At 64.8% G+C, this 57,671-nt stretch carries 44 protein-coding genes, 1 tRNA gene and 1 pseudogene (2 of these 46 running past the window's edge); 33 read left to right on the top strand and 13 right to left on the bottom strand.

Annotated features, from left to right (window positions below; genetic code table 11):
* The 8 genes from AAFG07_RS13790 to AAFG07_RS13825 all read left to right on the top strand — a co-directional run.
* Positions 1-111, top strand: partial view of a TRAP transporter large permease subunit gene (locus tag AAFG07_RS13790; protein WP_342727747.1) — the end only. It extends 1,173 nt beyond the left edge of the window; 111 of the gene's 1,284 nt are visible here — the last part of the coding sequence; its start codon lies beyond the left edge, outside the window; it ends in the stop codon at positions 109-111.
* 215 nt (positions 112-326) lie between these two features.
* Positions 327-908 (top strand): Spy/CpxP family protein refolding chaperone, encoded by a 582-nt coding sequence (locus AAFG07_RS13795; protein WP_342727748.1) that lies wholly within the window; start codon positions 327-329, stop codon positions 906-908.
* Between the two features lie 165 nt (positions 909-1,073).
* A tRNA-Lys gene (locus AAFG07_RS13800) sits at positions 1,074-1,149 on the top strand.
* Positions 1,150-1,516: 367 nt separating this feature from the next.
* Positions 1,517-2,200, top strand: coding sequence for a secretin and TonB N-terminal domain-containing protein (locus tag AAFG07_RS13805; protein WP_342727749.1), 684 nt, complete (start codon positions 1,517-1,519; stop codon positions 2,198-2,200).
* Positions 2,197-2,712 (top strand): sigma-70 family RNA polymerase sigma factor, encoded by a 516-nt coding sequence (locus AAFG07_RS13810; protein WP_342727750.1) that lies wholly within the window; start codon positions 2,197-2,199, stop codon positions 2,710-2,712. The genes AAFG07_RS13805 and AAFG07_RS13810 overlap by 4 nt, the downstream gene beginning before the upstream one ends.
* Before the next feature lie 93 nt (positions 2,713-2,805).
* A complete protein-coding gene (locus AAFG07_RS13815; RefSeq protein ID WP_342727751.1) occupies positions 2,806-3,792 on the top strand; it encodes a FecR domain-containing protein in 987 nt (328 codons plus the stop codon).
* Between the two features lie 128 nt (positions 3,793-3,920).
* The gene (locus AAFG07_RS13820; protein ID WP_342727752.1) at positions 3,921-15,254 is read left to right on the top strand and encodes a filamentous haemagglutinin family protein; all 11,334 of its coding nucleotides are present in this window, start codon (positions 3,921-3,923) and stop codon (positions 15,252-15,254) included.
* A 209-nt stretch (positions 15,255-15,463) separates the two neighbouring features.
* Positions 15,464-16,336, top strand: a complete 873-nt coding sequence (locus tag AAFG07_RS13825; protein WP_342727753.1) for an enoyl-CoA hydratase-related protein — start codon at positions 15,464-15,466, stop codon at positions 16,334-16,336.
* Between the two features lie 154 nt (positions 16,337-16,490).
* On the opposite strand, the gene AAFG07_RS13830 is transcribed toward AAFG07_RS13825, so the two are convergent.
* Positions 16,491-17,540 carry an AraC family transcriptional regulator ligand-binding domain-containing protein gene (locus AAFG07_RS13830; protein ID WP_342727754.1) on the bottom strand — a complete coding sequence of 350 codons (1,050 nt, stop codon included), beginning with the start codon at positions 17,538-17,540 and terminating at the stop codon, positions 16,491-16,493.
* A 176-nt stretch (positions 17,541-17,716) separates the two neighbouring features.
* On the opposite strand from AAFG07_RS13830, the gene AAFG07_RS13835 reads away from it, so the two are divergent.
* The gene (locus AAFG07_RS13835) at positions 17,717-18,763 is read left to right on the top strand and encodes a hypothetical protein (RefSeq protein WP_342727755.1); all 1,047 of its coding nucleotides are present in this window, start codon (positions 17,717-17,719) and stop codon (positions 18,761-18,763) included.
* A gap of 13 nt (positions 18,764-18,776) precedes the next feature.
* Entirely contained in the window at positions 18,777-20,282 is a 1,506-nt protein-coding gene (locus AAFG07_RS13840; RefSeq protein ID WP_342727756.1) for an amidase, read from the top strand.
* Positions 20,283-20,378: 96 nt separating this feature from the next.
* On the opposite strand, the gene AAFG07_RS13845 is transcribed toward AAFG07_RS13840, so the two are convergent.
* Together AAFG07_RS13845 and AAFG07_RS13850 are read right to left on the bottom strand one after the other, a co-directional pair.
* A complete protein-coding gene (locus tag AAFG07_RS13845; protein WP_342727757.1) occupies positions 20,379-21,719 on the bottom strand; it encodes an LLM class flavin-dependent oxidoreductase in 1,341 nt (446 codons plus the stop codon).
* 28 nt (positions 21,720-21,747) lie between these two features.
* Positions 21,748-22,563: a methyltransferase domain-containing protein gene (locus tag AAFG07_RS13850; protein WP_342727758.1), complete on the bottom strand. Its 816-nt coding sequence runs from the start codon at positions 22,561-22,563 to the stop codon at positions 21,748-21,750.
* Positions 22,564-22,970: 407 nt separating this feature from the next.
* Here AAFG07_RS13850 and AAFG07_RS13855 point away from each other — a divergent pair, with 407 nt between their 5' ends.
* The 5 genes from AAFG07_RS13855 (at position 22,971) to AAFG07_RS13875 (ending at position 28,244) form a co-directional block, all read left to right on the top strand.
* The gene (locus AAFG07_RS13855; RefSeq protein WP_342727759.1) at positions 22,971-24,407 is read left to right on the top strand and encodes an FAD-dependent oxidoreductase; all 1,437 of its coding nucleotides are present in this window, start codon (positions 22,971-22,973) and stop codon (positions 24,405-24,407) included.
* Between the two features lie 98 nt (positions 24,408-24,505).
* Positions 24,506-25,435, top strand: a complete 930-nt coding sequence (locus AAFG07_RS13860) for a TauD/TfdA family dioxygenase (protein WP_342727760.1) — start codon at positions 24,506-24,508, stop codon at positions 25,433-25,435.
* 28 nt (positions 25,436-25,463) lie between these two features.
* Positions 25,464-26,519, top strand: a complete 1,056-nt coding sequence (locus AAFG07_RS13865) for an ABC transporter substrate-binding protein (protein WP_342727761.1) — start codon at positions 25,464-25,466, stop codon at positions 26,517-26,519.
* Complete coding sequence (locus tag AAFG07_RS13870) at positions 26,516-27,385, top strand: ABC transporter ATP-binding protein (protein WP_342727762.1); 870 nt, start codon at positions 26,516-26,518, stop codon at positions 27,383-27,385. Before AAFG07_RS13865 ends, AAFG07_RS13870 begins: the two co-directional genes overlap by 4 nt.
* Entirely contained in the window at positions 27,378-28,244 is an 867-nt protein-coding gene (locus AAFG07_RS13875; protein WP_342727763.1) for an ABC transporter permease, read from the top strand. The genes AAFG07_RS13870 and AAFG07_RS13875 overlap by 8 nt, the downstream gene beginning before the upstream one ends.
* On the opposite strand, the gene epsC is transcribed toward AAFG07_RS13875, so the two are convergent.
* From epsC to AAFG07_RS13890, 3 genes are read right to left on the bottom strand one after another with little or no spacing between them, the layout of a single operon-like run.
* Positions 28,241-29,194, bottom strand: a complete 954-nt coding sequence (epsC, locus tag AAFG07_RS13880; RefSeq protein WP_342729149.1) for a serine O-acetyltransferase EpsC — start codon at positions 29,192-29,194, stop codon at positions 28,241-28,243. The genes AAFG07_RS13875 and epsC overlap by 4 nt on opposite strands.
* A gap of 30 nt (positions 29,195-29,224) precedes the next feature.
* Positions 29,225-29,797 carry a flavin reductase family protein gene (locus tag AAFG07_RS13885; protein WP_342727764.1) on the bottom strand — a complete coding sequence of 191 codons (573 nt, stop codon included), beginning with the start codon at positions 29,795-29,797 and terminating at the stop codon, positions 29,225-29,227.
* 39 nt (positions 29,798-29,836) lie between these two features.
* Entirely contained in the window at positions 29,837-31,066 is a 1,230-nt protein-coding gene (locus tag AAFG07_RS13890; RefSeq protein ID WP_342727765.1) for an acyl-CoA dehydrogenase family protein, read from the bottom strand.
* Between the two features lie 261 nt (positions 31,067-31,327).
* Between AAFG07_RS13890 and AAFG07_RS13895 the strand changes: the two genes are divergently transcribed.
* The gene (locus tag AAFG07_RS13895; RefSeq protein WP_342727766.1) at positions 31,328-32,416 is read left to right on the top strand and encodes an LLM class flavin-dependent oxidoreductase; all 1,089 of its coding nucleotides are present in this window, start codon (positions 31,328-31,330) and stop codon (positions 32,414-32,416) included.
* Between the two features lie 4 nt (positions 32,417-32,420).
* Here AAFG07_RS13895 and AAFG07_RS13900 read toward each other — a convergent pair whose 3' ends face one another.
* Positions 32,421-33,761 carry an LLM class flavin-dependent oxidoreductase gene (locus tag AAFG07_RS13900; protein ID WP_342727767.1) on the bottom strand — a complete coding sequence of 447 codons (1,341 nt, stop codon included), beginning with the start codon at positions 33,759-33,761 and terminating at the stop codon, positions 32,421-32,423.
* A gap of 314 nt (positions 33,762-34,075) precedes the next feature.
* On the opposite strand from AAFG07_RS13900, the gene AAFG07_RS13905 reads away from it, so the two are divergent.
* From AAFG07_RS13905 to AAFG07_RS13925, 5 genes are all read left to right on the top strand, one after another.
* The gene (locus AAFG07_RS13905; RefSeq protein ID WP_342727768.1) at positions 34,076-35,704 is read left to right on the top strand and encodes an FAD-binding protein; all 1,629 of its coding nucleotides are present in this window, start codon (positions 34,076-34,078) and stop codon (positions 35,702-35,704) included.
* A complete protein-coding gene (locus AAFG07_RS13910) occupies positions 35,701-36,021 on the top strand; it encodes a ferredoxin family protein (RefSeq protein ID WP_342727769.1) in 321 nt (106 codons plus the stop codon). Before AAFG07_RS13905 ends, AAFG07_RS13910 begins: the two co-directional genes overlap by 4 nt.
* A gap of 48 nt (positions 36,022-36,069) precedes the next feature.
* Positions 36,070-37,194, top strand: a complete 1,125-nt coding sequence (locus AAFG07_RS13915) for a methionine ABC transporter ATP-binding protein (RefSeq protein WP_342727770.1) — start codon at positions 36,070-36,072, stop codon at positions 37,192-37,194.
* Positions 37,184-37,849: a methionine ABC transporter permease gene (locus AAFG07_RS13920; protein WP_092115686.1), complete on the top strand. Its 666-nt coding sequence runs from the start codon at positions 37,184-37,186 to the stop codon at positions 37,847-37,849. The genes AAFG07_RS13915 and AAFG07_RS13920 overlap by 11 nt, the downstream gene beginning before the upstream one ends.
* 62 nt (positions 37,850-37,911) lie before the next feature.
* Positions 37,912-38,694 (top strand): MetQ/NlpA family ABC transporter substrate-binding protein, encoded by a 783-nt coding sequence (locus AAFG07_RS13925; RefSeq protein ID WP_342727771.1) that lies wholly within the window; start codon positions 37,912-37,914, stop codon positions 38,692-38,694.
* A 43-nt stretch (positions 38,695-38,737) separates the two neighbouring features.
* Here AAFG07_RS13925 and AAFG07_RS13930 read toward each other — a convergent pair whose 3' ends face one another.
* Entirely contained in the window at positions 38,738-40,141 is a 1,404-nt protein-coding gene (locus AAFG07_RS13930) for an LLM class flavin-dependent oxidoreductase (protein ID WP_342727772.1), read from the bottom strand.
* 402 nt (positions 40,142-40,543) lie between these two features.
* Here AAFG07_RS13930 and AAFG07_RS13935 point away from each other — a divergent pair, with 402 nt between their 5' ends.
* Together AAFG07_RS13935 and AAFG07_RS13940 are read left to right on the top strand one after the other, a co-directional pair.
* Positions 40,544-41,869 carry a PLP-dependent transferase gene (locus tag AAFG07_RS13935; protein ID WP_342727773.1) on the top strand — a complete coding sequence of 442 codons (1,326 nt, stop codon included), beginning with the start codon at positions 40,544-40,546 and terminating at the stop codon, positions 41,867-41,869.
* Between the two features lie 34 nt (positions 41,870-41,903).
* Positions 41,904-42,701 (top strand): MetQ/NlpA family ABC transporter substrate-binding protein, encoded by a 798-nt coding sequence (locus tag AAFG07_RS13940; RefSeq protein ID WP_342727774.1) that lies wholly within the window; start codon positions 41,904-41,906, stop codon positions 42,699-42,701.
* Here the strand turns inward: AAFG07_RS13940 and AAFG07_RS13945 are convergent.
* Positions 42,698-44,095: an FAD/NAD(P)-binding protein gene (locus AAFG07_RS13945; protein ID WP_342727775.1), complete on the bottom strand. Its 1,398-nt coding sequence runs from the start codon at positions 44,093-44,095 to the stop codon at positions 42,698-42,700. The genes AAFG07_RS13940 and AAFG07_RS13945 overlap by 4 nt on opposite strands.
* 163 nt (positions 44,096-44,258) lie before the next feature.
* Positions 44,259-44,561: a hypothetical protein gene (locus AAFG07_RS13950; RefSeq protein ID WP_342727776.1), complete on the bottom strand. Its 303-nt coding sequence runs from the start codon at positions 44,559-44,561 to the stop codon at positions 44,259-44,261.
* Between the two features lie 392 nt (positions 44,562-44,953).
* Here AAFG07_RS13950 and AAFG07_RS13955 point away from each other — a divergent pair, with 392 nt between their 5' ends.
* The 6 genes and pseudogenes from AAFG07_RS13955 (at position 44,954) to AAFG07_RS13980 (ending at position 49,936) form a co-directional block, all read left to right on the top strand.
* A complete protein-coding gene (locus AAFG07_RS13955) occupies positions 44,954-45,286 on the top strand; it encodes a hypothetical protein (RefSeq protein ID WP_342727777.1) in 333 nt (110 codons plus the stop codon).
* A gap of 23 nt (positions 45,287-45,309) precedes the next feature.
* Positions 45,310-45,579, top strand: a pseudogene (locus tag AAFG07_RS13960) (helix-turn-helix domain-containing protein); the annotation flags it as partial.
* A 224-nt stretch (positions 45,580-45,803) separates the two neighbouring features.
* A complete protein-coding gene (locus tag AAFG07_RS13965; RefSeq protein WP_342727778.1) occupies positions 45,804-47,054 on the top strand; it encodes an acetyl-CoA C-acetyltransferase in 1,251 nt (416 codons plus the stop codon).
* Between the two features lie 18 nt (positions 47,055-47,072).
* Positions 47,073-47,855, top strand: coding sequence for an SDR family NAD(P)-dependent oxidoreductase (locus AAFG07_RS13970; protein WP_342727779.1), 783 nt, complete (start codon positions 47,073-47,075; stop codon positions 47,853-47,855).
* Between the two features lie 23 nt (positions 47,856-47,878).
* Positions 47,879-48,646 (top strand): crotonase/enoyl-CoA hydratase family protein, encoded by a 768-nt coding sequence (locus tag AAFG07_RS13975; protein WP_342727780.1) that lies wholly within the window; start codon positions 47,879-47,881, stop codon positions 48,644-48,646.
* Between the two features lie 129 nt (positions 48,647-48,775).
* The gene (locus AAFG07_RS13980) at positions 48,776-49,936 is read left to right on the top strand and encodes an acyl-CoA dehydrogenase family protein (RefSeq protein ID WP_342727781.1); all 1,161 of its coding nucleotides are present in this window, start codon (positions 48,776-48,778) and stop codon (positions 49,934-49,936) included.
* Positions 49,937-49,972: 36 nt separating this feature from the next.
* Here AAFG07_RS13980 and AAFG07_RS13985 read toward each other — a convergent pair whose 3' ends face one another.
* On the bottom strand, positions 49,973-50,650 hold the full coding sequence (locus tag AAFG07_RS13985; protein WP_342727782.1) for a GntR family transcriptional regulator: 678 nt from the start codon (positions 50,648-50,650) through the stop codon (positions 49,973-49,975).
* A gap of 133 nt (positions 50,651-50,783) precedes the next feature.
* Between AAFG07_RS13985 and AAFG07_RS13990 the strand changes: the two genes are divergently transcribed.
* The gene (locus AAFG07_RS13990) at positions 50,784-54,185 is read left to right on the top strand and encodes a molybdopterin-dependent oxidoreductase (protein WP_342727783.1); all 3,402 of its coding nucleotides are present in this window, start codon (positions 50,784-50,786) and stop codon (positions 54,183-54,185) included.
* 111 nt (positions 54,186-54,296) lie between these two features.
* Positions 54,297-55,691 (top strand): TIGR00366 family protein, encoded by a 1,395-nt coding sequence (locus AAFG07_RS13995; RefSeq protein WP_342727784.1) that lies wholly within the window; start codon positions 54,297-54,299, stop codon positions 55,689-55,691.
* A gap of 48 nt (positions 55,692-55,739) precedes the next feature.
* Here AAFG07_RS13995 and AAFG07_RS14000 read toward each other — a convergent pair whose 3' ends face one another.
* On the bottom strand, positions 55,740-56,063 hold the full coding sequence (locus AAFG07_RS14000; protein WP_342727785.1) for a hypothetical protein: 324 nt from the start codon (positions 56,061-56,063) through the stop codon (positions 55,740-55,742).
* 2 nt (positions 56,064-56,065) lie between these two features.
* Between AAFG07_RS14000 and AAFG07_RS14005 the strand changes: the two genes are divergently transcribed.
* Positions 56,066-56,269: a hypothetical protein gene (locus tag AAFG07_RS14005; protein WP_342727786.1), complete on the top strand. Its 204-nt coding sequence runs from the start codon at positions 56,066-56,068 to the stop codon at positions 56,267-56,269.
* A gap of 106 nt (positions 56,270-56,375) precedes the next feature.
* Here AAFG07_RS14005 and AAFG07_RS14010 read toward each other — a convergent pair whose 3' ends face one another.
* Entirely contained in the window at positions 56,376-56,864 is a 489-nt protein-coding gene (locus AAFG07_RS14010) for a hypothetical protein (protein WP_342727787.1), read from the bottom strand.
* 292 nt (positions 56,865-57,156) lie between these two features.
* Here AAFG07_RS14010 and AAFG07_RS14015 point away from each other — a divergent pair, with 292 nt between their 5' ends.
* Positions 57,157-57,671 carry the start of an adenylate/guanylate cyclase domain-containing protein gene (locus tag AAFG07_RS14015; protein ID WP_342727788.1) on the top strand. 2,551 nt of this gene lie beyond the right edge of the window, so only the first 515 of its 3,066 coding nucleotides appear in the window; it begins with the start codon at positions 57,157-57,159; its stop codon lies beyond the right edge, outside the window.

The raw sequence follows: 57,671 nt of genomic DNA on the forward strand, positions 1-57,671 counted from the left end.
ATCACGATCTCGGTGCTGCCGTGGCTATGCGCGATGCTGGTGTTCCTCGGCCTGATCACCTACGTGCCGGAGATCTCGCTGTGGCTGCCGCGACTGTTGGGAATGATCTAGCCAGCGCATGATCCGGAAAAGTGCGTAGCGGTTTTCCGACAAGATCATGCGCAAAACAAACAGACGAGAAAACCAAAGCGCGACCTCGCTTTGGATGTTTCTGTCGGGCAATGAAGCGGATTACATCTTGGCAAGAAAGGTCTCTCTGTCCAATCCGTAAGTTGAAGGCCGCAGCAGGCGGTACCATCCTCAGGCAACCTTCAAAGGAGGTTTGGATGAAGAAAGTTCTGCTCGCCGGCATCGCGGCGCTCACGATTGCCGGTTCGACCGCGGTCTATGCCCAGCATCGCCCGTGGTTCCATGGCCAGATGCGGATGAGCCAAGAGGACCGGGCCGCCTTCCTCGACGCGCGCATTGCCGCGGTGCACGCCGGGCTGAAGCTGACCGCCGATCAGGAGAAGCTGTGGCCGCCGGTCGAAACCGCGGTGCGCGACTTCGCCAAGATGCGGCTCGATCGCGCCAATGCGCGGATGGCCGCGGAGAAGACCGATGCGGACAAGGCCGACAAGCCGGATGATCCGGTCGCGCGTCTCCGCGAGCGCGCCGACAACATGGCGGCGACCGCGACGTCGCTGAAGAAGATCGCCGACGCCGCCGACCCGCTCTACAAGACGCTCGACGATAACCAGAAGCGGCGGCTGACCATGCTCACCCACATGGAAGGGCGCGGCTTCGGCGCCGAGGGCTGGCGCCGCCATCGCCTCGAGCGCGGCATGGACCGCTGGGAGCGCGGCGGCCGCGACCATCATTTCGACCGCGATGACGGTCCGGATCAGGAGCGCTCCGGCCGGCCCTGAGAGCCAGCCGCCGGCATCCTCGCCAAGCCTATGAAAGGCCGCCGGAATCCGGCGGCCTTTCGGCCGTCAGAAAGTCGGGAAAAGTTGCGCCAGCTTGCTGGACATCGCGGAATCGCTTTGCTAAACGACGGCCTCTCTTGCGAGGGTCATTTCCGGACAAGTTCCGGGCGCATAGCTCAGTTGGTAGAGCAGCTGACTCTTAATCAGCGGGTCCCAGGTTCGAGCCCTGGTGCGCCCACCAAAGGAAAATCCTTATTTTCCAGGACCTTCGCGGAGTGGTCGCCGAGAACAAATGGGTCTCGTGCGACGGTTCTTGTTGAAGGACTGGTGCGGCCAGATTGCTGCGCGACTTTTCCTTTGCCTGTCGTCCAACCGTGTCGATCAAAGTAGTGCCGACCGCTTGCGGTTGTGCCGCCCAGAAGTTTGGCTGGCAGCGGTCAGGACAGCCGCCGATCGCAGGGCCCATCGTCGACTGCGCTTTTGTCCCGCCGGGTCCGCATCCGCTTCGGGGCATGTCGGCCATCCGACCCTGCCGACATGAGATTGTTACACAGCCTGCCTATCGTTCCCGCCCGACCATGACAGGCTTGTAGAAGCGAGGAGCCGAGTTGACCCCCGATGCGCGAGCGTCGAGTGCTCGGTTGTGCCGTGCTCTGATGTTCGGCGTCTGTCTTGTTCTGGCGCCGCCGGAAGTGTCGGCGCAGGAGGCGCAGATCGACTTTGATATCACGGCCCAGCCATTGGCGGCCGCGCTTGAGCAGTATGGTGCCGTGGCCGGCCGGAACGTCCTCTACAACAGCAACCTGACGGCCGGACTGCATTCCAGCGCCGTGCGCGGGCTCATGAGCGCGGACACGGCGCTTGCGCGTCTGCTTGCGGGCAGCGGTCTGTCGGCGCGTGTGCTCGGAGAGACATCTTTCGTACTTTACCCCGCACCGGCCACGGCGCAGGCGGCGTTGCCGGTTCCGGTGAATCATTATTATGCGCGGCTGCAGACCGGCCTTCGGGCCGCATTGTGTGCGGAGGCCGATGCACGGCCGGGCCATTATCGGATCGCGCTGCAGTTCTGGATCGATCCGGCCGGCAATTTGGAGCGGTTCGCGCGGCTGGGCTCGGCGGGCAGCGCCGCGGTCGATGCGGGCATCGATCACGCGCTACGGCGGATGCAGGTTGACGCGCCGCCGCCGGCGGGCCTTGCCCAGCCGGTTACGCTGGTGGTCGTCCCGCAGGGACCTGGCACGACGATGGCCTGTAACGGTTCTCCGGCGCGTCGCGCCAGCGCGGCACCATGACCGAGGCGTCCCTGACGCTGATAAGACGCCTGCTGGTCGAGCGCTATGATGAACTCAAGCGACGGCTGGCAAGGCGGCTCGGATCGGCCGAGCTGGCGGGCGAGGCGCTGCAGGACGCCTGGCTGCGCATCGCCCGGGTGGATTCGGTCGGTATCGTCCGCGATCCCGGCAGCTATATCTTTGGCGTCGCCATGAACGCGGCGCGTGACCGTCAACGCAATACCGATAGCCGCACCCTGAGCGCAGCCGAGGTCGATGGACTGCTCGAGATCGCCGATGGCGCGCCAGATCCGGAGCAGGTGGCGCGCGCGCGTTCGGATCTGCGCGGGCTGGAAGCCATCCTGCACGAGCTGCCGGCGCGCCGCCGCGCGATTCTGCTGGCAGCGCGGCTCGACCAGATGCCGCGGCAGGAGATAGCCCGCCGCTTCGGTATTTCCCTGCGCCTGGTTGAGCTAGAGCTGCAGCGGGCGCAGGAGTATTGTCTGATGCGGCGTGATCGGAGCGGCGGATAGCATGCGGTTCCGCCCGGCTGGAAACGTCTCCTTGAGAGTGGTGGCAAAAGCCGCCGCATCTCGGCGTAGGTGGGCACGGGGCGGACGCCGACCATGAGCGCGATGGATAAGGACGACATGGAATTCGATCCGCTCAAGCGGGAAGCGGTAGGCTGGGTCCGGCATCTCACCTCCGGACAGGCCACGGCGGCGGACGCCGAGGCGCTGCGGCGCTGGTGTGCCCAGAGCGCGGACCATGTCGCCGCTTTCGCCGCCGCGAGCCGCCTATGGCGAGACCTTGCGCCTGCCGGCCGCAATGTGCGGGCGGCGATGATGACCGGACAGTTGCCGAGCGCTTCGCGCCCGCTCAACCGCCGTGCGTTGCTCGGCGGCGGGCTCGCCACCGCTGCCGCGGCGGCGGGCGTCTATGCGCTTGCGCGGCCGCCGCTCGGTCTGTGGCCGTCCTGGTCGGAGTTCGCGGCCGACTATCGGACCGGCACTGGCGAGCAGCGCCAAGTGGCGTTGCCGGGCGATGTTTCGATCCAGATGAACGTGCAGACCAGCATTGCGCTTCGGCCCGCCGATCCCGGCGTGGCACGCATCGAATTGCTCTCCGGCGAGGCGGCATTCGCCACGTCCGGGCGCAGCTTTGGCGTACGCGCGGCCGACCGCTGGATTCTCGCCGACAAGGCGCAGTTCGACGTGCGCTATGTGCCGGCTGGCGGCGAGCAGCCGGTCTGCGTGACCTGCCTCAACGGCGAGCTGCAGGTCCAGCGTGGCGCCCAGGCGATCGCCATGAAGGAAGGGCAGCAACTGCGCTACGACGCGGGCGGGGAGACACTTGCCGCTGCCGATATCGAGGCCACCTCTGCCTGGCAGCGCGGCTTCCTGCTGTTTCGCTTCACGCCGCTATCCGATGCGGTCGAGGAGATCAACCGCTACCGGCCTGGCCGCATCTTCATCGTCAATGCCGCGATCGCACGGTTGCCCGTCAGTGGCCGCTTTCGCATCGATCGGATGGACGAGGTTCTGACCCAGATCCAGCAGGCGTTCGATGCGCGCGTGCGGTTGCTGCCTGGCGGGATCGTGCTGCTGAGCTGAGCGCGATCTGACGATGTTCCGGCCGCTCTGCGGCGACACGAAACTTTCACAAAAGTCCCTTGCGGGTTTGAGCGTGGCTTCCCGTCACGCTGGTGTGACCTCTGCGGTGTTCGCTGGAAGGACGTGTCATGCCGGTTCGAGTTCAAGCCACCCATCATCCCCGTGCACGCGGTGAATTGGCCGCCGGTGCGCCGTTGCGGGCGTCGCGCCGGATGTCCCGCGGCGGGTTGATGGCCGGCACCAGCCTCGTGACGTTGCTGCTCGCTGCGTATCCTGCGAGTGCGAGGCCGCTGAGCGGCGCCTGGACGGTCGCGGCGCCGCGTTACGCGGCCGATGCGGCGAGCGCTGCGGCCCAGCAGGCAGCAGACGCGGCTGCCCAAAGCTCTGGTTCATTGACGCGGGCGGCGCAGGCGATCCAGGCCATGCAGGCGGCACAGGCGGCCGCGCGCAGCGCCGCACAGGCCTCGGGCACGTCGCGGACGCTGCCGCAGCTGGTGGTGCCCGATGGTCTGGCGCCGGGTGGGCTCCAGGTCGCGCCGGGCGCTGCGCCCGGATCGAGCCTCTGGTCGGGCGCCAATCTTCCGACCCAGGCGAGCGCCAACGGACGCACCAGCGTCGGCATCACCCAGACCGCGCCGCAGGCAATCCTCAACTGGCAGAGCTTCAATGTCGGCGCCCGGACCGACGTCGTCTTCAACCAGCAGGGCAACAGCAACTGGGTCGCGCTCAATCGCGTGATCGGCAATGTCGGGCCGAGCCAGATCCTCGGCAACATCAAGGCTGACGGCAAGGTGCTTCTGATCAACCAGAGCGGCATCATTTTCGGCGGCGCAAGCCAGATCAATGTTGGCTCGCTGGTGGCGTCGACACTCAATATCACCGATCAGCAATTCAAGACCGCCCTGCTCAATCGCTCGCCGTTCGACAATGCAGGCAACCTGCAGGCCCCGATCTTCGCCAGCGGCAGTGGCCCGACCGGCAACATCATCGTCGAGGCTGGTGCGGTGATCGTCACGGCGGCGCCCGCATCCGTCACCACGGGAGGCGGGAACGTATTCCTGTTCGGCGCCAATGTGCAGAACAGCGGCAGCATCGTCACGCCAGGCGGCCAGGCCGCGCTCGCCGCCGGCACGTCGGTTTATGTCACGACAAGCGGCAGCACGAGCCAACAGGGCCTGATGTTGAATGTGCTCAATGGCGGCACGGTCAGCAATACCGGCCTCATCGCGGCGCCGACCGGAAACGTCACGCTGGTCGGCATGAATTTGCAGCAGTCCGGCGTGCTGGTGGCGACCACCTCGGTCAACCAGGCCGGTTCGATCCTGTTGTCCGCGCAGCAGGGACTGCAGGGGATGTTCGGCTATGACAGCTCCTCGCACTACGCGGTGTCGACGCAGACCGGTGCGGTGCAGCTCGCGCGTGGCAGCCTCACCGCGGTGCTCCCCGAGGAGGACGGTCTGACCGCGATGGACACCCAGCCGCAGGCCCAGTCGCGGATTACGGTCGAGGGCGGCTTCGTCAATCTGCAGTCGGGCGCTGCGATCATCGCGCCGTCCGGACGCGTTGCGCTCGAGGCATCGAGCTACGGAGACCAGCTCTATCTGCAGGACAATCCCACCGCCAAGATCAACACGAACTACAACCGCGATGGAGCGCGGGTTCTTGTCGACGCAGGTTCCCTGATCGACGTTTCGGGGTTGCAGGGCGTGCCGGTCGCGGCGTCGAGCGATGTGGTGCAGGTGAACGTGCGCGCCAACGAGCTGCGCGACTCGCCATTGCAGCGCGGCGGCATCTTATCCAGCAAGAACGTGTGGGTGAATGTACACGATCTCGACCCTGTGGCATCGGATCGGGTCTACACCGCAGGCGGGCTGCTCGAGGTGTCGGGATGGCTCGGACAGGTCGCGCGTCCGATCGACCAACGGCTGACCACGGGCGGTTCGGTGATCGCCTACTCCACCGGCGATGCCATCCTGCGACCTGGTGCGCTGATCGATATTGCCGGCGGCTCGCTCGCGCATCAGGCCGGCTATGTGCCGGTCACCTGGCTGGTCGGTTCGGACGGCAGGATCTACAGCGCAAATCAGGCCCCTGCGGATCTGACCTACACCTCGATCGGGGTCGGCTTCACGGTCAATCACGCTCACTGGGGCGTCACCGAATTCTACGCCAATCCACTGATCCCCAGTCAGGTGTACCAGCCCGCCTATCTCGAAGGACGCGCCGCCGGCGCTCTGACCGTGATTGCGAACGCAGCAGAGGTCGATGCCTCGGTTGTTGCGGCGACAATCAATGGGCCCTATCAGCGGTCCGCCAACACGCTTCCGGCCGGCGCCGCGCTCACCATCGCGGCGGCCGATGCGAGCATCATCGCGCCGTCAGTTGCGCCGCCGGATCTCCCGACTGTGACGTCGCCGCTGCCGCCGTCCTGGCAACAGACCGTCTATCTGGCGGCCGATCTGCTCAACCAGGCGAACTATGGCAGCATCACCATCAATGCGCACGGCGGCGTGACCGATCCGGTCAGCGGCACGGTATCGCCTGCCATCAGCATCGTGGGCGGCGCCAAGCTTCAGGTTGCCTCCGGCGGCTCGATCACCTTGAACTCGAACGTCGCCTTTGCCGGCGGGGGAATTTCGATCGACGGTCAGCTGGTGGCGCGTGCCGGCTCGGTAACCGTCAACGCGGCGCTGCAGGGAACAACTGTCTTCACTGGCGACATCGAGCTGCATCCGGGCAGTGTGATCGATACGCGCGGTCTGTGGGTCAACGATCGCACCGGCGGCAACGATACCCCGCCTGCGCTCTACAACGGCGGCAACGTCAAGCTGATCGCCTACGGCAGCGTTCGGATCGATGGCGGAGCGGTGATCGATGCGTCGAGCGGCGGCTGGATGCAGAGCACGGGCCGGATCAAGACCAGCAACGGCTTGCCGGTCGGAACAGGCGGCAACATCACGCTGATCGCCGACGGTTTCGGTGCAACGCTGCACAATTCGACGACGGTCGCCCAGACCTACCCGGGCCGGGTCTATCTCGACGGTGTGCTGCGGTCCTACGGCTTCACCCGCGGCGGCATGCTCGGCATCGCCACCCCCGTGATCCAGATCGGCGGAGACGCTATCCTTCCGCTCCGCACGATCGGCAGCATCAACGCCGACGGGACCAGCAACCTCACGACGGTCGATCCCGCCAGCGTGATGCGGCTGTCGCCCGGCTTCTTTGCCAGCGGCGGCTTCAGCCAGTACGCCCTCTACAGCTACCAGAACCTGACGGTCGCGGGCGGCACCGATCTCGAGCTGCATGGGGTCAATCTGGTTCCGAATCCGCAGGCGATTTCGGCACCGACCGGCAGCGATGTCGCTGATGTCGCGACGGTGCGGATGCTGCCCTCGTATCTGCGGCCGGCGCCGGTCAACCTCGTCCTCAGCGCGATCGACGCCTTCAACGGCAATCTCGATGTTCAGCGGGGCGCCGTGATCAATGCCGATCCTCAGGCGACGATATCTCTGCACGCACGCCATCAACTGACGGTCGACGGCACGATCAGCGCGCCCGCCGGAGCCATCAATCTCGATTTGACCGGCACGACCGGAACCTGGGTCGCGGTCGGATCGCCGGTTGGCGTGCCGCCCAACAATGGGCCGTCCTATGCTGCCACGCAGACGCTCTGGATCGGAGCGGACGCCAGGTTGCTGGCGCCCGGCCTCGTCACATCGACGCTCGATGCATCCGGGCACCCGGTCAACACCGTGCTCGGCGGCGGTCAGGTCAACATCAATCAGGAAGCTCAGCCCTCGCTCTACTACCCCTATTCGGCCACCCAGCCTTATGGTGAGCAACCGCTCGGTGTCGTCGTGGCGCAAGCCGGAGCGATCATTGATGTGTCGGGGACGTCGGGAACGATACTCCAGGTCGCGGGTCGATCCGGTCTGATCCAGACACAAGTTGCGACTCCGGGCGGCAGCATCGCGATCCGGGCGTCGCTCGGTCTGCTGTTCGACGCCACCATGAAGGCGCAGGCCGGTGGGGCCGGCGCTGCGGGCGGCAGCCTGACGATCGATCAGGTGATCGAGAGCAACGTCGCTGATAACACCGGCGTCTCGCAGTTCGTGCAGCCGGTCTTCCAGACGATCGTGAGCCAGGCGGCGCCGCTGATGACGACTGGTCTGTCGCAGGGGCAGGCGGTCCCAGGCAGCTTGCTCGGAGATATCTTCATCGGCGCCGATCAGATATTGAGCGGCGGCTTCGCGTCGGTGTCGCTCGGCGCAGTCGATGCCTTGGTGTTCAACGGCAACGTCAATCTTGCCGCGGCGCGCAGCCTGACCATCAACGCCAGCAACATCAGTGCGACGCCGGGCGCGACCGTCCGGCTCAGCGCGCCCTATGTCGACATCGGCGGCGGTCAGCGCAACATCAACGAATATTCCAGCAGCAGCTACGTCCCTCTCGGCAGCTACAGCGCAGTGCCCATGGCCGGTACGGCGCGTCTCGCGGTCGATGCCGACCTGATCGACATCGAGGGCACGCTGCGCAGCGGTGCGAGTTACAGCTATGTCACCAGCTTCATCGATTTCAGCACTCCCGTTCGCCAGGCGGTGTCGCTGCCTGGCTTCGCCAGCATGTCGTTCAACAGCCTGGGCGACATCCGCCTGGTGCCGGTCTCGAGGACTTCACCCTCTTACGCCGTCAAGCCGACCACGCTGGCAACGGCCGGTGACGTGACGTTCACGGGGACGGAAATCTACCCGACCAGCAGCGGACCAGTCAGCAATGCATATGCAAGCATTACGAGCAGTCTGTTCCTGATCCAGGCGACCGGGCCCAACAGCGTGGTCAGCTTTGCCAGCAACGGCCAGGCGCCCTACATGCCGCTGTCAGCGGGCGGAGCCGTGCAGATCATCGCTCCGACCATCAATCAGGGTGGCGTCCTGCTGGCGCCGCTCGGGCAGATCACCTTCGGAGACCCGAACAATCCCGCCAGCACGCGCGCGATCAACCTGCTCCCGGGAAGCATCACGTCGGTGTCGGCGGGCGGCACGTTGATCCCATATGGCGCGCCGCTCGGCAACACCGACTGGATCTACGGCTACGACAATAGCGGCACGCCGAACACGATCAGCGCGCCATCGGCCAAGACGATCTCGTTCTACGGCCGGGCGTTGACAGTTGCGGGTGCGTCCGGTGGGGCCGCCACTGCGCGCATCGACGAGTCCGGCGGCGGCGATCTCTATGGCGCGCAGTTCGTCAGCGGCGCCGGCGGGTCGGTCGATACGCTCGACGGCACCCAGACGTTCGCGGTCCTGCCGAGCCTCGGCAACCGCTATGCGCCGCGCGACCCGCAGATGCAGCTCAGCGATCCGGCGCAGACGACGTCAGCGCCAGTTGCGCTGCAGGTCGGTCAGCAAGTCTATCTGAGCGGAATTCCGGGGCTGCCGGCTGGCACCTATACCTTGCTGCCGGGGCACTACGCGTTGTTGCCCGGCGCTTACAAGGTCACTGTGGCGGAGAATCAGACCTCCGCCACCGGGCTCCGGAACTTTGCACTGCGTGACGGCTCCTACCGTGTGATCGGCTATGGCGAGGTCGCCAATACGGGCATCCGCGATTCGCTGCCCTCGGCCTACATCGTCACGCCGGGAGCGGTCGTCCGCCGGCAGTCGCAATATGCCGAAACCACGGCCAATCAGTTCTATGCGGCCAAGGCAGCTGCAAGCGGCATCGCGGCGCCCTATCTGCCGCTCGACGCGGGGCAACTTGTCATCAGTGCGACCAACAGCCTGTCGTTGCCGGTCACCGGCGGGTTCGGCGACTTCACGGCTCCGGCGGGCGGCCGGGGCGGGCAGGCCGATATCGTGGCTTCGAATCTCGAAATCCTAGCGCCGGGGGGCACCGCAGCGCCCGGCATGACCGGGATACAGGCCAGTGCGCTCGACAGCATCGGCGCGCAGAGCATTCTGATCGGCGGTACACGCAACCTGAACGGCAACGTGCTGACCATCACGCCGGCGGCGCAGCAGCTCCAGATCGACAGTGGGGCGGTGCTGACCGCACCCGAAATCATGCTGACGGCGAGCAAGGCGATCACGATCGGCGCCGGTGCGCAGATCGACACGACCTCGTTCGGCGCGATCTCTACCCTGTTCCCGAACGATCCGAACACCGGCAAGACCCTGGGATCGATCGCGCTCGCGCGTGTCGGCGGAGGCGGGGCGGGCGCATTCGTGCTGGCGTCCAACGCACCGGTGCTGCCGGTCACGTTGCCGACGGGGAGCGGCGGCGCGAGCAAGCTGAGTATCGGCGCGGGCGCGCAGATCTTCGGCGGCAGCGTGCTGGCGCTGAGTGCCTCGAACACAATCAGCATGGATCCTTCTGCCCGCCTTGCGGCGCCGACCGTGATGGTCAGCGTGCCGGTGATCAATTTCGGCGCGGGAGGTGCTTCGGGCTTCAATCTGAGCGCCAGCCTGCTCGCGCAGTTGTCCGAAGGTGATCCGCTGCGTCATCTGCCGGCGACCGGCAACCTGATGCTGTCGGCGTCCACCGCGATCAACGTCTATGGCTCGGTCGATCTCGGTGATCTGGATCCGGCGACCGGTCGGGCGCTGCTCGCCGGGCTCACGTTGAGCGCGCCCGTGATCAATGGATTTGGTGCCGCCGCCGACAGCGTCAGGCTCCGCGCCGACACGATCACGCTGAACGGCGGCGCAACCGGCGCAGCTTCGACGGGAACCGGGCAGGGCGCGTTCGAGATCGACGCGACGCAGCTGACATTGGGTGGCGGTGGCAATCTTGCCTTCGGTGGCTTCAACACCGTGACGCTGGCGGCGTCCGAGCGGGTGATCGGCGGCGTCGCCTATGCGGGCCCGATCGCTGCGGGCACGATGCAAGAAATCGGCACAGTGTCCTACGCCCCCGGCCAGGTGATGCCGGGCACCTTCACCGTCAGCGGTGGTCTGACGATCGCGACGCCCCTGGTGACGGCGCAGGCCGGCGCGCTGACGCAGCTCGTCGCCAATGCCGGCACGGTCAGCTTCGCCGCACGGCCCGGTGGCGCCGTGCAGTCGGCCGTCAATTCCAATGGCGCGACGCTCTCGGTCTCGGCGCAGAGCATCGTCCAGGGCACCACCATCGACCTGCCATCCGGCGCGATCACCTTCACCGCGCGGAACGGCATCACATTGCAGGCCGGGTCGGTCACCAATGTCGCGGGCGCGGTGACGCCGTTCTTCGACGTGGTGCGGATTGCGCCGGCCGGCGGCGTGACACTGCAGACCGTGAGCGGGGACGTCGCTGTTGCCTCCGGAGCGGTGGTCGATCTGCGCGGCGGCCGGCTCGGCTCGGTGACGCTGCCGATGCTCAATGTCGTGGACTCCGACCAGGGCAGCAACGCGGGGACGCTCACCATCGTCGCGCCGAACGGGACCGCCCATCTCGACGGGCAGTTGCTGGCGAGCGCCGATCCGCGCTACGCCGGCGGCAAGGCGGTCCTCACGCTCAAGTCGGGTGACGCTGGTGCGCTGCTCGGCAGCATCGCGGGGTTCTCGGGCGAGCAGGCGCTGACGCTGGCGACCGGCGATATCAATGTTGGCAACATCACCGCGCGCAACGTCGAGCTGACCGCGAGCAGCGGCAGCATCACCGTTGCCGGCCTGATCGATGCGAGCGGCGGCAGCGATGCGACCATTCGCCTGATCGCCGGCAACAATCTGGAGCTCGGCACGCATGCGGTGCTCAATGCCGGCACCACCGCGGCAAGGGGCGGTACAGTGTTTCTCGGCCTCGCCGGCAACAGCTCGGGCATGTTGATGTTCGATGTCGACGCCGGTTCCGGCAGCACGCCGACGATCAACGTCGCCAGCGCCGACCCGAACATCGCGCTCAACGGCGGACAGGTCTGGCTGCGCGTGCCGCGGACAATCAACGGCGACGGCACCACCGGCGTGCGCGTCGGTAACAACGGGGTCCGTGTCGCCGGCGCGCGCGAGATCGTTGTCGAGGCGGTCAAGGTCTATGACGTCACCGGCACGCCCTATATCGACGCCAATCTGGTGACGGCCGATGCCGACGCACAGGCCTTCATCGCCGCGGCCACGATCAGGACGGGGATCGGCACGCTGACGGGTACCTCCGTCACCGCCTTCCACCTGATGCCCGGCATCGAGCTGCGCAGCAGCGGTGACCTCCAGCTGCTGCAAAATCCGTCCAGCACCAATTCCGGAATCGATCTGCACACCTACCGCTACAATGGTGAGCCGATGGTGCTGACGTTGCGTGCGGCCGGAAACCTGCTGATCAATGGTAGCATCAGCGACGGTTTCGCCGCGCCGGTCAGTTCGCCGGATGGCAGCATCTTCGCCATCGCGGCGCCGCTGCCGGCGGGCTCCGGATCAGCGACGCTGCGGCTGGTCGCGGGCGCGGATCTCGCAGGTGCCGATCCGTTGGCGGTCGTGCCGGCCGTGCAGCGTCCCGCGGCCACGGCGGCCAATCCCGAGCCAGGCTCGATCGTATTCGCGGCGCCGTACCTGATTGACGCCAATGTCAATGACAGCGGCATCGTCGTCCAGATTCCGAGCGTGGTCCGTACCGGCACGCGCGACCTCGAGCTCGCAGCGGCCGGCAACATCGACATCCAGACCGCGTTCGGCATTTATACCGCGGGGGAGCCCGTCACGCCGAATTTCACGCCGGCACAGCGCGCCCTGATCCTGTCTGCCTACACGTACGACTACAGCAGCTATCTTGGCTATACGTACGACGCCAACTTCAATCTGCTGTCGTACGACACGCTGTATCCCCTCGCATTCAACGCCAGCTATTCGAGCGGCGGCGGCAATCTCACGGTCAAGGCACATGGCAGCCTGCTCGGCGCGGATACAAGCAATAGTGGTGTGACGAGCTACGCGGCCTCTGCGCCCGACACCTATTGGCTATGGACCGAACCGGCGGCTGCCAGTCCGACCTGGTTCATCAACTTCGGCACCTACTATCAACCGTATCTCGATTTCGCGACCGACTCATTTCCATCGGTGGCCGCGTTCAAGGGGCTCGGCGCGTTGGGAGGAGGCAACGTTCGGGTCGCAGTCGATGGTAATCTGAAGGCTGTCGACATCAGCCTGCCGACGACCGGCGGATTGACCGGCACTGGTGCGTTGTCGGTGTACGGTGGCGGCAATCTCTCGCTGACCGTCGGGGGCGGTATCAACTACGCCAATCTGCTGGTCGGGCGGGGGACGGCCGACATCCAGGCCGGCGAGGTCGGGATGGCACCGCTGAGCACCAGTTCGCTGGCCATTGCGCGGGTGGATCTGTTGATCGGCGATGCCCAGTTCAATGTGGTGTCGCACCGGGGAATCAATGCGATCGTCGGTGATCCGACGCGGATGACGCAGCAGCACGATCCGTCGAGCAGCGGCGGCTATCATGTCCCGGCCGGTCTGGAAGGAAATGGGCCCCCCTCATTTTACTACAACCCTGCGGCACCCTATGGCTTCTTCACCAGCATGACGGCTGGCAGCGCCCTGACCGAGTTCGCGGCAGGCGGCGACATCACGGTGCATGGTGATTTCGCGCCACCGATCTTCGAATTGACCGCGGCCGGCGGCTCGATCCGCGCCGGCGACATTACGCAAAGCGGCACGAATTTCCATTATCTGGCTGCACTGGCTGCGCCGACGGCCCGCCTCGATCTGCTGGCTCAGCAGGACATCGTCGGCTTTGGCGTCAGCATGACGGCGGCCGATCTGCTGTCCCAGGTCAACGGCGCCTCGGCGCCGGCAGGCAGCGATTACGCGAGCTCAATCTCCAATCCGGGCTCCTACGACATGTTTGGGGGCGCTTTGTCACTGCCTTCGAACCTGGTGCAGTTCAACAATCCGCATACGGTGCATGTCTATGCGGTTCGGGGAAGCCTGACAAAGCTCGCGCTGGCGACATCGGAGCGCGCACAGGTGCGCGCCGGCCTCGATATCGTCCAACCGATTATCAACATCGAGAACGCCGGGCTCGGCGACGTTTCGCTCGTGCAGGCCGGGCGCGACATCGTCAGCTGCCAGCCTTGCAGCCTGGCCTACCCGGACTTCTTCAACATTCGTGTGGAGGGGCCGGGCTCGCTATCGGTCCTTGCCGGTCGCGACATCGTTGCGCAGATGGGCGCGTATCACTCGCAGGGGCTTGGCATCACGTCGGTCGGCAACGCGGACAATCCGTTGCTGCCCGCGACCGGCGCCTCGATCGGCATCGCGGTCGGCACCGGTGCCAACGGTCCGGCCAACGCGGCCTTCATCAACCTCTATTTCGATCCGCGGAACACGGATGCGACGACGCAAGGCTATCTGGCGCAACTCACCAGCTACATGAGCGGGATCGAGGGCATCGCCCTCAGCCGCGACCAGGCGCTGGCCGATTTCCGCAACCTCGTCCCGGCCGCACAATTGCCGTTCATCGAACAGGTGTATTTCGCCGAGCTCAGGGCGGGCGGCGAAGCCGCGGCCAATGGGCATGGCGCAGGCGGCAAGGGTTACGATCGGGCCTACCGGGCGATCCAGACCCTGTTCCCGGGCAGCGTGATCGGCGGCACCACCACAGCCTATGCCGGCAGCCTTTCGCTGTTCCAGCTCGCACGCGTCCGCACCGAGCAGGGTGGCAGCATCAACATCCTGGCGCCCGGTGGCGGCGTGTCGCTCGGCATCGAAAACCAGACGCCCGACCTGACCGGGCAGACCGACACCGCGCGCCCCGGCCTGCTGACGCTCGAAGGCGGCGGCATCAACATCTTCACCGATCGGAGCGTCGTGGTGGCGCAGTCGCGCGTCTTCACCGAACTCGGCGGCGACATCCTGATGTTCTCGACCAACGGCGATCTCAACGCCGGCAAGGGCAAGCAGACCTCGATCGTGACATCGCCGCCTTTGGTCGTCTACGACCAGTACGGCGGCGCGACCAAAACGCCGAACACGCCGCAAACCGGCGCCGGCATCGCAACCTTGATTGGCGTTCCCGGCGTTCCCCCCGGTAACGTCGACCTGTTCGCGCCGCACGGCACGATCGATGCCGGCGAGGCCGGCATCCGCGTGTCGGGCAATCTGACCCTCGAAGCGCTGCAGGTGCTCAACATCGCCAATATCCAGGTGCAGGGCACGTCGGTCGGTGTGCCGGTGGTGCAGGGGCCGCCGGTGGGCGCGTTGACCGCGGCGAACAACACCGCGGGCGCGGCGCAGCAACCGACGGCGGCGGCACCGGCAACCAATACTGGACAGCCCTCGGTCATCATTGTCGAAGTGCTCGGCTATGGCGGAGGCGACGGCGCGCCGGAGCCCGGCGACAATGACCAGCGCCGCGGCGGCAGCGAGCGGCAGAGCTATGATCCGAACAGCATGTTTCGCGTGGTCGGCAGCGGTGCGCTGACGGCTGAGCAGGCGCAGCAATTGACCGATGACGAAAGGCAGCGTCTGTCGTCGCGGTAACGACAACGGAAGCGCAGGGGCGTGTCGCAGGTTCGCAATGTAGCGGACCTGCGACTCACGGAGCCGCCTTCGCGTGCTGCCGACAACTCCGCCGCTACGACTGTGAAGCTCCCCTTCATACCCTGTCCATGTTATGCCGGATAGTTGCTGGCGATAAGCCGTCATATCTCTTCTACGCAATGCGAAGCATTTGGAAGAGGAGCACCGCAATGACCGGCGTGCTTGGTGAAGGAAACGATCGCAGCGAAATATCCAAGCACGTTCACCCGCGGCAATCCGCTGAGCAATTCTCCGCGACGAATACAGTCGGATTGCATCGCCGAGCGTTCTTGGCCGCCGGCGCAACCGCTACGGTCCTCGCTGCTGGCCAGAGCTTTGCGCAGAACCAGCCGCCGGTTGCGCCTGCTCCGGCGAGTCAGCCGGCGATGCCGAGCAACGTCAAGGTGGAGCGGCTGGACGGCTCAATTCTTGCGATCGGCATTCGGCAGGACAACGACAGCGTCGAACTGTCGAGCGTTATCGGCTTGGGTCGTTTGATGTATATGCTCGATCACGATGACGCCCTGCGCGTCGCGGTCCTCTACTCCCAAGGTCCCGACTTTGTCGGCGGCGTCCTTGATGCCGTAAGCTGGGCACCAGTCCTGCGTACCGGTCGCTTCCCGGACACTCCCCAGTTCGTCAATCCGGTCGGCACCATCCCGCCGCGTCGCGAGAAGCCGCTCGTGGTCGCCGTGCAGGGCAGGTGCCAAGGCGCAGGCCACGAGCTTTTTCTCGCCGCCGATGTCCGCGTTGCCGCAAGCAATACCGTATTCGCCCAACCGGAGGTCACCCGCGGCCACTTCCCGGCCGGCGGCGCGCCGATCACGTTTGTCCGCGAAGCGGGTTGGGCAAATGCAATGCGTTACATGCTGACAGGCGACGAATGGGGCGCCGATGAGGCCTACCGAATGGGTCTCGTTCAATTCGTGACGCCGCCCGGAAAGCAACTCGATCGCGCGATCGAGGTCGCTCGAAAGATCTCCGCCGCAGCCCCGCTCGGCATTCGTGCGACAATGAATTCGGCGCACCGTGCGCTCAGCTAAGGTCAGGAAACCGCGTACGCGGCACTGTTCCCCGAACTTGCCCGACTTGCACAGAGCGACGACCACGAAGAATATTTCCGCGCGCAACGGGAGAAGCGTGCTCCCGTCTTCCATGGTCGCTGATCCATGACGCCTGGATCGCTCGCCCGGCCGCTTACTGGCTTGCCCCGTTGTGCGGCATGCGCAATCGGGCGCGCAAAGCACCCGGCGACTGCTTGAACCATCGCCTGAACGCGCGATGGAAGGAGCTCACATCCTTGAAGCCGAGATTGTTGCTTACGCAGACCACCGGCTGTCCTTGCTCGATTTGCTGATAGGCCAATTCCTTCCTCACCGCGGCGAGCAACTCCGTATAGCTGGTCCCTTCTCGTTTCAGGCGGCGGTAAAGCGTCGGCCGACTGACATGCAGTGCGCGGCACACATCGCCGATACCCAAGCCCCGGTGCAGGCTCGAGCGAATGCGCTGGCGCACCTTGCCGACAAAGACGCTCTCGATCTCGATTCTCTGCAAGGCCTGTTGGGCACGCTCCTGCAGAACCTGCTTGAGGTAGGAGTTGGCGCCGCGGATCGGCCGGTTCAGAACTTCCGACGGCAAATGCATGCAGGTGACATCACCGCCGAACGAGAGCGCGTTCCCGAACACCTGCGCGTATCTTCCATGATAGGACGGGCGCGGAAACCCAAACGTGCAAGCGGCGGGTGTGACGTGGATGCCGGTCTGCTCCGCTATCCAGGTCACCAGCGCGCTCATGCTGCGCTCGAGGGCAGGCCGGGGGTATGCCCTGTCCGGCGCGAACGAGATGGTCAGGACGAGTGAGCCGCCGCGTATGCTGGACACCCAGCGCTCCGACGGGTTCATCAGGGCAATGTGGTGTTGGAAAACCTGCAAGGCCTCGCCCACGTCACGGCAATGGCAAAGCAAGCTAGCCAGTACACCACGCATCGAAGGGTTGTAGGTCTGCCCAACGAGAAGGCCGATGTGAGGCACTTCCGTGTTGTTCGCCGCTGCCCGCCACAAGGCCAGCAAATGTGCCTCGGGGAGGCGCTGCTCTTGCGCAGGCGGAGCGCCGCTGCTGCAGTCGATCATGGCCTCGCGGTCGAGGCCAGCCTCCAGCAGTTGGCTTTTGGTCGCAGCGCCGCTGGCCAGCAGCAAGTCGTAGAGATCGAGCACGGCAAGGGCGGATACGGTGGCGCGCGAACGCATCGCATGACATTCCTTGATAACCGGTAGCGAAGACTACAACAGGATTGGCGCCGAGCAAACGCCCGGCAAGAGCCACGTTGCAACCAATCGCCATGCGATTGATCCCTGAAGCCATGTTTCGGGTGCGCGTTGCGCCGTAATCTTGGCCGCGCCGCAACAGCATGGAAGACTCGCAAATGCTTGACGTCCCGCAAACCTGCAAGATCAGGACAGTGACCGATCTGCGTAAGCTGATTTCGGAGCCGCCCGCGATGATGCGCCGCCGGTTGCAGCCACGCATCGACGATCACTGCATGACCGTGATCCGGAGCGCATCGGTGTGCGTGGTCGGATTCGCAGACCAGGCCGGCATTGCCTTCATCAATCTCCGCGCCACCCCGGTGATAACGGTTGAGCCCGATCGCGTCGACTTGGTCTGGCCGGCAGGCCTCGCATTGCCGGCAGCTCTGGCCCGGGGGGAGGTGCTCAATAGCAGCCTGTACTTCATCATGCCCGGCATCGGTTTCGCCTTGCGAGCAAACGGCCGCAGTACGGCGCAGCAGGGTGAAGACGGAGTCGCACGGCTGGCGTTCCAGGCGGATGCGTTCTTCCTGCACTGCTCCCGCGCAAAGGTGCGTGCCAAATTCTGGGACCCGCGGGCCGGCGGAGCACCGTGTTCCGGCGCGGCTGGCGCGGCAGTTCTGTCCGATGTGGCCTTGGCATTCGTCTCACGTTCTCCCTATCTGCTGCTGCTGACGCAAGATCCCGCCGGCAAGACGGAGCTCTCGCCGCGCGGCGATCCGGACGGCTTTGTTCTGGTACTCGACCCCGGCACGCTTCTGATCCCCGAGCGGCCCGGCAACAAGGTCGCGTGCACGCTTACCAACATCCTCGCACATGAGGCGGTGACGGTCGCTTTTCTGATCCCGGGCTCGCCCATCGTACTGATCGTTGATGGTCGCTGTTGGCTGACGACTGAGCCGAGCCTTCTGGAGTCAGTCGCTGTCCAGGGCAAGGCGCCCAAACTCGGCATGGTTCTGCATGTCGATGAATACCGCTTCCAGCATAGTCCCGCGCTGGTCGAAGCGGGGCTATGGTCTAACGAGACCCACCTGCGTGAAAGCGACATTCCATCTTTCTCCAAGATGCTGGCCGAGCATATGAATGGCAGGGGAGTGCTCGGCAAAGCGACGACGCTGGTCGTTGATGCGGTCGTCAAGCACGATCTGAAGCATCTTTACTAGAGAGCATGCCGCCGTGACCCTCAGCGTGCCCGAATATCTCCAGTCGGACGCAACAGAACTCGCCCGTCTGGTGAGGGCCGGTGAGGTCTCGGTCATGGAGCTTCTGGAGATCGCCGAGGCCCAACTCGCGCGCTTGAACCCAAAGCTCAACGCCGTCAATCTGACGATGGCGGCTGAGGCGCGGGCGCGAGCCGAGCAGTCTCTTGTCGGGCCCCTTGCCGGTGTTCCTCTGCTCATCAAGGACGCGATCCAGGATTATGCCGGTCTCCCGACTTCCAATGGCAGTCGCGCGTTCCGCCACATCATACCCGAGCAGCATTCCACGTTCGTGCAGCGCCTCATCGACGCGGGCGCTGTCATTATCGGCAAATCGAACACACCGGAGCTGGCGCTCAAGGGAGTTACCGATCCAAAGGCGTTCGGCGTGACGCGAAATCCCTGGGATCTTTCGCGCACGTCCGGCGGCTCCAGCGGCGGCTCGGCTGCTGCCGTCGCCGCAGGGATTGTGCCAATGGCCGGCGCCAACGATGGCGGCGGTTCAATCCGCATTCCGGCCGCCTGTTGCGGCCTGTTCGGGCTGCGGCCCTCGCGCGGCCGCGTTCCGCCCGGGCCGGGTGTCAGCGAAATCTGGGAGGGCGCTTCGAGCGATCACGTGCTGACACGCAGCGTCCGGGACTCAGCTTTGGCGCTCGACGTGCTTTCCGGACCCGCGGACGGCGATCCGTTCGTCGTTGCACCGCCCGCGGCCCCCTTTGTCGAAATGGCCGCGCGCGAGCCACGGCGGCTGCGCGTGGCGTTTAGTGCGATGTCTCCGCTGGACACCGACGTGCATCCAGAGGCCGTAGCGGCCGTGACCCAAGCGGCGAAACTCCTCACCTCACTTGGACACGAGGTGGTCGAGGATCGTCCGAGCTACGACGGACTGGCCCTCGCGCGCTGTTATCTCGAGATGTATTTCGGCCAGGTTGCGGCAACCCTCGCCGATGCCCGCGAAGCCGGTGCCAAGACCGAAGATTTCGAGTTGGCGACCCTTCTCCTCGAAGCATTGGGCAAAGCCGCCAGTGCAGGAGCGTATGTGCGCAGTCATCGGCGTTGGAACGAGTTTGGGCGCGCTCTCGGCCAGTTTCACCGGCGTTACGACCTCTTCCTGACACCAACGATCGCCTTTCCGCCGGTCGACCACGCCACGACAGTGATGCCTGCCGCGCAGCGGACCGTCTTGTCGTTTCTGCTGAAGAGCGGACTGTTGGGTGTCATGGCTCGCATCGGCCTGATGGAGGGAGCGCTTGCCAACCTGGCGCGCCAGAACCTGACGCTCGTGCCCTTTACCCAACTCGCCAATTTGACGGGGACGCCGGCCATGAGCGTGCCACTGCATTGGACAGCCGAGGGCCTGCCGCTCGGCGTCCAGTTCATCGCTGCGTTCGGCAACGAAGCGCTTCTACTGCAGCTTGCCAGTCAGTTGGAACGCGTGCAGCCCTGGATGCAGCGGCTGCCGCCGCTGGCGTTTCCACCATGAGCAGGGCAGGCTGAGATTGCCCGGTTGCGGTCGAGCGCTGAACGCGTCTCGTCTCCGATTTTCTCCGATTTGCACCAGTTGAGAAACGTCAGGCGATCATGCGATCGCTTGAACGGAGCTGGAGAAGACGCTCGGCGGCCGGTGCAGGCCATAATGGTCGCGCAGTGTCGTGCCGGCATAGTCGTCGCGGAACAGGCCGCGTTTGCGCAGGATCGGGACGACCTGCTCGGCAAAGACGTCGAATCCACCGGGCAGCCAGGGCGGCATGACGTTGAAGCCGTCGGCGGCGCCGTTCTCGAACCAGGTCTGGATGTTGTCGGCGATCTTCTCCGGCGGGCCTGCAATCACCCAGTGGCCGCGCGCGCCGGCCAGGCGCTGGACGAGCTGGCGGATCGTCGGCTTCTCGCGATCGACGATGTCGACCACCAGCTTGAAGCGGCTGGCCACGCCGCGCGCACCATTGGTGTCGATCAGATGGCGCGGGAACGGGCCGTCGAGGTCGAAGCCGGAGAGATCGAGCCCGATCATCTGGCGTAGCTGGGTCAGCGAATATTCCGGCTGGATCAGTTCATTGAACTCGTCCTGCAGCCGATCCGCTTCGGCTTGCGTACTGGCGATGAAGGGACTGATGCCCGGCAGGACCTTGATCTGATCGGGACTGCGGTCGAAGGCACGGGCTTGCCGCTTGATATCGGCGTAGAACTCCTGGGCGCTTGCCAGGGTCTGGTGCGCCGTGAAAATGGCTTCGGCAAAGCGTGCGGCAAAGGCACGGCCGTCGTCGGACGAACCAGCCTGCACATAGACCGGCCGTCCCTGAGGCGTCCGCGAGATATTGAGAGGGCCGCGGACGCGAAAGTGCTTTCCGGCGTGATTGACGGCGTGGATCTTGTCGGTGTCGGCGAAAACGCCCGAGACGGGATCGTTGATCAGTGCGTCGTCTTCCCAGCTGTCCCACAGCCTGGTGATGACATCGAGATATTCGCGCGCCCGCTCGTAGCGTTCATGATGCGGAGGATGCTCGGGCAGGCCGAAGTTTTGTGCCGCCTGCGCCGTGCTCGTCGTCACGATGTTCCAGCCGGCCCGGCCGCCGCTGAGATGATCGAGCGAGGCGAACAGCCGCGCGAGATTGTAAGGCTCAGTGTAGGTCGTCGACGCGGTTGCAATCAGGCCGATGCGACTGGTGGCGACCGCGATGGCGGCAAGCCAGGTGATCGGCTCGAAGCGGAAGCGCTGGGCATAACGGACATTGTCGGCGAGCGCCGGCCCGTCGGCAAAGAAGATCGCGTCGAACTTGTGCGCCTCGGCCTTCTGCGCCAGCTCCTGGTAATAGGTGACGTCGAGGATCCGCTCCGCAGCGGAGCCCTTGTAGCGCCAGGCCGCCTCGTGATGGCCACCCGGATAGATAAAGAGATTGAGAGAAAGCTGTCGATCGCTCATGCCTGTGGCTCGCGGAGTGTTGGGGTGGTCAGTTGCCGGTTGACGGCTTGTGTGCGAACGCGAAACGCAGGTAACGCTCCAGAGGCAGCCCTTCCGGTGTTCGTTTTGTTTCGACGAGGCGAGCAAACGCGCCGCGGATTTGTTCGCGTTCCGACGGTGAGAACGCCTCGAGGAAGTTGCCGAAGGCGCTGGCTTCCGACCATCGGAGCAACGAATTGACGTCTTCGTGCACGTCGGTCAGCGTTCGCAGCTCGCTGCGGTAAGCAGCGAAGCCGCCGATTGCGAACAGTGACCTGAGTTCGTCATCGGTCAGGCCGAGCAGCGGACTGGAGTCCTGGCGATGATCGGCGAGTCCAGCCTCAGCGATGGCCCGGCGCAGCAGCACGCGGGACTGATGCGGACGGGATGGGTCCTGCACGTTGAGCCCGAGGCGACCACCGGGCTTGAGCACACGATGGATCTCCTGCAAGGCGCCGCGCTTGTCCGCAACCCAATGGAAGACGCTGTTGAGATAGACCGCATCGAATTGGTCGTCATCGAAGCCTGAGAGGTCTTCGGCCCGGCCGGTGCGGAATTGAAGATGATCCGATTGCCGAAGTCGCGCGATCTCGATGCGGCCCGGGAGCGGATCGATGCCGATCACCCGGCCGTTCGGCCCGACCAGGCCGGCGACGAATTCGGCGAGCCGGCCGGTGCCCGTCCCGATATCGAGGACATGCTCGCCGGTCCTGATCGCCAATGGCCCGATCAGGAACTTGCCGTGACGGAACTGAACCAGCCCCGCTTCATCATAGGAGCGAGCCAGCTCAGGCGTATCGTGTTCGAGGCTAATGACACCACTCATTTGCGGCGTGTCCTATCGTCCAAGATTGCGGCGCTATGTACACTTCGGCGTGCAAGCCATGCTTTGACTCTACGTCGGTGATCGCAAGCCTGTCGATGAAATGAACTTGCATTGTTGCGTTGGAAGCCAGCATGAAGCGTGTGAGTTGATCGGCGATGATAGACGAGTGCATCCGTCACGGAGAAATCAGTGGGGCACTCGTGCCGTTCCCGAGTGTCAGACGCTTCAATCTTTCTGCTCTCGCCCGCTGAAACGACGAGGAAAGCGACGATCGTCGCAAATATTTCAACGACTACGTCGGCCACGAAGCGATCATTGCGCGCCGCGGAAAACAAAACTGGTTTCGTTTCATTGACTGGCGATCGATCGCTTTTACGATTTGCAACGTCAAAGCGAGGCCGATCATCATGCCGCAATCCGACCCCGACAGTGTTGCCCGTGAGGCGTTGCGTCTGATCGGACCCGATCCGCAAAACTGGGTGCCCGATCTGGACGGGATCGATCACAATGTGGTCGTCGTCGGCGGCGGACAATCCGGCTCGGCGTTTGCGTTCGCGCTTCGGCGGGCAGGGATCGGGAAGGTCTCGGTGATCGATGCCGCGGCCGGCGGGACTGAGTCGGGAGTGTGGTTGACGAGTGCGCGCATGCATAAGCTTCGCACGCCGAAGTCCCTGCCGGGCCCGGAGCTTGGCGTTGCCGGTCTCGGGTTCCAGGCGTGGTACGAGGCGCGTTACAGTGCAGCCGCCTACGACGCGCTCGATCGCATTCTACGGCTCGACTGGGCGGCCTATCTCGATTGGTACCGCAAGGTCACCGGTGTAGCGGTCCGTTACGCGACGCGGCTGGTTCGTATCGAGCCGGCGGGAGAGCATCTGCGGCTGCATCTGGAGCAAGGCGGCCGCGTCGCGGTCGAGACTGCGCGAAAACTGGTGCTTGCGACCGGCTTTGCCGGAAGCGGGGGCGCCATCATTCCGGACGCACTGCGCAATCTGCCGAAACAAATTCATGCGCATACCTCCGAGAGGATCGACTTCAGAACGCTGCGAGGTCGATCGGTGGCGGTGATCGGAAGCGCCGCGTCGGCGTTCGATGCTGCTGCCGTTGCGCTGGAAGCCGGAGCGCGCGACGTTCACCTTTATGCGCGGCGCGAGTCGCTGGCCTCGCTTCCGGTGATCCGGATCCGCGGCTATCCGGGGGCCTACGACAATTACGGGGCTTTGCCGGATGCCATGCGCTGGCAGCAGGCGATCCGCTTCCGCGACGCAGGCTCGACCCCGCCGCCGGATGCAATCTCGCGCGCCGTCGCGTTTCCCAATTTCCATCTCCATCTCGGCGCGCCGTGGAAGGCGGTGAGGCTCGAGGGCGGGCGTCCCGTCGCGGTGACGCCGCAGGGCGAATTCGGGTTCGAGTTTGCCATCGCCGGTACCGGATATGCCGTGGACCTCGGCGCGCAGACCGAGCTTCGCGACTTTGCCGATGAGATCCTGCTGTGGCGCGACCGCTTCACGCCGCGCGACCAGGACAGGGATGAGACTCTCGCGGCGTATCCCTATCTGGGATCGGGCCATGAATATCTGGAGCGGGAGCCCGGCCGCGCGCCGTTCCTGAAGAATCTCCATGTCTTCAACCCGGCCGCCTTTGTCAGCTTCGGCCTGCCGGTTGGCGATGTCCCGAGCTTCAAGCGCGACATTCCCGCTGTTGTGGCGCGGATCAGCCGCGATCTGTTCCTGGCCGATCTGGCGGCGCATGAGGCGCGGATCAATGGGCCGATCGCCGACGATTTTGGTGCCGAGCTTTATGCGCCGGCGGTCTGGCGCCCACCGGAGCACGTCGCGGCCGAGTAGAGCCCACACCATCAAGCCGGTTTGTTTGTCTCCGCCGTCGTTCCCGCGACCGGCGCATGGCGGAGCCTTGTCTGGGAGATCGCGGTGAGAACACGATCATGAGCGACACGACTGTCATCGATAACGTCATTCCGCGTGCCGATATCGTCAAGCGTGCGGCGAGGCTTGGAGCGGAGATCAGGAGCGTCCAGCTGTCGGGTGACCTGTCCGACGAAATTATCCGCGCCATCAACCAGGTGCTGCTCGAGCACAAGGTGATCTTCTTCCGCGACCAGGAGCATCTCGACGATGCCGAGCAGGAACGCTTTGCGGTGCGGCTCGGCAGACTGGTGCCGCATCCGACGGTCGGCGCGATCAAGGGGACGTCCTCGATCCTGGAGCTGGATTCGGGACGCGGCGGCGGCCGGGCCGACCAATGGCACACCGACGTGACGTTCGTGGACGCCTATCCGAAGATCTCGGTGCTGCGCGGAGTGGTGATTCCGCCCTATGGCGGCGACACCGTCTGGTCGAGTACGGCCGCGGCCTATCTCGACCTGCCGGCGCCGCTGCGGCGGCTCGCCGACGAGCTTTGGGCAGTTCACAGCAACGCCTATGACTATGCGGTCAAGGCGCGCGCAAGCGAGGCCGACCGCAAGCATTTCGACGAAGTGTTCACCGGCACGATCTACGAGACCGAGCATCCCGTGGTGCGCGTTCACCCCGAGACCGGCGAGCGGACGCTGGTGCTCGGCAATTTCGTGCAGCGCTTCGTCGGTCTGCCGAAATATGATGGCCAGAAGCTGTTTGACCTGTTCCAGTCGCACATCACGGCGCCGGAGAACACCGTGCGCTGGAGCTGGAAGGCCGGCGACGTCGCGATCTGGGATAACCGGGCAACCCAGCACTATGCGGTCAATGACTATGGTGACCAGCACCGCGTGGTGCGCCGCGCCACGATCGACGGCGAAGTTCCGGTATCGATCGACGGTCGCCACAGCGTGATGCGCATCAAGGCACCGAAGCAGCAGGCTGCGAAGGCGGCATGATCCGGCCGGATCGAGGGGAGTTGCGAACATGAATGCATTGATCCGAATCCTGCGCGCCCGGCGTTTCGCCGCACGCGCGGCCGCGCGGCTCATGCTGACCGGCGCCGTGGCGCTCGGGCTGGCGGCTCCGGCTGTTGCCGAGCCGCCGCTCGAAAAGACCGAGATTCGCTACCAGGGCTGGGCCGGCCAGGTGACGTTCACGGAATTGGCCGATGACCTCGGCTATCTCGCGCCGCTGAAGCTCAAATGGGTCGGCAACACCATCAGCGGACCGCAGGACATCCAGACTGTCGTCACCGGCGATACCGACATCGGCGGTGCGTTCTATGGCGCGATTCTCAAGCTGATCGCGGCGAGAGCGCCGATCAAGGCGGTGATCGGCTATTACGGCTCCGACGCCAACACCTATCAGGGCTACTTCGTCAAGGACGACAGTCCGATCAAGACGGCGCGCGACCTGATCGGCAAGAAGGTTGCGGTCAATACGCTGGGCGCCCATCTCGAATTCGTGCTCCGCGAATATCTGGCACGGAATGGCCTCAGCGCCAGCGAGGCGAGGCAGGTGACGCTGGTGGCGATACCGCCGGTGACCGGTGAGCAGGTGTTGCGCCAAGGCCAGGTTGAAGTGAGTACGCTCAGCGGCGTGCTGCGCGACAAGGCGCTGGAGCGGGGCGGCATCCATTCGCTGTTCAACGATACCGATCTGTTCGGCCAGTTCACCGGCGGCGCCTATGTGCTGCGGGACAAATTCATCAAGGACAATCCCAATGCATCGCGCAAGCTGGTCGAGGGCATCTCGCGCGCGATCCAATGGGCGCAGACCACGCCGCCGGAGGAGGTACGGGCCCGGTTCGAGAAGATCGTCGCGGAACGCAAGCGCAATGAGGATGCCTCCCCGATCAAATACTGGAAGAGCACCGGCGTCGCGTCGAAGGGCGGCCTGATCTCCGACGGTGAAATCCAGATCTGGATCGACTGGCTTGTGAAGGACGGCTTGTTCAAGCCGGGGCAGCTCAAGGCGTCGGATACCTATACCAACGAGTTCAACTATTTCCGTCCCGGCAGGACGGCGGAGGCGCGATGACGACCTCGGCCAAGATCCGCTTCGAGCGGGTTCGCAAGGAATTCGTGACAAGGGGCGAGGGTGGCCGGCCGGCGGGCCGCTTCACGGCGCTGGAAGACATCACGCTGGACGTTCGCTCAGGCGAATTCCTGGCGCTGGTCGGCCCGAGCGGTTGCGGCAAATCCACCTTGCTTGACCTCCTGGGCGGGCTCACCACGCCGACCAGCGGCCGCATTCTGCTCGACGGCCAGCCGATCACCGGGCCGGGCCGTGATCGCGGCATCGTATTCCAGCAATACGCGCTGTTTCCGTGGCGGACCGCGGCGCAGAATGTCGAGTTCGGGCTCGATATCGCCGGTCTCAAGGCCGGGCAGCGTCGTGAGGTCGCGCGGCATTTCCTCGATCTGGTCGGCCTGTCCGGCTTTGCCGACCGCTATCCGCATGAGCTCTCCGGAGGCATGAAGCAGCGCGTCGCGATCGCGCGAAGCCTCGCCTATGACCCGGAGGTGCTGCTGATGGACGAGCCGTTCGCCGCGCTCGATGCGCAGACGCGCGAAACGCTGCAAGGCGAGCTGCTGCGGATCTGGCGCGCCACCGGCAAGACCATCGTCTTCATCACCCATGGCATCGATGAGGCGGTCGTGCTCGGCCAACGGGTGGCGGTGATGACGTCGCGCCCGGGCCGCATCAAGCAAATCATCGACATTCCCGAGCGCTTGCGCAGCGAATCCGAAGACGTTCGCGCGCTGCCGGAGTTCGGTCAGGTGAGGCACGAGGTCTGGAGCCTGCTCCGCGACGAGGTGCAGAGGGCCCAGCAGGTCCAGTTGGCTGACGCCGCCGGCGTGCGTCGTCCGGGTCACGAAGTGACGGAGATTGCCCATGTCTAGTCTTGAAGTGTTGGCATTGCTGGAGCTCGGGCAGGGGCGCCGTGAGCAGTTCCAGGCTCGCCGGCCGCCATTGACGGATCGGTTGCGCAAGGCGTTTCGTGGCCTGGCCACACTCGGGCATCGCTCGTTGCTGGTGATCATGCTGTTGGCCGCCTGGGAGGCGGTGCCGCGGCTCGGGTTGATCGATGCGGTGTTCCTGCCGCCATTCTCGGAGGTGATCGCGGCCGGCTGGCAGCTTGCGCAAACCGGCGAGCTCTACGACGACGTCTCCGCCAGCCTGCTGCGGGCCCTGAGCGGATTTCTGATCTCGGTCGTCTTGATCGTCCCGCTCGGGCTCGTCGTCGGCTGGTACAGCCGACTCGGCGATCTCCTGAACCAGTTCATCGAGATCTGCCGTAACACGGCTCCGCTGGCACTGCTGCCCGTGTTCATTCTGCTGCTCGGGATCGGCGAATTGTCCAAGATCACGATGGTGATCTATAGCTGCGCCTGGCCACTGCTGCTGAACACCATTGCTGCCGTGAAGCAGGTCGATCCGCTGTTGATCAAGTCGGCGCGGACCATGGGCGCGACGCCGCAGCAGCTGTTCCGCAAGGTGATCTTGCCGGCGGCGCTTCCGACCATCTTCGTCGGCATTCGCCTCGCCAGCGCGTCAGCCATGCTGGTGCTGGTGGCGTCCGAAATGGTCGGTGCCAAGGCCGGCCTTGGCTATCTCATCATCAACAGCCAGTACAGTTTCCTGATCCCGCAGATGTACTTCGGCATTCTCGGAATCACGGTGATCGGTCTGGCGTGCAATGCCATTCTCGAGGCGATCGAACGGCATTTCATGCGCTGGAAGGCGCCGGTGGCTGGCTAGGCGGAAGCGCTGCTGCCGCCCGGCGTGTTGCGCGCGGTGGCCTGGGTCACCACGCTGTTCGGCGGGACGTCCCGGGTCAGCCAGACGTTGCCGCCGATGGTCGAGCCGCGGCCGATCGTGATGCGGCCCAGGATGGTCGCGCCGGCATAGATGACCACGTCGTCCTGGACGATCGGATGACGGGCGTCGCCCTTGATCAGGCTGCCTTCGTCGTCGATCGGGAAATGCCGCGCGCCGAGCGTAACGGCCTGGTAGATGCGGACATTGTCGCCGATGATCGCGGTTTCCCCGATCACGACGCCGGTGCCATGATCGATGAAGAAGCCCGAGCCGATGCTGGCGCCGGGATGAATATCGATGCCGGTCCGGGCATGCGCGATCTCCGCCATTAGGCGTGCCACCAACCGGGCCCCGAGCCGGTACAGGAGATGAGCAAGGCGGTGGTGGATGATCGCGGTCATGCCGGGATAGCCGATCAGGATCTCCGGAAAGTTTCGCGCCGCCGGATCGCCGACAAAGGCCGCGCGCAGATCGTTGACAAGAAGCCCGCGCACTTGCGGCAATTGCGCGGCGAATGCGCGCGTCAGTTCGACGGCGTCATGGCGCTGGAAGCCCGGTTCGAGCTCGTCGCCGACGAACAGGGCCGCGCGGTGGATTTGCGCGTGGAGCGAGTCCAGCGCAATGCTCAAGGTGTTGCCGACAAAGTAGTCGATGTTCTCGCCGTCGAGATCCGATTGGCCGTAGTGCCGCGGGAACAGCGCCTCGGTGAGGTCGTCAAGGATCGTTTCCAGCGCATCGCGCGATGGGGCGCGCCGCGGATCGCCGTCGCGCCGAATGCTGTGGGTGTCTTCCCTGGAGACGCGCAGCTCGGCGACGATCCGGTCGAGCTGCCAGCGGCCCGGTAGGCTGCCGGCAACGCCGGCCGATGATGGTGGCGACTGGGGCGGCATTTCGCGCTTCATGGCGTGCCTCTCCTTGCCCTAGCGGACGTGGGCCAGTGGAATACTGACTTCGGCGAGCAGATCGAGATCGGCCTCGTGATCGATCTGCACATACTGTCCGTTCCAGTAGGTGAGGCCGGACAGGCGGTGCGACACGTCCATGCTGGACAGGCGACCCACGATGATGCCGTGAGAGTGCCGTTCGATGATCTCCTCCACCTGGCATTCGACCGTGGCAAGCGAATGGTCCAGCAGCGGGACGCCGGAAGCACCGGGGGTCCAGGCCGTTCCGTCGAAACGCTGCCTGCCTTTCAGGCGGCTGTCGCTGAACCGTTCCGCCAGCGCCTGCTGGTCCGAGCCGAGGATGTTGACGCCGAAGAGCCGGTGGCGGGCGATCGGCTCAAACGAGGAGGCCTGCCGATTGATGCTGACCAGGAGCCGAGGCGGCGAGGCGCTCAGCGGCGTCAGCGAGGTGACGGTCATCCCGGTGATGTCATCGCCGCGTCCCGCTGTGACGACGCAGACGCCGCCGGCGAGGCGGCGCATCACCAGCCGAAACTGCAGCTCGATCTCGTGATCCGCGTCGACCAAATGGATGTCCGGCTTGCTCATCGGGTTTCTCCCTCTCGTCGCCGCCGGATCTGCTTCCGATCAGAAGAAACCCTTGGCGGGTAGCGGTGTGCCGCTGATCTCATATTGCCCGATCGAGCGGGCCTTGAAGGTGTTCGGGTTATGCGAGGCCAGGGTCCGCGCGTTGCGCCAGTGGCGGTCGAAATTGGTCGCCTTCTTGGTGGCGGACGCGCCGCCGACATCGAACAGCAGGCTGCCGCTGCGGATCGCCAGCTCATCGGCGACAATCTTGGCTTTTGCCGAGAGCAGCGCAGCCTTGTGCGCGGCGTCGATAGCGGCGGGATCGCCGGCGTCGAATGCATCGGTGGCGGCGTCGAGGGCCTCTGCCGCCGCGAGCACCACGGTCTCGGCGGCAAACGCGCCGCTGGCGATCTGGCCGACGGTCTGCTGCAGCAACGGGTCGTCCGCCGGTATCTCGCTCGGTGCATAGTAGAACGTCCGCTTGCGCGATCGCACCAGTTCGGCCGCATCCTGCAGCACCGCGCGCGCGATGCCGGCGTTGATGGCGGTCAGGAACAGCTGCGCGAACGTGTTGGCGTAGGGAATGCCGTAGCCGGCGTCGGGGGCGTCGAACACCGCCTCTTGGCGCTTGATGCGCACGTTGCGGAAGTGCGTGGTCCCGGTTGCAGTCAGCCGCTGGCCGAGCCCGTCCCAATCGTCGATCAGCTCGATACCCTCGCGGTTGACCGGGATGAGTACCGCCGCATTGGCGCCTGTCGTATCGGCCGTGCGCACCAGCACATAGTCGGAATAGAGCGTTCCGGTGCTGTAGTATTTGGTGCCGTTGAGCAGATAATCGTCGCCGTCGGCGGTCAGTGTGGTGTTGGGCGTGACATTGCCGACCTTCGGGGTATCGAGTTCGGTGGCCGCGAGCCCGATGATCGCGCCGTCGGCGACGGCCTTCTGCCATTGCCGGTGCTGCTCGTCCCTGGGGCGACGCACCAGCCGTTCGACCACGCTGAAGTGGTTGCGCAGGATATGCGCGACGTTGGCGTCGGCGGCGCCGAGCCGGATCACGAGTTCGAACAGCGTGCGGATCGACGCGCCCGCGCCGCCGACATCCGCCGGAAGCCGCAATGCGCCGAGATGCGCCTTGCGAATGAGATCGACCTCGGCGAATGGCAGGATGCGTTCACGCTCGCGATGAGCTGCCCCCTCGGTGATACGGCTCAGCAGCGCCTCGATGTCAGGGGGGCGGCTATCCAGGCGATCGGACGGCTGCAGGGAGGTGGCTGATATGGGCTTGTTCATGGATGTCGGCCTGGAGTGATGATCTTTGCTCAGTTGCGCATTCGACTGCGGTCGAACTGGGATCGTTCAGATGACGCAAACTGTCCCACGATTTTTCGCCAACAGAAATAGAGCGGTATTTCAATTGTCGTGAGATTTGGAGTTTTCTGATTTGTCCGCGCGCGCGGTGCGGCAAGGAAAATCTTTTGATGTGACGTTGCTTGATCTCCAGCCGCGTCTTCGTGAAAAGCAAAGCGACAAAGCGCAATTCGGAGATCGCCAATGACGATACGACCGCTTCGCTTCGGGATCTGGGCATTGGTGCACGGTTCGCGCGCTGCCTATCAGGATCCAGAGGAACCCTACGACGCATCGTGGGAACGCAATCGCGACCTCGTGATCGCGGCCGAGGCGCTGGGCTACGACTCCACGCTGATCGCGCAGCACACCATCAATCCGCATCAGGAGGATCTCGATCAGCTCGAGGCCTGGAGTGCCGCTGCCGCACTTGCCGCGCTGACCAGCCGGATCGAGATCATCGCCGCCATCAAGCCCTATCTCTATCATCCGGTCGTGCTGGCGAAGCTTGCGCTTGGGATCGAGAACATTAGCCGCGGCCGCTTCGCGATCAATCTGGTCAATGCCTGGAACCGGCCCGAGCTCGACAAGGCCGGCATCGGCTTTGCCGAGCATGACGCCCGCTATGCGTATGGCCGCGAGTGGATCACCGTGGTGTCACGCCTGATGCAGGGCGAGCGGCTGACCTACAAGAGTGAGCATTTCGATGTCAGGGACTATGTGTTGCGGCCCGGCAGCCTCTACCGGCCGCGGCCGTTGATCTATGTCGGGGGCGAATCCGAGCCGGCGCGCGCATTGGTCGCCGATCACGGCGATGTCTGGTTCATCAATGGACAGCCGCTCGACGACGTCGCGGGCCTGATCGCCGACGTGGCCGCGCGGCCGAGAGCCACGGGTCCGCTTCGCTTCGGGCTGTCCGCCTTTGTGATTGCGCGCCAGACCCGGGCTGAGGCCGAGGCGGCCTACCAGCGGCTGCTCGAGCTCTCCAGAAAGGATGCGCCAATGAAGGCGATCCAGAAGCAGAATACCGATCCCAAGGTCGTGATGATGCAGACCATGCAGAAATCGCCGCGGGTTGGCAGCAATGGCGGCACGGCTGCGGGATTGGTCGGGAGCTATGACGAGGTGTCGGCCCGCATCCGGGGCTTCCATGCCGCCGGCATTGAGCTCTTCATGTTGCAGTTCCAGCCGTTCGAGGCCGAGATGGAGCGCTTTGCGAAGGAGATTATCCCGCGCGTTCGTGCGCAATCACCCGCCGGTGACAAGCTCGCACATCCGGCCGGCTCGCGCTGATGCGTCAGGCGCTGGTGGCTGTCGCCGCTTGTCGCGCAAAGCGGCTGACCGGCCGTGGCAATCCAAAATGCTCGCGCAGGGTGGTGCCCGTGTAATCGCGCCGGAACAGCCCCCGTTGCCGCAGGAGCGGCACCACGGTGTCGACGAACACGTCCAGCCCGGTCGGCAATACGTCCGGCATCAGGTTGAAGCCGTCGGCCGCGCCCGCCTTGAACCAGGCCTCGATGTCGTCGGCGATCTGCTCGGGCGTGCCGACGATGATCCGGTGGCCGACGCCGCCACCGAGGGCGCGCAGCAATTGACGGACGGTGAGATTGCCGCGGCGCGCGATGTTGACGGTTCCCTGAAACATGGTGTGGTTGGCGTTGGCCGGCAGCGGCAGAGGATCGGGCAGGGGTTTGTCGAGATCGAGGATAGCTGGATCGACCTGCAATGTGGCGGCCAGTCGCGCAAGGCTGTATTCGATCGGAACCAGCTCCCAGAGCTCGTCTTGCCGCCGCTTGGCTTCCGCTTCCGTGCTGCCGATGACGGTCGCGAGCCCCGGCAGAATCACGATGGAGCTTCCGGCGCGGCCGTACGCGGCAGCCCTGGCACGCAGATCGCGTGCATAGGCGACGCCTTCGTCGATCGTTTGCGCCAGCGTGAACACCGCTTCGGCCTGCGCGGCGGCGAGGTCGCGGCCGTCGCTCGATCCGCCGGCCTGAACGGTGACGGGACGTCCCTGCGGCGAACGCGGCACGTTGAGCGGGCCGGCCACGCTGTAATGGGTGCCGCGATGTCCAATCGGGTGCACCTTCGTAGTGTCGACGAAACGCGCCGCCTCCTTGTCGCCGACAAAGGCATCGTCCTCCCAGCTGTCCCACAACGCATGGACGACTTCGGCGAACTCCTTGGCCCGGTCGTAGCGCGCCTTGTGCTCAAGCACGGTAGGAAGGCCGAAGTTGCGGCTGGCCGAGGCATCGGCCGTGGTTACCGCATTCCAGCCGGCGCGGCCGCCGCTCGCCAGATCCAGCGTCGCGAAGCGGCGTGCGATGTTGTAGGGCTCGTTGTAGGTCGTCGAGGCCGTCGCGATCAGCCCGATATGGCTGGTCGCGGCGGCGACGGTTGCCAGCACGATGGTCGGCTCCAGCGACATGAAGGAGCGGTAGTCGATGCGGTCGGTGATGGCGGGCGTGTCGGCCAGGAAGATCGCATCGAGCTTGCCGCGTTCCGCGATCTGGGCGACGCGCACGTAGTGGCCGACGTCGAAACAGGCACGCGGATCGCTGTCGGGCAATCGCCAGGCCGACGCATAGACGCCGGAGTGCAGAAGATTGACGTTGAGGTGAAGCTGACGATGAGACATGGCGGCCGTATCTGCGATGATGCTTGTCGCTAGATATCGGCATGATGCGCGCGGGAAAATGCGTCGCGGCCCGGAGCGCGCAAAAAGAAATATCCGTCCCCGCCGGCGAGCCTTGTGCGCAAGCTCGTGTCGCGTTGTTCGCCGCCGACGCAACATCCGGCATGCGGCGACACGAATCTTCTTTGCGCGGAGGGGCAGGTGAAAGCTTCGTCCAACTCTTCGCAAATATCTGAAATTGCCAGTCGGGCTCGCGCGCGCAACGATGTGTCGTGGCGCGCCTTGCGCCGTGACCGATCCGCCTGGAGCTTTCCATCATGCCGAACCCAACTCATCGCGCCGAACGCGTGTCCGCGCCTGAAGGCTCGGTCGCGTTCGAGGCCGACGTTCTGGTGATCGGTGGCGGTCCTGCAGGGACCTGGGCCGCGGTCAGCGCCGCCGAGCGCGGCGCACGGGTGGTGCTCGCCGACAAGGGATTTTGCGGCACCTCGGGCGCCACCGCCGCAGCGGGAACGGGCGTCTGGTACATTGATCCAGATCCGGCCCTGCGCGCGGCCGCGATGGCCAATCGCGAGAAGATGGGCGGCTATCTCCAGGATCGCCGCTGGATGGCGCGCGTGCTCGACAGCACCTATCAGCACAGCAATCGCCTGGCCGATTGGGGATATCCCTATCCGGTGGATGGCCGCGGCAAGTCGCAGCGCAACTCGCTGCAGGGCCCCGAATACATGCGTTTGATGCGCAAGCGCACCAAGCAGGCCGGCGTCACCATTCTCGACCACAGCCCGGCGCTTGAACTGCTCGTCGACGACGACGGGGCCGTCGCCGGCGCCAGCGGCGTGCGCCGGCAGAAGCAGGATCGCTGGACGGTGCGGGCCAAGGCGGTCGTGATCGCCACCGGCGGCTGTGCATTCCTCAGCAAGACGCTCGGATCGAACGTGTTGACCGGCGACGGTTATCTGATGGCCGCGGAGGTTGGTGCCGAATTCACGAGCATGGAGTTCTCCAACCCTTACGCGATCTCACCGGCGTTCGGCTCGGTGACCAAGACGTTGTTCTACAGCTGGGCCAGCTTCACCTATGACGACGGCAGCGTGGTGCCCGGCGCGGCGTCGAAGGGCGGGCGATCGGCGATTGCGCTCGCCCTGCTCGAGGGCCCGGTCTATGCCCGGCTGGACAAGGCGGATGACGATGTGCGGCATCATATGCGCGTATCGCAGCCGAATTTCTTCCTGCCGTTCGATCGCACCGGGATCGATCCCTTCAAGGACCGCTTTCCCGTCACGCTGCGGCTGGAGGGGACCGTCAGGGGGACCGGCGGCCTTCGTATCGTTGACGACAGTTGCGCCACCAGCGTGCCGGGGCTCTATGCGGCCGGCGACGCGGCGACGCGCGAATTGATCTGCGGTGGCTTCACCGGTGGCGGCAGCCACAATGCCGCCTGGGCGATGTCGTCCGGAGCCTGGGCCGGGCAGGGCGCCGCTGACTATGGCACTCAGGTCGGACCAACTGCCAGGCGCACATTGTCGTCCGCGGGCGCCGTGGCGTTTCGAAGCCGGCAGCGCCGTGCATTCGCGCCGGCCGCGCTGGCGAGGGCCGTCCAGGCCGAGGTCTTCCCGTACGAGCTGAACTACTTCCGCGAGGCATCGCGCTTGCAGGGCGCGCTCGGGCGTCTCGACGCAGCATGGCGTGATGTGTCGGAAGCGGACGCCGCCGACAGATCCGAGATCGTGCGGGCGCGCGAGGCCGCAGCGATGCTGGCGACCGCGCGGTGGATGTACCGCAGCGCGCTCGCCCGTCAGGAAAGCCGCGGCATGCATCGCCGCGACGACTTCCCCGACCTGGACAGCCGGCAGCGGCATTATGTGACGACCGGCGGCCTCGACGAGATCTGGACCTCGGCCCGGCCCCATGCCGCGGCCAGCTATGCGGAGGCTGCGGAGTGATCGAGGTTATCGACGGCGAGCGCTGTACGTCCTGTGATATCTGTGTCAACGTTTGCCCAACCAACGTGTTTGACAAGACGGACGGAATTCCGGTAATCGCCCGGCAAGGCGACTGCCAGACCTGCTTCCTCTGCGAGCTCTATTGTCCCGAGGATGCGCTCTATGTTTCGCCCTTTGCGGATCAGGCGCAGCCGATCGACGTCGTTGCGCTCAAGCAAACGGACAGCATGGGCAGCTATCGCCGGGCCGTGGGCTGGACCGATGAGACCAGCGAGCGCCGCGGCGTTGACCGCAGCTATTTGCTCTTTGGTCATTGAGGCGCGGCCGCGCGCGTGGCGACCAAGACGACCTTATGGACTGACTGAATGAACGTGCATCAATCCCTGACGGCAGCGGAACCTGTCGAGACGCTGTTGCCATTGGCGCATCCGCGGACCACGGCCGATGCCATGGTCCGGTTCGAGCAGGTCTCGAAGGCCTATCCGGCCTACCGCGACAAGCCGAGCGTGCAGGCGCTGAAAGACATCGACTTCGCAATTCCGCGTGGCTCGATCACCGGTGTGATCGGGCGTTCCGGTGCCGGCAAGTCCAGCCTGGTGCGGCTGATCAACGGTCTGGAGAAACCATCGAGCGGCCGTGTCGTCGTCGACGGCCGCGATATTTCCGGACTTTCGGGCCGCGATCTGCGCCTGGCGCAGCGCTCGATCGGCATGATCTTCCAGCATTTCAATCTGCTCTCGTCGCGCACGGCCGCCGACAATGTCGCGCTGCCGCTCGAGATCGCGGGCTGGTCGAGGCGCGACATTGCGGTCCGCGTCGCGGAGCTGCTCGAGCTCGTCGGCATCGCGGACAAATATGATCGCTACCCGTCCGAGCTGTCGGGCGGCCAGAAGCAGCGCATCGGCATCGCCCGCGCGCTGGCGACGCGGCCGAACGTCCTGCTGTCAGACGAGGCGACGTCGGCGCTCGATCCGCAAACGACCCGTTCGATCCTCGATCTCCTGGCCAACATCAATCGCGAGCTTGGCGTCACCATCGTCCTGATCACCCACGAAATGTCGGTGGTGCGTCAGCTCGCCAAGGAAGTCGTGGTGATCGACGGCGGTCATATCGTCGAGCGTGGTCACGTCGCCGACATCTTCACGCATCCCGCGCATCCGGTCACGCAGGCATTCCTCTCCGAGGTGATCGGCGACAGCGTTCCGGTGTCGCTTGCAAGTCGCTTGCAACCGCAACCGGTTGCCGGTGGTCACGCCGTCATTCGCGTCCAGGTTCGCGGAGCGGATGCCGGCGACACCATCGTCGCCCGCCTTGCGCGCGAGCTCTCGATCGACGTCGCGCTGCTGTCGGCGCGGATCGATGAGATCGGCGGGCAACATGTCGGCTTGCTGTCGCTGGGTATTCCCGGCGGCGAGGCCGCGGCCGACAAGGCGGCATTGTATCTCTCCAAGAATAACCTCCCGGCGGAACGTCTCGGCTATGTCGCGTGAACTCATCAACCTGATCGTTCAGGCCACCGGCGAGAGCCTGTTCATGGTGTCGATCGCTGCCTTGATCGCCACGGCGTTCGGACTTCCGATCGGCGTCTTCCTGGCCACCAGCCGCAAGGGGGAGTTGTTCGCGGCGCCGGCGGTCAACAGCGTACTGGGCATCATCGTCAATGCGACACGCTCGACGCCGTTCATCATCCTCGTGGTTGCCATCATCCCGTTCACGCGCCTGATCGCCGGCACCTCCATTGGTTCGGGCGCAGCGATCGTCCCGTTGACCATCGCCGCGATGCCATTCATCGCCCGATTGGTCGAGGCGGCGATCCGTGAGGTCGATGCCGGGTTGATCGAGACCGCGTCGTCGTTTGGCGCCAGCCCTCTGCAAATCGTACTCAAGGTCCTTATTCCGGAAGCGCTGCCGGGCCTCGTGCTTGCGTTGACACTCGCGGTCGTCAGCCTGCTCGGCTATTCGGCGATGGTCGGAGCGGTCGGCGGCGGCGGGCTGGGCGACCTCGGCATTCGGTATGGCTATCAGCGTTTCATGCCCGAGATGATGCTCGCGGTCGTCGTCGTCCTGATCGCGCTGGTGCAGACGGTGCAGACGGCCGGCGACTATCTCGCCCGCCGCGTCAACCGCCGCCTGCGCCATCGCTGACACCGGCCACGACCTCTTCGGCGCCCTTTTTCGCAATACTGACAATTCCTGTGGAGACCCAAATGTCCTTTCGTTCCATTGTTGCGTTTGCCAGCGTGCTCACGCTCTGGTCGGCGTCTGTCGCGGCGGAGACCATCAAGATCGGCGTGACGCCCGGGCCGCATGCGCAAATCCTCGAGGCCGTGAAGCCGATCGCGGCAAAGAACGGGCTCGATATCCAGCTGGTCGAGTTCTCCGACTATGTGGTGCCTAACGCAGCGCTCGACGCCGGCGATATCCAGGCCAATTCGTTCCAGAACCAGCCTTATCTCGACAACCAGAAGGCCGATCGCGGTTACAAGATCGAGGCGGTGGGGCTAACGGTCAACTTCCCGATCGGCGTCTATTCCAAGAAGTACAAGAGCTGGGCGGTCATTCCGGACGGCGGCAAGATCTCGATCCCGAATGATCCGACCAATGGCGGCCGCGCCCTGCTGCTGCTGCGCGACAAGGGTGCGATCAAGTTGAAGGACGGCGTCGGGTTCAAGCCGACCGTCCTGGATGTCACCGACAATCCGAAGAAGCTCAAATTCGTCGAGGTCGATGCGGCTCAGGCGCCTCGTGCGCTCGACGATGTTGATGCCGCAGTGATCAACACGAATTATGCGACCCAGGCCGGCCTCGATCCGGTCAAGGACCCGATCCTGCGCGAGGATCCCAAAGGGCCTTACGTCAACCTGATCGCGGTTCGCGCCGCGGACAAGGACAAGCCGTGGGTCAAGATCCTCGTGGACAGCTATCACACGGTTGAGGTGAAGGAGTTTGTCCTGACCAAGTTCAAGGGCGCCGTGTTGCCGAGCTGGTAGCCGCGGCCGGCGACAATACGCGGGTCGGAGTCAGGCCACGGCCCTATTCGGCGGCATCGGAGCGGACTGCGTTCGAGCGCGAGTGCCGGTAGCCCGCGCCGGGATGCGTGGCATGAAGGCGCGCTCCGCGTTCGGGGAACAGCTTTTCCCGCAGCGTGCCTTCGCGATAGGCCGTCTTGTACACGCCGCGTGATTGCAGTTCCGGCACCACGAGGTCGACAAAGGCGTCGAGCGATTCGGGGGCGACGAGGCGGAACAGGTTGAAGCCGTCGACGTCGGTGTCTTCCGCCCAGGCGATCAGCTCGTCCGCGACATCCTGGGGCGAGCCGACCACGAAGGGGGATCGTGCGCCGACGCGGCTCAACGTCGCGAGATCGCCGACCTTGACCGGGCGGTCGCTATGCAGGGTGAAGTTCTCCACCATCGACTGGATCGCGTTGCTCTCGACATATTGCACCGCCTGGTCGGGACGATAGGTCGAGAAATCGATGCCGGTCCAACCCGAAAGCAGAGCGAGCTGCCCGGTCTGGTCGACATGTGCGGCATAGTCCGCGAGCAGGTCTTCGGCTTCTGCCCGGGTCGGCGCGACGATCACGGTCGCGCCGGCGAAAAGGCGGATATCATGGGGATCGCGCCCGAACTCCTTCGCGGCGCTCCTGATGTCGCGGACCGCACGGGCGAGAATTGGCCTGGTCTGCCCGTTGAGGAAGATTGCCTCCGCATGCCGTGCCGCGAAGGCCCGGCCGCGCTTCGAGGTGCCTGCCTGATACAGCAGCGGCGTGCGTTGCGGAGAGGGCTCCGCGAGATGGATGCCGTCAATCTTGTAGTGGGGCCCTTCATGACGGACGGGATGGATTTTGGCGGGGTCGGTGAAGATGCGCGCCGCGCGGTCCCGGCGCACCGCGTCATCCTCCCAGCTGCCCTCCCATAATTTATAGCTCGCGGCGAGGAATTCTTCGGCCGCTTCGTAGCGTTCGTCATGGGCGCGGTTCGCCTCGAGGCCCATGCCGCGGGCGCCGCTGTCGAGATAGCCGGTCACGATGTTCCAGCCGATCCGCCCGTTGGTGAGATGATCGAGCGTCGAGAAGCGTCGCGCGAGCTGGTAAGGGTGTTCATAGGTGAGGTTGGACGTGATCCCGAAACCGAGATGCCTGGTAACGAGCGCCATGGCCGAGACCAGCAAGGTCGGCTCTGCATTCGGCAATTGAACGGCGTGACGGAGCGCTGTGTCCGGACTGCTGCCGTAGACGTCATAGATGCCGAACACGTCAGCCAGGAAGATGCCGTCGAGCAGTCCTCGCTCGGCGGTCTTCGCATAATTGACCCAGTAATCGAGCGAGTTGTAGTCGAGCGAAGTGTCGCGCGGATGCGACCACAAGCCGGCCCAGTTGTGGCTTGGCGCCATCATGTTGAATGCGTTGAAGCGAAGCTCTCTCGATTTTGCCATCGACCTGTTCCGATAGTGATCGTGTTGGGGCAACGTAGCAGCTTGCCTGCGCGACTTTGTTTTCTATTCGAGCGGTCTGCGCAAAAATCCTGCTGCAGTGGAATTCTCCGATAGCAAGTTACGCTCATTGATGCGCGCAGGCGGGGTGGGCGCGTTGATGCAGCTCTGACCGCGGGCCATCACTGCACTGTGTGATCCGCAATCTCACGCGCCGGCACCGGCCGCCGGCACACGAAACAAATGCGTCGTGCCGGATGATCCGTCTGAAAAATTCAGGATGCCGTTCCGCGAGACGTCAGCACGTCCATCGCTATTTTCCGGGACATCTCGACACGAGCAAAGTCGCTGCGCATCATTTCGCGACTTGCAACGCGTGGTTCACCGATCCCAGGAGAGTTCGAAATGCCGGTCGAAACGAAGAATCTCGAGACGCTCGCCCTGCATGGCGGGTCCTACCGGTCCGATCCCGCGACGGGTGCGGTGGCGGTTCCGATCTATCAGACCACCTCGTTCCAGTTCGAGAATACCGACCATGCCTCGCGCCTGTTCGCGCTGGAAGCGATCGGGCAGATCTACACAAGGATCAAGAACCCGACGGCGGACGCCTTCGAGGAACGGCTGGCGGCGCTGGAAGGCGGCGTCGGCGCGCTCGCCGTGGCGTCGGGCCAGACCGCCTCGGCCTTTGCCATCTTCAACATCGCCCAGGCCGGCGACAACATCGTCTCTTCGACCGATCTTTATGGCGGCACCTGGACGCTGCTGTCGCAAACCTTGAAGCAGTTCGGCATCGAGGTGCGGTTCGTCGACCCGGCCGATCCGGAGAATTTTCGTCGCGCCACCGATGCGAAGACCCGCGCCTATTTTGCCGAAACCCTGCCCAATCCCAAGCTTAACGTGTTCCCGATCAGGGAAGTGGCCGATATCGGCCGCCCGCTCGGTGTGCCGCTGATCCTCGACAACACGGCGGTGCCGTTGATCGCGCGTCCGTTCGAGCATGGTGCCGCGATCGTGGTCTATTCGACGACGAAGTATATCGGGGGCCACGGTACGTCGATCGGTGGCGCGATCGTCGATGGCGGCAATTTCGACTGGGCGGCGCACGCCGAGCGCTTTCCGCTGCTGACGCAGCCGGACGCCGCCTATCACGGCGCGATCTGGACGGAGGCGGCCAAGCCGCTCGGTCCGATCGCCTACATCCTGCGGGCGCGCGTCAAGCTGTTGCGCGATCTCGGCGCTGCGATCGCGCCGCAAAATGCCTTCCAGTTCATCCAGGGGCTCGAGACACTGCCGCTGCGGCTGCGCCAGCACAATGAGAATGCCATCAAGGTGGCGGAGTTCCTGGCCAGGCACCCCAGCGTCTCCCATGTGATCTTCCCGGGATTGCAGGACGGCGAGAATCGCCGCCGCGCCGACACCTATCTGAAAGGTGGGTATGGCGCGCTGGTCGGCTTCGAGCTCAAGGGGGGTGTCGAGGCCGGTCGCCGCTTCGTCGATGCGCTGAGGCTGTTCTATCATGTCGCCAATATCGGCGATGCGCGGTCGCTCGCGATCCATCCCGCCTCGACCACCCACCAGCAGCTTACCGGCGAAGAGCAAATCGCGGCCGGCGTCACGCCCGGCTATGTGCGGCTCTCGGTCGGGATCGAGCACCCTGACGACATCATCGCCGACCTCGTTCAGGCATTGGCCCAGGCCGAGGCTGGCAGCAGCGCCCGCAAAGCGGCGTGATCGCAGTTGGTAACATCAACACAGGATTGAGATGATGAAGACATTGTTGCGCCTGGCGCAAGCGGCAGGCGTTCTCCTTGCCCTGACGGCGAGCGCCGTCGCCGACGAACCCCTCAAGATCGCGACCAGCGCCGGTCCAGTCGGCCAGCTTGCGGCGTTCGCCGCCAAACTGGCCAAGGACAAAGGGCAGGACGTCAAGGTCATTGAGCTATCCGATTGGGTCGCCTTGAACGAAGTGGTCAACAGCGGTGACGTCGACGCCAACCTGTTCCAGCACGGCACTTACCTTGCGATCCAGAACAAGCAGCGCGGCTTCAATCTGGTCCAGGTCGACAAGGTCGGCGTGATCGCACCGGTCGGGCTGTTCTCGAAGAAGATCAAGTCGCTCGACGAGATCAAACCTGGCGACAGTGTCGCGATCCCGAACGAGCCGCTCAACGGCGCACGCGGATTGATTCTGCTCGAGCGGGCCGGCCTGATCAAGCTGACGCCGGGCAAGGGCTTCGCGGTGAGCCGGTTCGACATCATCGAGAACCCCAAGAATCTGAAGGTCGTCGAGCTCGATCCAGCGCAGACCTATCGCTCGCTCGACGACGTCACGCTCGCACTCGTCAACATCACCTATCTGATCCCCGCGGGCGGCGATCCGAAATCGGCGCTGCTGATCGATCGCACGGTGGATGACGGGCTGGTGCTGCGCTTCACGGCGCGGCCCGACAGGAAGGACGATCCGCGCCTCAAGGCCTTCATCCAGGTCTTCAACTCGCCCGAGGTGAAGAAATTCATCGAGGACAAGCTGCCGGCGTTCATTCCGGCCGGCTTCAGCAGCTAAACGCGCGTCAGTTCACGGCGGAGCGGGTGCTGCCCTGTTTCTTCAGTTCGGGAGAGCAGGGCAGCGAGTTCGGCACACTGGTTGCGGATGTCGGGAATCGCGATGATCTCCCAGAACGCCGCGCGGGTCAGCGGGCCCACCGCGAACAGGCGGCGCGACGGGACGCCTTCACGATCGACGATCGCGCAATCAGGATCGGTCTCGATGCCGATGTAGAGCGGATCGACACAGGCGAGGCCCCGTTGAAACAGGCTGCGCACGGCCGGATTGGGCGTCGCACGCGGATCCTTCACGATGCCGGTGCAGTCGACGACGGCACCGACTTGCAGCTGCCTGGTTTCGGTGTCCCCGCGCAGGCGATATGCGACCGCAGCGCCGGCGCCGTTCGGTTCGATTCGAACCACCTTTGCCGCGATCAGGCTGAGCTGTCCGTCATAAAGTGCCCCGGTGATGCGGGCCTCGACTTCCGGCGCCATCCGGTGCCGATGCACATCCCACCAGGCTCGCGGATGCTCGAGAAAGCGGCGCTTCGACGTCAACGGGAGCTCACGCCATAGCCGTTGAGTGTAGGGCCGAAGCCCGTCGATCACAGCACGCCAGTCGCCGCCCTCGGCGGCATGCCGCTCGACAAGCGCGCGGAGCCAACGCGTCAATTGACTGACGCTGGCACCGAACGGAACGTCGGTCTCGGCGATACGAACGGGATCGACCCGGCGATGTGGCTTGGCGAGCAGGCCGCGTCGCGACATCGCAATGATCGGCCCGCGATGTCCATCACGCAGCAACGAGAGGACGTAATCGACCATCGTGAGCCCGGTGCCGAGGATCAGGACAGTCGCGTCGGCATCGATGGGAGCGGCCGACGGCGGCGTCCAGGGATCCGCGTGCCCCGGGTTGCTTGCGCGCATGTCGTGCCCGGTGGCAAGTACGATGGTATCACCTGCAAGGCAGCGGCCGTCGTCCAGCGTAGCGATAGCCTGGTCCGAGCCCTCGCTGAGGTCGACGCAGGTGCCGCGCACGATCGTGAGACGTTGCCCGTCTGTGCGATCGGACGCACCTTGCTCAAGCAGGCTGGCGATGTAATCGCCGTAGACCCGCCGGGGAACAAAGCAGTAGGGATCAGGACAGAGCGGCAGCTCGTCCTGGCGTGACACCAGCCAACGCCAGAAATGATCCGGCTGGTCCGGTAGCGCGCTCATATTCGCAGCGCGCACGTTGAGCAGATGATCGGGATTTCCGGTGTGGTAAGCGATGCCGCGGCCGATATCCGGACGCTGCTCGATCAACGTGACGCGGAGATCGCAAGATGACTGATGCAGCAATTGATACGCCAGCAAGACACCGCTGGCACCTCCGCCAACGATGATGACATGCCGTCCAGCGGTATTAGTCATGCTGCCCTCCACCGACCACTCGCTTGCATGAAACGCGCAGAGCCAAGAGTCAAATGTTCGGAAACGTGGACAAGCGGCCACGCGAGAATCCTGGCCGCATGTGCCTTCGGCAAGTGTCTCAGGTCAGCCGAAACCGCAGCGCGACAGTGCCCGGTCGGCTCAGCTAGCCATGCGGCCCGAACAGGAAGAACTCGTGCAGATCACGCTCTCCATCGGGATGTGCGGCGCGGGCGAGCTTCCTGCGCCACCGCTGGAACTGTCGGGTCATGCGACCGAGGGTGTGAAGCCAAGAGGATGCGAGACGCATAAAACCTCCGTCGAATAGTCGTCCCTGCAAAAATAGCACGTCTTTGCCCAGCTCGAACACGAACCATGAGCAATGCGTCCAGTTTGCAATCAATGACTCGAACCATGCCGGTTCTATGGAACGGTCGCTTTGCTCGTCGAACTGACAAAGGAAATTCATTCTCGGAGCGATCGCCGATCGGCGACGGCATTTCGAGATCCGGGCGGTGCTTGCGGAGCGGGCGACGCGTGAGCGCGCTCCATACCGAACGACGAAAGCTGATGTGCAACCAAGAAACCGCATGCCCCGTCGCTGCGTCTCGGCGCTTGCGGGTGGGCTCTCGTGTCGCGCATTTCGTTCGGTCACCGTCCAGCATCGGTCTGACGGTCGTCATGACGGATCGGCAGCTGCTGCCCAGCCGGCCCCGGGCGGCTTGAGCGATGTGTGAGGTGCGACCCGGGCGCGGGGCGCCCTGCGGCGAGGACGGTTGACAGGGGGGAGCGCCCACTTTAATCACCTGACTAATTAATCAATTAATTAAGGTCTGAAACCCTAGGGAAAGAATCCGCCTGATGCTGGCCGGCCGTCGCTATCCGAAGCTGCTTGCCCCGCGCGGTCGCGGCTTCACCGGGCTGGACGGCCAGGCGCCCATCGGCGCCATGCAGATCGGCCTCGAACAGACCGGGAATGGCCTTGTCCGGCATGCCGAATTCGTTGTCGCGCGGCCATGGCACAGCGCCGGCTCGATCATCTTGGTCGCCGACACGGCGCGCGCCGATCGCCGCCGTCAGATCCTGCATGCAGGTCCGTTCACGCGTGCGCCGCTCGGCGTTGCGCGCTCGACAGCGATGTCGCGGACCGGCGCGTCCTGCCCGAACCAGGGTGGGTTTCATTCACGCGTATGACAATGAGGAGTGAGGCGTAAACGATGGGACGTCGATCTGAGGTACTGATGGCGCAAGACACCGCCGGCACGGACAACCGGCGCGTGATACAAGTGGTATCGCGCGCATTCGACATCGTGCGTTGCTTCGAAGGTCGAAGCATACGCTTGGGCAATCGCGAGATCGCCGATCGCTGCGGTCTTCCCCGATCGACGGTCTCCCGTCTCACCTTGACCCTCACCCAGATCGGCCAGTTGATCTACCTGCCGCAAGAGCAGAAATATGCTCTCGGTCCGCACGCGGCCGCGCCCAGCGTCCCGCTGTTTGTGGAGGGGGGCGACAAGCCCGTCTGCGCCGACGAGCGGGAGCGCGCAACGGCGCAACCGTCGATGCTGATCAACTCGCGCTTCGAGTACTTCGAAGATCAGCGCAAGCCGGTGGCCGCGCCGCTTTCGGTCACGCCGCACCGCTGACGCCTCGGTCGGGACCATTCGGCGCGAGCTCATAGTCAAGAAACATCCAAAGTAGAGGGAAACGCATGTCTGAAGCATACATCATTGACGCGGTCCGCACGCCGCGCGGCATCGGCAAGCCGGGCAAGGGTGCGCTGTCGCATCTGCATCCGCAGCAACTGGCCGCGACCGTGCTCGGCGCGCTGAAGGAGCGCAACAAGCTCGATACCTCGACCGTCGATGACATCATCTGGTCGACCTCGACCCAGGAAGGCAAGCAGGGCGGCGATCTCGGACGCATGTCGGCGCTCGCGGCCGGCTACGACATCAACGCCAGCGGCACGACGCTGGATCGCTTCTGCGGCGGCGGCATCACCTCGGTGAACCTCGCGGCAGCTTCGGTGATGTCGGGGATGGAGGATTGCGTCATCGCCGGCGGCACCGAGATGATGAGCTATCAGCAGACCCTCGCAGCCGAGCGTTCCAAGGCGGGACAGCCGGCGCGGATGATGGGTTCGGGTAATCCGGCGCTTGACGAGATTCACCCGCAGTCGCATCAGGGCGTGTGCGGCGACGCCATTGCCACGCGTGAGGGGATCAGCCGGGAGGCCTGCGATGCCCTGGCGCTGGTCAGCCAGCAGCGCGCCAAGCGGGCGATCGATGAAGGCCGCTTCGCCAAGTCGGTGATCTCCGTCCTCAACGACGACGGCAGCGTCGCTCTCGGTCGTGAGGAATTCCCGCGCCCCGAGACCACCGCCGAAGGCCTTGCTTCGCTGAAGCCGAGCTTCGAGCAGCTTGCCGATTTCGATCTCGGCAATGGCGTGACATTCAAGAAGCAGATCCAGCGCCGCTATCCGGGCCTCGAGTGGAAAGGCGTGCATCATGCCGGCAACAGCTCGGGCGTGGTGGACGGCGCCGCCGCGGTCCTCATCACCTCCAAAGAATATGCCGAGAAGCACGGCCTCAAGCCGCGCGGCCGCATCGTGGCCTATGCCAATCAGGGTGATGATCCGACGCTGATGCTCAATGCGCCGGTTCCGGCGGCCAAGAAGGTTCTCGCCAAGGCCGGCCTGACCAAGGACGACATCGACGTCTGGGAGATCAACGAGGCCTTCGCGGTCGTCGCCGAGAAGTTCATCCGCGACCTCGATCTGAATCGCGAGAAGGTCAACATCAATGGTGGTTCGATCGCGCTCGGCCACCCGATCGGCGCGACCGGATCGATCCTGATCGGCACGGCGCTCGACGAGCTCGAGCGCAGCGGCGGACGTTATGGCTTGGTCACCATGTGTGCCGCCGGCGGCATGGCGCCGGCCATCATCATCGAACGCATCTGATCGCGAAAGGATATAGCCATGAAACTCGATTCATCGGTCGCCGCCGTCGTCACCGGCGGCGCTTCCGGCCTCGGCGCAGCCACTGCGCGGGCGCTCGCAGCACAAGGCGTGAAAGTCGCGATCTTCGACTTCAACGAAGAGAAGGGTGAAGCCATCGCCAAGGAAATCGGCGGCGTGTTCTGCAAGGTCGACGTCACTTCCGACGAGCAGGTCGATGCGGGCTTCGCCAAGGCCCGCGCGGCGCACGGCCAGGAGCGCATCCTGGTGAACTGCGCAGGCACCGGCAACGCGGTGAAGACCGCCGGCCGGGACAAGAAGACCGGCGAGCCCACCCACTTCCCGATCGACGCCTTCAACCGCATCATCCAGATCAATCTGGTCGGTACCTTCCGCTGCATCGCCAAGTCGGCGCAGGGCATGCTGTCGCTGTCCCCGCTGGAGCACGGTGAGCGCGGTGCCGTCGTCAACACGGCGTCCGTCGCGGCCGAGGACGGCCAGATGGGGCAGGCGGCTTACTCGGCGTCGAAGGCCGGCGTCGTCGGCATGACCCTGCCGATCGCGCGCGACCTGATGGCCGAGGGTATCCGCGTCAACACCATCCTGCCGGGCATCTTCAACACGCCGCTGCTGCAGGGCGCCCCGGAGAACGTCAAGGCCGCGCTCAGCGCGTCGGTGCCGTTCCCGAAGCGTCTCGGCATGCCGGAGGAGTATGCGCAGCTGGCGCTGACGATGATCACCAACGGCTACTTCAACGGTGAAGATGTCCGCCTCGATGGCGCCATCCGCATGGCTCCGCGCTAAGCACGGCAACAGGAGACGAAGCGATGTCCGAAGAAACTCCGGTCCTCACTGAAGTCCGCGGACCCATTCTGATCATCACGCTGAACCGGCCGGAAGCCAAGAACGCGGCCAACCTCGCCCTCTCCAAGGGCGTGGCCGCAGCGATCGACCGGCTCGACGCCGACGATGCCCTCAGCGTCGGCATCATCACCGGCGCCGGCGGCACATTCTGCTCAGGCATGGACCTCAAGGGGTTCCTGAAGGGCGAGCGGCCGTCGATCCCCGGCCGCGGCTTCGCCGGCCTCACCGAGGCGCCGCCGAAGAAGCCGTTGATCGCGGCCGTGGACGGCTACGCGCTCGCCGGCGGGATGGAGATCGCGCTGTCGTGCGACATGATCGTCGCCAACCGCAACGCCAAGTTCGGAATCCCCGAAGTGAAGCGCGGGCTGGCTGCTGCGGCCGGCGGGCTGATCCGCATGCCGCGCCAGATGCCGTTCCGCGTGGCGATGGAGTTCGCATTGACCGGCGAGTTCTTCGGCGCACAGCGCGCCTATGAGCTCGGCATCATCAATCGCGTGACCGACGGCCCGGCGCTCGACGCCGCGCTCGAGCTCGCGGCCGCGATCGGCGCCAGCGGCCCGCTCGCGGTCAAGGCATCCAAGCAGGTGATCGTCGAATCGCGGCTCTGGCCGGAAGACCAGATGTGGAAGAAGCAGCAGGAGATCGTTGCTCCTGTCTTCGTGTCCGAGGATGCCCGCGAGGGCGCAGCTGCCTTCGCAGAAAAACGCGCGCCGAACTGGAAGGGCAAGTAAGGCGTCGCTTGTTTCAATGACGGAGCGCCGGTTTTGATTGAAGCAGAACCGGCGCTCCGAATTTTTTGTGCGTGCCGCGCCGCGCGCCGGCCGGTTTCCGCGCCGCTTGAGAGCGCTATTGGGTGAATGATGCGCAGCTTTACCGAAGACCAGGTCATCTTCCGCGACTCCTACCGTAAGTTCCTCGCCAGCGAGATCGCGCCCCATATGGAGGCGTGGCGGGAGGCCGGCATCGTCGACCGCAGCGCGTTCAAGAAGGCCGGCGACCTCGGCTTCCTGATGATCTGGCCCGAGGAAAAGTATGGCGGGATGGGCGACGAGGACTTCCGCTACGAGCAGATCATCATCGAGGAGACCGCGCGCTCGGGCTGCAAGGGCTGGTTCAACACGCTGCACAGTCGCCTGGTCGGTTCTTACTTCAAGCGCTTCGGCACCGAGGAGCAGCGCGACCGCTTCCTGCCGAAATGCGTCAGCGGCGAGACCATCCTGGCCATCGCGATGACCGAGCCCGGCGCGGGTTCGGACCTCGCGGGCATGCGGACGACGGCGGAAGACAAGGGCGATCATTTCCTGCTCAACGGCTCGAAGACCTATATTTCCAACGGCATCAATTCCGACGTGGTGATCGTGGCCGCCAGGCTCGCGGGCGCCGAGAAGAAGCACGCCATGGTGCTGCTGATCGTCGAGCGGGGCATGGAAGGCTTCGAGCGCGGCCGCAATCTCAAGAAGATGGGCATGCCGGCGCAGGACACCGCCGAATTGTTCTTCCAGAACGTCAAGGTGCCCAAGGCCAACGTGCTGGGAGAACCGGGCAGGGGCTTCTACTATCTGATGGAGGGTCTTGCCGAGGAGCGGCTGATCTCCGCGGTCGGGTCGATCGCCAATGGCCGCAAGGCATTCGACATCACGCGCGCTTACGTGCTGGAGCGCAAGCTGTTCGGCAGGCCGCTTGCCGAACAGCAAAATACCCAGTTCCGCATGGCGGAGATGGATGCCGAAATCGACCTCGTGCAGGTCTATGTCGATCACTGCGTCGCCGAGCACAATGCGGGGCGCCTGACCAGCAACATGGGCGCCAAGGCCAAGATGATGTCGTCGGAAGTCGAATGGAAGATGCTCGACCTCGGCGTACAGCTGCACGGCGGCGCGGGCTATATGGATGAATATCCGATCAGCCGCATGTTCACCGACGCGCGCGTCAACCGGATCCTGGCGGGAAGCTCCGAGGTGATGCGGCTGATCATCGGCCGCGATGTCTTCTCGGAGCACTACAAGAGCATCTTGGACTAGCCGGTCACCGCGACCGGCCGTCTATTTCGCTCCGCGTCACCCGCGCGCCTGCCGCAGCGGCTCGCGCGCGTACTCCTTCGAGCGCATCAAGGCATCGACGAAGATCGGCTCCCAGGAGCGGATATGGCTGCGTAGCAAGGTTGGCAATGACTCGGTCTCGCCGGCGAGCGCGAGTTCGATCAGCCGGTAGTGCTCGGGCACCGATGCCTGCTGCCGTTCGAGGCCGGCGCGTGAGCTGATGCCGTAGAGCCGCATCTTGTCGCGCAGGCTCATCACCATGTCGGTCAGCAGCTCATTGCCGGCGGCTGCGATGAACTCGCGATGATAGTTGCGGTCGGCCTCCAGATAGAGCTGGACGTCGTCGGTCTCGACGGCCTTGGCGATCTGGTCGGCCCAGCCGCGCACGACTGGTAGATCCCTTGGAGGATTGGCGGCGACCAGCACCGCGGCGTGCAGCTCCAGCACCTCGCGCATGTCGAACAAATTGCGCAGCTCGGTCAGCGACGGCTCCACCACCTTGAAGCCGCGGTTGCGCATCGGCTCGACCAGGCCGCCGCGGCTGAGCTCGAGCAGCGCTTCGCGCACCGGCGTCGAGGAGACGCCGAGGCTCGCCGCGAGTGACGGCACCGAATACATCGTGCCGGGAAGGCTCTGCCCGGAAATGATCTCGGCGCGCACCCGCTGCAGCACCTGTTCGCGCAAATTCTGGTCCATGGGTGCCTCTCGCCGGGAGCTCCGATTCGTCCCTGATTATTACTTAGCCTTGACGCGGCCGGTAGCGTATGACGTAAATGTGTAACGCATTACAAGAATGCGTCACTAGGGCTGACTTGACGATGAGACGGCGGTGAAGCAGCGTCTACCCGGCTATTGCACGCTTTGTCGCTCGCGCTGCGGTTCTGTCACCGTGGTCGAGGACGGGCGGGTTGTCGGCGTGGAGGTATTAAATAACCACCCGACCGGTGGCGCGCTTTGCGCCAAGGGGCGGGCCGCCCCCGAAATCGTCGCCAGCCCGCGCCGTCTGACGGTGCCGCTGAAGCGGACCGGGCCGCGTGATGCTACCGATCCCGGCTGGGTCGAGGTGTCCTGGGACGAGGCTTTGACCGAGATCGCCGACCGGCTCGGCAGCATCCGCGCTGAGAGCGGCGCCGAGGCGGTTGCGTTTGGCGTCACCACGCCGAGCGGCACGCCGATGGTCGACAGCTTCGAGTGGGTCGAGCGCTTCATCCGCGGCTTCGGCAGCCCCAACCTGATCTATGCGGTCGAGATCTGCGGCTGGCACAAGGATTATGCGCACGCGCTGACCTTCGGCCGCGGCATCGGCTTTCCCGATTACGACAATGCCGACGCGATCATCCTGTGGGGCCACAATCCCGCGCGCACCTGGCTCGCCCAGGCGACGCGGATCGCCGACGCGCGTCGGCGCGGCGCCAAGGTCGTCGTCGTCGATCCCAAGCCGAACGGCTCGGGTCAGCAGGCCGATCTCTGGCTGCGCATTCGCCCCGGTGCCGACGGCGCACTTGCGATGGGCGCGATCCGTCATCTCATCGCGACCGGCAGCTTCGATGCTGACTTCGTCGATGCATGGACCAATGGATCGCTGCTGGTCGATCGCGCTACCGGGCGCTTCCTGCGCGCCGACGCATTGTGGCCGGATGGTGCGCCTGAGGCTTTCGTTCGTCTCGATGCGTCGGGCTCGCCGGTGGCTTGCGACACCCGCTACGCGCCGGAGCGCGGCGGCCGGCTTCGCGGCGCGCTGTCGATCCGTGCGCGCGACGGCCGGATGATCTCGGCGGCAACCGCGTTCGAATTGCTGGCCGAGCGCGCCGCGCCTTATACGCCGGCGCGCGTGGCGGAACTGACCTGGCTGCAAGTCGAGGACATCGACGCATTCAATGCGCTGCTCGGAGCCCGGCCGCGGCTTGCCTATCATTCCTGGACCGGCGTCGGCCAGCACACCAATGCAACCGCGATCGAGCGCGCGATCGCCTCGCTCTATGCGCTGACCGGCGCGTGCGATCGGCCCGGCGGCAATCGCTGGCCGGTGCCGCCGCCGACACGTCCTCTCAACGACTACAACATCCTGCCACCGGAGCAGCAGGCCAAGGCGCTGGGTATTGCCGAATTACCGCTTGGCCCGCCGGCGAAGGGCTGGATCACGGCGCGCGATTTCAGCCGGGCCGTGCTCGAGGCCGAGCCTTACCGGGTGCGCGCGCTGGTCGCCTTCGGCACTAACTTCGTCGTGTCGCAGGGCCATTCGGAGCGCAATCGCGCGGCGCTGAACGCGCTGGAATTCCAGGTTCATATCGACATGTTCATGAACCCGACCGCGGAGAGCGCCGATTTCGTTCTGCCGGCCAGCACGCCGTGGGAGCGCGACGCGCTCAAGATCGGGTTCGAGATCACGCAGGAAGCCGTCGAGACCGTGCAGTTTCGCCCGCGCATGGTCGAGCCGATCGGTGAAGTGAAGGCCGATTACGAGATCGCCGCCGCACTCGCGCTCAAGCTCGGTATGGGAAATTTGTTCTTCGGCGGTGACATCAAGGCCGGCTGGAATTATCAGCTGGCGCCGCTCGGCATCGGTGTCGAGGATCTGCGCGAACATCCCGAAGGACGCCGCTTCCCGCAGGTCTTCCGCGATGAAAAATACGCCGTCACGCGCGATGACGGAACGGCGGCGGGCTTTGCGACACCGACACGCCGTGTCGAGATCTATTCGGAACTGATGCTGGGACACGGGCATGACCCGCTGCCCGATCATGTCGAACCGGTCGGCAGCCCGCTCACGACTGCGGCGGACGAGCGCTTTCCGCTCGTGCTCTCCACCGCCAAGAGCGGCTGGTTCATTCACTCCTCCTGGCGGCATGTCGCCTCGCTGCGGCGAAAGTCACCCGATCCGGCCGTCGAGATCAGCCCGCAACTCGCCGAGCGGCGCGGACTTGTGGAGGGCGACTGGGCCGTGGTGGAAACACAAGGCGGTGCCGTGCGCCTGAAGGTGCGCCTCAGTGCGGCGCTCGACGAACGGGTTGTCGTCGCCGAATTCGGCTGGTGGGAGGACTGTCCGCCGCTCGGCCGCGATCGCTCGGCGGCGGCGGGCCCCCTCACGCACAACATCAACGCGGTGCTGCATGACGATGCGCGCGATCCGGTCAGCGGCTCCGTTCCGCTGCGCGCGATCGTGTGCGATATCAGGCGGGACGACGTGGCCAGCCGCGGCGTCTGGACCGGCCAGCGGCGGCTCGTGGTCGGCGAGCGCAGGGTCGAGGCCGATAACGTCGTCGCCCTCAGCCTGCTGCCGCTTGACGGTGGTCCGTTGCCCGGTTTCCTGCCGGGGCAACACGTGATGATTGCGTTGCCTGACGCAACGGAAGCGCGGGCCTATTCGCTGACCGGATCGGGCAACCTGCCGCAAGCGCTATCGATTGCGGTGAAGGGACGTTTCCTCGGTGAAGCGCGGAGCAGCGACGCGCCGTTCTTCATGCCGGATCGTCTGCATGGTCTTGCCGTTGGAGACCAGGTTCTACTGGAGCCGCCGGGCGGCATCTTCACGCCGCCGCTGAAGGGGCCACGGCCGCTGGTCTTCCTCGCTGCCGGCATCGGCATCACGCCGTTCATCAGCCATCTCGAGACGCTGCAACACACAGCGCAACAAGATCGCGTTGCCGACGTCCTGCTGCTCCACGGCTGCCGCAGCAGCCGGGAGCATCCGTTCGCGCAGCGGCTCGCCGAACTGGAAGCCTGCACGCCGGAGCTGACGCGGGTGACGTTCTATTCGGCCCCGCTCGCGCAGGATCCGGTCGCTTCGCAGTCGTTGCGTAAGGGGCGGCTCGCTCTCGAACAAGTCAAGCCGTTGTTGGCGCGCCGGCCGCTGATCTACATCTGCGGCTCGCCGGATTTTGTCGCGGCACAGATCGAAGCCGCAGTGGCACTCGGTATCCCGCGGTTCGACATCTTTGCCGAAAGCTTCGTGTCGCCGCCGTCGGTGCCGAGCGACCTTGCGCCGCGAACCATCCGGCTTGCGGGCAGCAAGCAGAGCTTCACGTGGGGACCGGAGCAGGGGACGCTGCTCGATGCCGCAAGTGCGGCGGGCGTCGCGCTGCCGAGCGGCTGCCGCGTCGGGCAATGCGAAAGCTGCGCGGTCGAGGTGGTCGATGGGGAATTCACCCATCTGGGCCCTGTCGACGGGAGCGAGGGGCAGTGCCTCGCCTGCCAGGCCGTGCCGCTCACCGATCTCACGCTCGCACTTTGATGACCAAACACGATTGAAGGCTAACCGCATCACCGGAAGGGGATCAGATTGATGACGAATGCAACGCACGACCAAACCGTGAGCCTGCGAAAACCTGTCGCTGATAACATCATGGCGCGATTTTCGCAGGCCCTGGTAGCGTTCGCGGAGCGCTGGTTTCCGGATGCGTATGTCTTCGTCCTGATCGCCGTGATCGCGGTTGCCGCAGGCGCGATCCTGCATGGCGGTTCGCCGCTCGCCGTCAGTCGCGCGTTTGGCGACGGATTCTGGAACCTGATCCCCTTCACGATGCAGATGGCGCTGGTTGCGATCGGCGGCTATGTCGTGGCGATGTCGCCCCCGATCGCGGCCGTGCTGGCGCGGCTCGCGAGCGTGCCGAAGACCGGGCGTGGTGCGGTGGTCTTTGTCGGGATGCTCAGCATCTTCCTCTCGCTGCTGAACTGGGGCCTGAGCCTGATCTTCTCCGGTCTGCTGGTGCGGGAGATCGCGCGGCGCACGGATATCCGCCTCGATTATCGGGCGGCCGGCGCGGCCGGTTATCTCGGGCTCGGTTGCGGCTTCACCCTCGGCATCACGTCGTCGGCCGCGCAGCTCCAGGCCAATGCCGGCAGCATTCCGGCATCGCTGCTGCCGATCACCGGCGTGATCGGCTTCTCGGAGACCATCCTGACCTGGCAGAACATGGTCACCGTCGCGACGGTGAGCGTGGTGTCGGCGGCGATCTGCTATTTCACGACACCGGCACCGGAGCAGGCGAAGACCGCGGAAGACCTCGGCGTTGCCCTCGGCGATGATCGCATCGAGACCAGGAAGCCGGCCCGTCCGGGCGACTGGCTGGAGTTTAGTCCGCTGCTGACGATCCTGATCGCTCTGCTTGCCGCAGGCTGGCTGTGGCAGACGTTCCAGTCGGGCAATCCGCTGATCACGCTGTCGGGGCTCAACACCTACAATTTCGTCTTCCTCATTCTTGGTATCGTGCTGCACTGGCGCCCGCGCAGCCTGATCGAGTCCTTTTCCAAAGCGATGCCGAGCGTCTCCGGCGTGCTGCTGCAGTTTCCGTTCTACGCGGGTATCGCGCAGATCCTGACCAAGGTGCCGAACAGCAGCGGCACCACGCTGTCGGACACGATCGCGCACTGGTTCGTCGGCGCCTCCAGCAGTTCCACCGTATTCTCGTTCCTGGTCGGAATCTATTCGGCGCTGCTCGGCTTCTTCGTGCCGTCAGCCGGCGGCAAGTGGATCATCGAGGCGCCCTACATCATGAAGGCGGCCAACGACATCGGTGCGCATCTCGGCTGGACGGTGATGGTCTACAACATCGCCGAGACGTTGCCGAACTTCATCAACCCGTTCTGGATGCTGCCGCTGCTCGGCATCCTCGGCCTGAAGTCGAAGGACCTGATCGGCTATACGTCGGTGCAGTTCTTCATCCACTTCCCGGTCGTGATGCTGCTGGCCGCGATCCTGATGGCGACCTTCACGTATCACCCGCCGATCCTGCCCTGAGTGAGCACTGCCGGGCACCAGGACACGCGGTGCCCGGCCGCCGCCCAATCAGTTCAGCGGACCGCAACCGTGATCGCCAAAACTGTTCTGTTTTGCAGGCCGGCGCGAATGAGGCATCGCGCCGGGCGGTGATCTTTGGTCGGTCATTTCATTGACCGCCGCGCGATTCGGCCGGATATTGATCGGCGCTAACCCGCGTCGTTCAAGGTCACTGCCATGAGACATTCCCACCGCAGCTTGATGTGCGACATGCGAAGCCGCATGCAGCATCGCTGCGTCTCGGCGGCGACCGGCGTCTGTTGTTGATCGCTTAAGAAAAATCCAAAGCACCCGACAATCAGACAGGAGCGCCGTCATCCGGCGATCGAGCACGCATGTCTCAAACCCAAAGCTCCCAAGCTTACGTCATCGAAGTATCGGATCGAACCGCGGGTATCGTTGTCAGCGACGCCAGAGGCTTCTGCTTCTTCTCCTCGGATCGCGCCTTCGATGGCCTCGACGGCGGCTATTTCGGCTCGGCTCGCGCCGCGGAGCGTGCGGTGAGGGCGCTGTTGCAGCAGCGCCGCCCGACGTCATAGATCGTCCCGACGGCATCGCCGGCGCGCTAGCTTTGTCGCGGCTGCCACCAGGCAGCCGCGTGAGGTGGAATACCGTCGTGCGGAAAGTGCCGCCTGCGATCGGGGATCAGGCCGGGCAGACCATCGTCAGCAGCAGGAGCGTTGGCGGCTGATTGTCGCCATTGGCGTGTTCCCAGGTCAGCAGAATGTCATGCCGATCGGCGTTCGGCGCATTCTTGTCTTGCTCTTTCACATCGATCTTCATCGGGATCGGCGGTTCGGAGTTGAAGCACTTGCGGACGGCGGCATCCAGCAGCGTGCATTTCGTCAGCGGTACGACACCGGCCTCGTCCTTGGAGAGGACTGCGGTGCTTGCTTGAGTGGCGAGGTCCAGACGCGCCTTGCCCATCTCCTTCTGCCACAGCTTGCCGCTTCCGCCCGGCCACTGGTGCCTGGGCGACAGGATCGGCTGGTATTGGCCATATTCCAGCGTCTCGATGTCGATAAGATCCGACGCCTTAAGTATAGCGACGCTCTTGATCATGTTATCCAAAGGATAGTAGTGCGCGTTGATATGATCTTTGAATTGCTGGTTATTGTATACTCGTCCGCCCATAGGATTTCCCTTTCATTAAAACTTTGGCTTGCTCTGGCTATACGTAAGTTATGCAACGCGGGGATGTCGAACGAAATCGGTCGTACGGCTCAGGTTGCGCCGTCTGATTTCTCGCGACTCGACCTACCACTCAAGACTGTATTTCGTCCAGTTCGACAACCTCTCGGGTTGGCGCGGATGCAGGCGGATTGCACGTCCGGATTGATAAGCATGTCCCGATGGGTAATCTCTACTCTAAGCTGCTCAACGGGATGCTGAGCTGGCGAGACCACAGCAGCCTTTGAGAGCAGGAATGCTTTGCTTTGCATGCCAATCGACGATCGGAGCGAACGACAATTGGTGCGCCCAATGCGGTGCCGCCGTAGCTAAACGCGTCGATCCCGACAGCGAACAACGATTTGTGACGATCCTTCGCGCCGACGTCGTCGACTCCACGGGGCTCGTAGCAGATCTTGACCCGGAAGAGGCCGTCTCACGTCTGGAGCCTGCATTGGCCGCCATGCGGGGGGCGGTGCGCCAGTTTGGTGGCATCGTCAGCAAGGAATTGGGCGACGGACTGGCGGCGGTATTTGGCGCGCCGATCGCTGACGACAACCATGCGCCGCTTGCCTGCCATGCGGCGATCGAGCTCGTTCGACGTATCGGGGGCTTGGGTGATCCGGCGCTCCAGGTTCGGGTGGGGCTCCATGCCGGACGCGTGGTGACCTACATGGTCGCCAGCGAATATTCCAAGGTCTATGAGATCGGAGGGGCAGCGCAGCATCTCGCGGCGCGCCTCGAAGCAGTCGCCGGACCGAACCAGATCTA

The sequence above is a fragment of the Bradyrhizobium sp. B097 genome, assembly GCF_038957035.1.
In the GTDB taxonomy this organism is placed as follows: domain Bacteria; phylum Pseudomonadota; class Alphaproteobacteria; order Rhizobiales; family Xanthobacteraceae; genus Bradyrhizobium.

Excerpts from the sequence above, each read along its gene's own strand:
- epsC (WP_342729149.1), bottom strand. The coding sequence starts at position 29,194 with ATGCCGCCCCAGTCGCCACCATCATCGGCCGGCGTTGCCGGCAGCCTA.
- AAFG07_RS13860 (WP_342727760.1), top strand. The coding sequence starts at position 24,506 with ATGAGCGACACGACTGTCATCGATAACGTCATTCCGCGTGCCGATATC.
- AAFG07_RS13930 (WP_342727772.1), bottom strand. The coding sequence starts at position 40,141 with ATGGCAAAATCGAGAGAGCTTCGCTTCAACGCATTCAACATGATGGCG.
- AAFG07_RS13995 (WP_342727784.1), top strand. The coding sequence starts at position 54,297 with ATGGCGCGATTTTCGCAGGCCCTGGTAGCGTTCGCGGAGCGCTGGTTT.
- AAFG07_RS13885 (WP_342727764.1), bottom strand. The coding sequence starts at position 29,797 with ATGAGCAAGCCGGACATCCATTTGGTCGACGCGGATCACGAGATCGAG.
- AAFG07_RS13865 (WP_342727761.1), top strand. The coding sequence starts at position 25,464 with ATGAATGCATTGATCCGAATCCTGCGCGCCCGGCGTTTCGCCGCACGC.
- AAFG07_RS13905 (WP_342727768.1), top strand. The coding sequence starts at position 34,076 with ATGCCGAACCCAACTCATCGCGCCGAACGCGTGTCCGCGCCTGAAGGC.
- AAFG07_RS13845 (WP_342727757.1), bottom strand. The coding sequence starts at position 21,719 with ATGAGCGATCGACAGCTTTCTCTCAATCTCTTTATCTATCCGGGTGGC.
- AAFG07_RS13925 (WP_342727771.1), top strand. The coding sequence starts at position 37,912 with ATGTCCTTTCGTTCCATTGTTGCGTTTGCCAGCGTGCTCACGCTCTGG.
- AAFG07_RS13970 (WP_342727779.1), top strand. The coding sequence starts at position 47,073 with ATGAAACTCGATTCATCGGTCGCCGCCGTCGTCACCGGCGGCGCTTCC.
- AAFG07_RS14010 (WP_342727787.1), bottom strand. The coding sequence starts at position 56,864 with ATGGGCGGACGAGTATACAATAACCAGCAATTCAAAGATCATATCAAC.
- AAFG07_RS13810 (WP_342727750.1), top strand. The coding sequence starts at position 2,197 with ATGACCGAGGCGTCCCTGACGCTGATAAGACGCCTGCTGGTCGAGCGC.
- AAFG07_RS13855 (WP_342727759.1), top strand. The coding sequence starts at position 22,971 with ATGCCGCAATCCGACCCCGACAGTGTTGCCCGTGAGGCGTTGCGTCTG.
- AAFG07_RS13870 (WP_342727762.1), top strand. The coding sequence starts at position 26,516 with ATGACGACCTCGGCCAAGATCCGCTTCGAGCGGGTTCGCAAGGAATTC.
- AAFG07_RS13935 (WP_342727773.1), top strand. The coding sequence starts at position 40,544 with ATGCCGGTCGAAACGAAGAATCTCGAGACGCTCGCCCTGCATGGCGGG.
- AAFG07_RS13830 (WP_342727754.1), bottom strand. The coding sequence starts at position 17,540 with ATGCGTTCGCGCGCCACCGTATCCGCCCTTGCCGTGCTCGATCTCTAC.
- AAFG07_RS13875 (WP_342727763.1), top strand. The coding sequence starts at position 27,378 with ATGTCTAGTCTTGAAGTGTTGGCATTGCTGGAGCTCGGGCAGGGGCGC.
- AAFG07_RS13940 (WP_342727774.1), top strand. The coding sequence starts at position 41,904 with ATGAAGACATTGTTGCGCCTGGCGCAAGCGGCAGGCGTTCTCCTTGCC.
- AAFG07_RS13945 (WP_342727775.1), bottom strand. The coding sequence starts at position 44,095 with ATGACTAATACCGCTGGACGGCATGTCATCATCGTTGGCGGAGGTGCC.
- AAFG07_RS13950 (WP_342727776.1), bottom strand. The coding sequence starts at position 44,561 with ATGAATTTCCTTTGTCAGTTCGACGAGCAAAGCGACCGTTCCATAGAA.
- AAFG07_RS13920 (WP_092115686.1), top strand. The coding sequence starts at position 37,184 with ATGTCGCGTGAACTCATCAACCTGATCGTTCAGGCCACCGGCGAGAGC.
- AAFG07_RS13895 (WP_342727766.1), top strand. The coding sequence starts at position 31,328 with ATGACGATACGACCGCTTCGCTTCGGGATCTGGGCATTGGTGCACGGT.
- AAFG07_RS13820 (WP_342727752.1), top strand. The coding sequence starts at position 3,921 with ATGCCGGTTCGAGTTCAAGCCACCCATCATCCCCGTGCACGCGGTGAA.
- AAFG07_RS13955 (WP_342727777.1), top strand. The coding sequence starts at position 44,954 with ATGCTGGCCGGCCGTCGCTATCCGAAGCTGCTTGCCCCGCGCGGTCGC.
- AAFG07_RS13890 (WP_342727765.1), bottom strand. The coding sequence starts at position 31,066 with ATGAACAAGCCCATATCAGCCACCTCCCTGCAGCCGTCCGATCGCCTG.
- AAFG07_RS14005 (WP_342727786.1), top strand. The coding sequence starts at position 56,066 with ATGTCTCAAACCCAAAGCTCCCAAGCTTACGTCATCGAAGTATCGGAT.
- AAFG07_RS13980 (WP_342727781.1), top strand. The coding sequence starts at position 48,776 with ATGCGCAGCTTTACCGAAGACCAGGTCATCTTCCGCGACTCCTACCGT.
- AAFG07_RS13825 (WP_342727753.1), top strand. The coding sequence starts at position 15,464 with ATGACCGGCGTGCTTGGTGAAGGAAACGATCGCAGCGAAATATCCAAG.
- AAFG07_RS13915 (WP_342727770.1), top strand. The coding sequence starts at position 36,070 with ATGAACGTGCATCAATCCCTGACGGCAGCGGAACCTGTCGAGACGCTG.
- AAFG07_RS13900 (WP_342727767.1), bottom strand. The coding sequence starts at position 33,761 with ATGTCTCATCGTCAGCTTCACCTCAACGTCAATCTTCTGCACTCCGGC.
- AAFG07_RS13835 (WP_342727755.1), top strand. The coding sequence starts at position 17,717 with ATGCTTGACGTCCCGCAAACCTGCAAGATCAGGACAGTGACCGATCTG.
- AAFG07_RS13975 (WP_342727780.1), top strand. The coding sequence starts at position 47,879 with ATGTCCGAAGAAACTCCGGTCCTCACTGAAGTCCGCGGACCCATTCTG.
- AAFG07_RS13850 (WP_342727758.1), bottom strand. The coding sequence starts at position 22,563 with ATGAGTGGTGTCATTAGCCTCGAACACGATACGCCTGAGCTGGCTCGC.
- AAFG07_RS13965 (WP_342727778.1), top strand. The coding sequence starts at position 45,804 with ATGTCTGAAGCATACATCATTGACGCGGTCCGCACGCCGCGCGGCATC.
- AAFG07_RS13815 (WP_342727751.1), top strand. The coding sequence starts at position 2,806 with ATGAGCGCGATGGATAAGGACGACATGGAATTCGATCCGCTCAAGCGG.
- AAFG07_RS13985 (WP_342727782.1), bottom strand. The coding sequence starts at position 50,650 with ATGGACCAGAATTTGCGCGAACAGGTGCTGCAGCGGGTGCGCGCCGAG.
- AAFG07_RS13795 (WP_342727748.1), top strand. The coding sequence starts at position 327 with ATGAAGAAAGTTCTGCTCGCCGGCATCGCGGCGCTCACGATTGCCGGT.